The sequence below is a fragment of the Mycobacteroides sp. LB1 genome, assembly GCF_013449725.1.
GTDB lineage: Bacteria > Actinomycetota > Actinomycetes > Mycobacteriales > Mycobacteriaceae > Mycobacterium.
In genome coordinates this window covers 226,062-283,732 of record NZ_JACCFF010000007.1, presented here as the reverse complement: position 1 = coordinate 283,732, position 57,671 = coordinate 226,062, and the positions used below count along the sequence as shown (strand labels likewise).

At 63.9% G+C, this 57,671-nt stretch carries 50 protein-coding genes (2 of these 50 cut by a window edge); 23 read left to right on the top strand and 27 right to left on the bottom strand.

Annotation, left to right across the window (positions count from 1 at the left end; translation table 11 throughout):
* The 4 genes from MLB1_RS23215 to MLB1_RS23200 all read right to left on the bottom strand — a co-directional run.
* A protein-coding gene (locus MLB1_RS23215) for a hypothetical protein (protein ID WP_255486104.1) crosses the window boundary here: on the bottom strand, window positions 1-1,309 show its 5' portion. The gene continues 653 nt to the left of window position 1, outside the view; only the first 1,309 of its 1,962 coding nucleotides appear in the window; its start codon is at window positions 1,307-1,309; its stop codon lies beyond the left edge, outside the window.
* A gap of 284 nt (window positions 1,310-1,593) precedes the next feature.
* The gene (locus MLB1_RS23210; protein ID WP_180752195.1) at window positions 1,594-2,256 is read right to left on the bottom strand and encodes a TetR/AcrR family transcriptional regulator; all 663 of its coding nucleotides are present in this window, start codon (window positions 2,254-2,256) and stop codon (window positions 1,594-1,596) included.
* 101 nt (window positions 2,257-2,357) lie between these two features.
* Window positions 2,358-2,561: a hypothetical protein gene (locus tag MLB1_RS23205; protein WP_180752194.1), complete on the bottom strand. Its 204-nt coding sequence runs from the start codon at window positions 2,559-2,561 to the stop codon at window positions 2,358-2,360.
* A 239-nt stretch (window positions 2,562-2,800) separates the two neighbouring features.
* Entirely contained in the window at window positions 2,801-3,409 is a 609-nt protein-coding gene (locus MLB1_RS23200) for a TetR/AcrR family transcriptional regulator (RefSeq protein WP_180752193.1), read from the bottom strand.
* A 68-nt stretch (window positions 3,410-3,477) separates the two neighbouring features.
* Here MLB1_RS23200 and MLB1_RS23195 point away from each other — a divergent pair, with 68 nt between their 5' ends.
* Window positions 3,478-4,992, top strand: coding sequence for an NAD(P)/FAD-dependent oxidoreductase (locus MLB1_RS23195; protein ID WP_180752192.1), 1,515 nt, complete (start codon window positions 3,478-3,480; stop codon window positions 4,990-4,992).
* Between the two features lie 331 nt (window positions 4,993-5,323).
* Here the strand turns inward: MLB1_RS23195 and MLB1_RS23190 are convergent, their stop codons facing one another.
* The gene (locus MLB1_RS23190; RefSeq protein WP_255486102.1) at window positions 5,324-6,520 is read right to left on the bottom strand and encodes an MFS transporter; all 1,197 of its coding nucleotides are present in this window, start codon (window positions 6,518-6,520) and stop codon (window positions 5,324-5,326) included.
* A gap of 88 nt (window positions 6,521-6,608) precedes the next feature.
* On the opposite strand from MLB1_RS23190, the gene MLB1_RS23185 reads away from it, so the two are divergent.
* The 6 genes from MLB1_RS23185 (at window position 6,609) to MLB1_RS23160 (ending at window position 12,552) form a co-directional block, all read left to right on the top strand.
* Window positions 6,609-7,028, top strand: a complete 420-nt coding sequence (locus MLB1_RS23185; RefSeq protein ID WP_180752191.1) for an HIT family protein — start codon at window positions 6,609-6,611, stop codon at window positions 7,026-7,028.
* Between the two features lie 69 nt (window positions 7,029-7,097).
* Window positions 7,098-8,354, top strand: coding sequence for an MFS transporter (locus MLB1_RS23180; protein ID WP_180752190.1), 1,257 nt, complete (start codon window positions 7,098-7,100; stop codon window positions 8,352-8,354).
* Window positions 8,355-8,379: 25 nt separating this feature from the next.
* Complete coding sequence (locus MLB1_RS23175) at window positions 8,380-9,213, top strand: mycofactocin-coupled SDR family oxidoreductase (protein ID WP_180752189.1); 834 nt, start codon at window positions 8,380-8,382, stop codon at window positions 9,211-9,213.
* A complete protein-coding gene (locus tag MLB1_RS23170) occupies window positions 9,210-10,577 on the top strand; it encodes an FAD-linked oxidase C-terminal domain-containing protein (RefSeq protein WP_180752188.1) in 1,368 nt (455 codons plus the stop codon). The genes MLB1_RS23175 and MLB1_RS23170 overlap by 4 nt, the downstream gene beginning before the upstream one ends.
* Window positions 10,578-10,691: 114 nt before the next feature.
* Entirely contained in the window at window positions 10,692-11,933 is a 1,242-nt protein-coding gene (locus MLB1_RS23165) for a cytochrome P450 (RefSeq protein WP_180752187.1), read from the top strand.
* Window positions 11,934-11,940: 7 nt separating this feature from the next.
* The gene (locus MLB1_RS23160; RefSeq protein ID WP_180752186.1) at window positions 11,941-12,552 is read left to right on the top strand and encodes a TetR/AcrR family transcriptional regulator; all 612 of its coding nucleotides are present in this window, start codon (window positions 11,941-11,943) and stop codon (window positions 12,550-12,552) included.
* Here MLB1_RS23160 and MLB1_RS23155 read toward each other — a convergent pair.
* A complete protein-coding gene (locus tag MLB1_RS23155) occupies window positions 12,455-13,651 on the bottom strand; it encodes an acyltransferase (RefSeq protein ID WP_180752185.1) in 1,197 nt (398 codons plus the stop codon). The two genes, MLB1_RS23160 and MLB1_RS23155, sit on opposite strands and share 98 nt — an antisense overlap.
* The gene (locus MLB1_RS23150) at window positions 13,648-15,447 is read right to left on the bottom strand and encodes a DEAD/DEAH box helicase (RefSeq protein ID WP_180752184.1); all 1,800 of its coding nucleotides are present in this window, start codon (window positions 15,445-15,447) and stop codon (window positions 13,648-13,650) included. Before MLB1_RS23150 ends, MLB1_RS23155 begins: the two co-directional genes overlap by 4 nt.
* 90 nt (window positions 15,448-15,537) lie before the next feature.
* Here MLB1_RS23150 and MLB1_RS23145 point away from each other — a divergent pair, with 90 nt between their 5' ends.
* Genes MLB1_RS23145 through MLB1_RS23130 form a run of 4 tightly spaced genes read left to right on the top strand, consistent with a single transcriptional unit; the run spans window position 15,538 to window position 21,320 of the window.
* Window positions 15,538-16,089 (top strand): LppP/LprE family lipoprotein, encoded by a 552-nt coding sequence (locus MLB1_RS23145; protein WP_180752277.1) that lies wholly within the window; start codon window positions 15,538-15,540, stop codon window positions 16,087-16,089.
* A 37-nt stretch (window positions 16,090-16,126) separates the two neighbouring features.
* Window positions 16,127-19,561, top strand: coding sequence for a TM0106 family RecB-like putative nuclease (locus MLB1_RS23140; RefSeq protein ID WP_180752276.1), 3,435 nt, complete (start codon window positions 16,127-16,129; stop codon window positions 19,559-19,561).
* A 20-nt stretch (window positions 19,562-19,581) separates the two neighbouring features.
* On the top strand, window positions 19,582-20,970 hold the full coding sequence (locus tag MLB1_RS23135; protein WP_180752183.1) for an FAD-binding oxidoreductase: 1,389 nt from the start codon (window positions 19,582-19,584) through the stop codon (window positions 20,968-20,970).
* Window positions 20,967-21,320 carry a nuclear transport factor 2 family protein gene (locus MLB1_RS23130; protein WP_180752182.1) on the top strand — a complete coding sequence of 118 codons (354 nt, stop codon included), beginning with the start codon at window positions 20,967-20,969 and terminating at the stop codon, window positions 21,318-21,320. Before MLB1_RS23135 ends, MLB1_RS23130 begins: the two co-directional genes overlap by 4 nt.
* On the opposite strand, the gene MLB1_RS23125 is transcribed toward MLB1_RS23130, so the two are convergent.
* Window positions 21,270-22,739 (bottom strand): DHA2 family efflux MFS transporter permease subunit, encoded by a 1,470-nt coding sequence (locus tag MLB1_RS23125; RefSeq protein WP_180752181.1) that lies wholly within the window; start codon window positions 22,737-22,739, stop codon window positions 21,270-21,272. The two genes, MLB1_RS23130 and MLB1_RS23125, sit on opposite strands and share 51 nt — an antisense overlap.
* 21 nt (window positions 22,740-22,760) lie before the next feature.
* A complete protein-coding gene (locus MLB1_RS23120) occupies window positions 22,761-24,044 on the bottom strand; it encodes a multidrug effflux MFS transporter (RefSeq protein WP_180752180.1) in 1,284 nt (427 codons plus the stop codon).
* A gap of 359 nt (window positions 24,045-24,403) precedes the next feature.
* Here MLB1_RS23120 and MLB1_RS23115 point away from each other — a divergent pair, with 359 nt between their 5' ends.
* The 4 genes from MLB1_RS23115 (at window position 24,404) to MLB1_RS23100 (ending at window position 32,119) form a co-directional block, all read left to right on the top strand.
* Window positions 24,404-25,159 carry a hypothetical protein gene (locus MLB1_RS23115; RefSeq protein ID WP_180752179.1) on the top strand — a complete coding sequence of 252 codons (756 nt, stop codon included), beginning with the start codon at window positions 24,404-24,406 and terminating at the stop codon, window positions 25,157-25,159.
* Between the two features lie 163 nt (window positions 25,160-25,322).
* Complete coding sequence (locus MLB1_RS23110; RefSeq protein ID WP_180752178.1) at window positions 25,323-29,051, top strand: multifunctional oxoglutarate decarboxylase/oxoglutarate dehydrogenase thiamine pyrophosphate-binding subunit/dihydrolipoyllysine-residue succinyltransferase subunit; 3,729 nt, start codon at window positions 25,323-25,325, stop codon at window positions 29,049-29,051.
* Between the two features lie 99 nt (window positions 29,052-29,150).
* Entirely contained in the window at window positions 29,151-30,467 is a 1,317-nt protein-coding gene (locus MLB1_RS23105) for a lipase family protein (RefSeq protein ID WP_180752177.1), read from the top strand.
* Between the two features lie 335 nt (window positions 30,468-30,802).
* On the top strand, window positions 30,803-32,119 hold the full coding sequence (locus tag MLB1_RS23100; RefSeq protein WP_180752176.1) for a lipase family protein: 1,317 nt from the start codon (window positions 30,803-30,805) through the stop codon (window positions 32,117-32,119).
* Window positions 32,120-32,126: 7 nt separating this feature from the next.
* Here the strand turns inward: MLB1_RS23100 and MLB1_RS23095 are convergent, their stop codons facing one another.
* A complete protein-coding gene (locus MLB1_RS23095) occupies window positions 32,127-33,281 on the bottom strand; it encodes a helix-turn-helix domain-containing protein (protein WP_180752175.1) in 1,155 nt (384 codons plus the stop codon).
* A gap of 244 nt (window positions 33,282-33,525) precedes the next feature.
* Between MLB1_RS23095 and MLB1_RS23090 the strand changes: the two genes are divergently transcribed.
* The 3 genes from MLB1_RS23090 (at window position 33,526) to MLB1_RS23080 (ending at window position 35,976) form a co-directional block, all read left to right on the top strand.
* Window positions 33,526-34,167 (top strand): methyltransferase domain-containing protein, encoded by a 642-nt coding sequence (locus MLB1_RS23090; protein WP_180752174.1) that lies wholly within the window; start codon window positions 33,526-33,528, stop codon window positions 34,165-34,167.
* A gap of 96 nt (window positions 34,168-34,263) precedes the next feature.
* Window positions 34,264-35,094 (top strand): SDR family oxidoreductase, encoded by an 831-nt coding sequence (locus MLB1_RS23085; protein WP_180752173.1) that lies wholly within the window; start codon window positions 34,264-34,266, stop codon window positions 35,092-35,094.
* Between the two features lie 48 nt (window positions 35,095-35,142).
* Entirely contained in the window at window positions 35,143-35,976 is an 834-nt protein-coding gene (locus tag MLB1_RS23080; protein ID WP_180752172.1) for an SDR family oxidoreductase, read from the top strand.
* Between the two features lie 6 nt (window positions 35,977-35,982).
* Here MLB1_RS23080 and MLB1_RS23075 read toward each other — a convergent pair whose 3' ends face one another.
* From MLB1_RS23075 to MLB1_RS23055, 5 genes are all read right to left on the bottom strand, one after another.
* Window positions 35,983-37,254 carry a serine hydrolase domain-containing protein gene (locus tag MLB1_RS23075; protein ID WP_180752171.1) on the bottom strand — a complete coding sequence of 424 codons (1,272 nt, stop codon included), beginning with the start codon at window positions 37,252-37,254 and terminating at the stop codon, window positions 35,983-35,985.
* Between the two features lie 138 nt (window positions 37,255-37,392).
* Complete coding sequence (locus MLB1_RS23070) at window positions 37,393-38,664, bottom strand: serine hydrolase domain-containing protein (protein WP_180752170.1); 1,272 nt, start codon at window positions 38,662-38,664, stop codon at window positions 37,393-37,395.
* A 91-nt stretch (window positions 38,665-38,755) separates the two neighbouring features.
* Entirely contained in the window at window positions 38,756-39,601 is an 846-nt protein-coding gene (locus tag MLB1_RS23065; protein ID WP_371750685.1) for a glycine betaine ABC transporter substrate-binding protein, read from the bottom strand.
* Between the two features lie 27 nt (window positions 39,602-39,628).
* The gene (locus MLB1_RS23060) at window positions 39,629-40,771 is read right to left on the bottom strand and encodes an NADP-dependent malic enzyme (RefSeq protein ID WP_180752274.1); all 1,143 of its coding nucleotides are present in this window, start codon (window positions 40,769-40,771) and stop codon (window positions 39,629-39,631) included.
* 84 nt (window positions 40,772-40,855) lie between these two features.
* On the bottom strand, window positions 40,856-41,467 hold the full coding sequence (locus tag MLB1_RS23055) for a MarC family protein (RefSeq protein WP_180752169.1): 612 nt from the start codon (window positions 41,465-41,467) through the stop codon (window positions 40,856-40,858).
* A gap of 96 nt (window positions 41,468-41,563) precedes the next feature.
* Between MLB1_RS23055 and corA the strand changes: the two genes are divergently transcribed.
* On the top strand, window positions 41,564-42,658 hold the full coding sequence (gene corA, locus MLB1_RS23050; RefSeq protein ID WP_180752168.1) for a magnesium/cobalt transporter CorA: 1,095 nt from the start codon (window positions 41,564-41,566) through the stop codon (window positions 42,656-42,658).
* A gap of 12 nt (window positions 42,659-42,670) precedes the next feature.
* Here the strand turns inward: corA and MLB1_RS23045 are convergent, their stop codons facing one another.
* From MLB1_RS23045 to MLB1_RS23020, 6 genes are all read right to left on the bottom strand, one after another.
* A complete protein-coding gene (locus MLB1_RS23045) occupies window positions 42,671-43,267 on the bottom strand; it encodes a suppressor of fused domain protein (RefSeq protein WP_180752167.1) in 597 nt (198 codons plus the stop codon).
* The gene (locus tag MLB1_RS23040; protein WP_180752166.1) at window positions 43,264-44,448 is read right to left on the bottom strand and encodes a sn-glycerol-3-phosphate ABC transporter ATP-binding protein UgpC; all 1,185 of its coding nucleotides are present in this window, start codon (window positions 44,446-44,448) and stop codon (window positions 43,264-43,266) included. The genes MLB1_RS23045 and MLB1_RS23040 overlap by 4 nt, the downstream gene beginning before the upstream one ends.
* Window positions 44,449-44,450: 2 nt before the next feature.
* The gene (locus tag MLB1_RS23035) at window positions 44,451-45,293 is read right to left on the bottom strand and encodes a carbohydrate ABC transporter permease (RefSeq protein ID WP_180752165.1); all 843 of its coding nucleotides are present in this window, start codon (window positions 45,291-45,293) and stop codon (window positions 44,451-44,453) included.
* Window positions 45,290-46,201 carry a carbohydrate ABC transporter permease gene (locus MLB1_RS23030; protein ID WP_180752164.1) on the bottom strand — a complete coding sequence of 304 codons (912 nt, stop codon included), beginning with the start codon at window positions 46,199-46,201 and terminating at the stop codon, window positions 45,290-45,292. The genes MLB1_RS23035 and MLB1_RS23030 overlap by 4 nt, the downstream gene beginning before the upstream one ends.
* Window positions 46,198-47,613 (bottom strand): extracellular solute-binding protein, encoded by a 1,416-nt coding sequence (locus tag MLB1_RS23025; RefSeq protein ID WP_180752163.1) that lies wholly within the window; start codon window positions 47,611-47,613, stop codon window positions 46,198-46,200. Before MLB1_RS23025 ends, MLB1_RS23030 begins: the two co-directional genes overlap by 4 nt.
* A 196-nt stretch (window positions 47,614-47,809) precedes the next feature.
* Entirely contained in the window at window positions 47,810-48,331 is a 522-nt protein-coding gene (locus MLB1_RS23020) for a general stress protein (RefSeq protein WP_180752162.1), read from the bottom strand.
* A 158-nt stretch (window positions 48,332-48,489) separates the two neighbouring features.
* On the opposite strand from MLB1_RS23020, the gene MLB1_RS23015 reads away from it, so the two are divergent.
* Window positions 48,490-49,170, top strand: coding sequence for a DUF4190 domain-containing protein (locus MLB1_RS23015; RefSeq protein ID WP_180752161.1), 681 nt, complete (start codon window positions 48,490-48,492; stop codon window positions 49,168-49,170).
* Here MLB1_RS23015 and MLB1_RS23010 read toward each other — a convergent pair.
* Window positions 49,167-50,132 (bottom strand): CoA ester lyase, encoded by a 966-nt coding sequence (locus MLB1_RS23010; protein WP_180752160.1) that lies wholly within the window; start codon window positions 50,130-50,132, stop codon window positions 49,167-49,169. The genes MLB1_RS23015 and MLB1_RS23010 overlap by 4 nt on opposite strands.
* Window positions 50,133-50,155: 23 nt before the next feature.
* Complete coding sequence (locus tag MLB1_RS23005) at window positions 50,156-51,106, bottom strand: oxygenase MpaB family protein (protein WP_180752159.1); 951 nt, start codon at window positions 51,104-51,106, stop codon at window positions 50,156-50,158.
* A gap of 331 nt (window positions 51,107-51,437) precedes the next feature.
* Between MLB1_RS23005 and MLB1_RS23000 the strand changes: the two genes are divergently transcribed.
* Complete coding sequence (locus MLB1_RS23000; RefSeq protein WP_180752158.1) at window positions 51,438-52,712, top strand: lytic murein transglycosylase; 1,275 nt, start codon at window positions 51,438-51,440, stop codon at window positions 52,710-52,712.
* Window positions 52,713-52,735: 23 nt separating this feature from the next.
* Window positions 52,736-53,872, top strand: a complete 1,137-nt coding sequence (locus tag MLB1_RS22995; RefSeq protein WP_358146586.1) for a P-loop NTPase — start codon at window positions 52,736-52,738, stop codon at window positions 53,870-53,872.
* Between the two features lie 4 nt (window positions 53,873-53,876).
* On the opposite strand, the gene tatB is transcribed toward MLB1_RS22995, so the two are convergent.
* The 4 genes from tatB to sigE all read right to left on the bottom strand — a co-directional run bounded on the left by tatB (window position 53,877) and on the right by sigE (window position 57,087).
* Complete coding sequence (gene tatB, locus MLB1_RS22990; RefSeq protein ID WP_180752157.1) at window positions 53,877-54,287, bottom strand: Sec-independent protein translocase protein TatB; 411 nt, start codon at window positions 54,285-54,287, stop codon at window positions 53,877-53,879.
* Complete coding sequence (locus MLB1_RS22985; protein ID WP_180752156.1) at window positions 54,287-55,765, bottom strand: trypsin-like peptidase domain-containing protein; 1,479 nt, start codon at window positions 55,763-55,765, stop codon at window positions 54,287-54,289. Before MLB1_RS22985 ends, tatB begins: the two co-directional genes overlap by 1 nt.
* 9 nt (window positions 55,766-55,774) lie before the next feature.
* Complete coding sequence (rseA, locus tag MLB1_RS22980; RefSeq protein ID WP_180752155.1) at window positions 55,775-56,206, bottom strand: anti-sigma E factor RseA; 432 nt, start codon at window positions 56,204-56,206, stop codon at window positions 55,775-55,777.
* Between the two features lie 110 nt (window positions 56,207-56,316).
* Window positions 56,317-57,087, bottom strand: a complete 771-nt coding sequence (gene sigE / locus MLB1_RS22975) for an RNA polymerase sigma factor SigE (protein WP_180752154.1) — start codon at window positions 57,085-57,087, stop codon at window positions 56,317-56,319.
* A gap of 210 nt (window positions 57,088-57,297) precedes the next feature.
* On the opposite strand from sigE, the gene MLB1_RS22970 reads away from it, so the two are divergent.
* A protein-coding gene (locus MLB1_RS22970; RefSeq protein ID WP_180752272.1) for an O-methyltransferase crosses the window boundary here: on the top strand, window positions 57,298-57,671 show its 5' portion. 238 nt of this gene lie beyond the right edge of the window; 374 of the gene's 612 nt are visible here — the first part of the coding sequence; the start codon lies at window positions 57,298-57,300; its stop codon lies beyond the right edge, outside the window.

The following is a 57,671-nucleotide window of genomic DNA, read 5'->3' as shown; positions in this document are numbered from 1 at the left end:
TCGCTGCATCGACGGCGGCCATGCGCAGAGTGGGCAACGTCAGCCCTAGACGGCTCGAACGCATAAACAGCAGGCGCCCGGAGAAGCCCATAAAATTGTTTTCCAGTGAGTCACGGAAGCGATCCGAAATCTGTTGCGCTAGACCTGTGCCGTGATTATGGTCGTATGATGCTAGCCCCGCTAGGGCGATTGAATTACATACCGGATAAACGAAGTTTGGTTCACACGGATAAAGGCAGAGGTTACTGTTTAGCATGTTGGCGAGTACTGCGTGAGCCACGCGATGCTGATCGTATTCGAATACATCTTCTTTATGATGGAAGCTGAGCGACCCGGCCTGATCGAACGTGCTATCCCCGGTCACTGTTTGGTACGCCCCGAGCATAGTGGCCAGATAACCACTGAACATGACATTGTCTTTGACTATAGGATCATGACCGACTCTGAAGTTGCCGATTAGGCTCTCCCAGAACCAATAGCCCCAAACCTTGCGGTGGGTCATTTTGGTAATTAAGGCGTGTTGAGCTTCAGCAAGATAACCCCCAAATGCTGGCGCGTGTGAGGCTTGGTAATTTGCGAGCGCAAGTTGGGTGGTGAAGAGCTGATAACGAAGCGAGCTCCCTTGGAACTGTTCTAGCAGATCGAAACCCTCGAAAGAATCGAAAGGCTGCAATGCAAGATTGACCGTGTACCTCGCGAATGCCATGTCTTTTTCGGTCAGCTCATCCGGTTGCGCGTGCCGCGACGTTGACACCCCAATTCGTTCCGCGTGCCGTTGCACAAGCTTACGATTAATGACCTCGACAGTATGTTTGCTGCGTTGCCATGCCCAGTATCGCCAAACAAGCGAACCCACTACCACACCAGCAGTCGCCAGCGGCACCATCCACAAGGCTGAATGCCACAGCCCGCCGTGGTGGGCATGTCCACGCGAGTGATACTCAGCGTGATGGGCTGCTAGCGCCGCCGTAGCTATCCAGGCGATCGGCCAGACAAACATTGCGCCGGTCAAGATCCAGATCAACCCACCCACGACCACAGCCGCCACCGACACCAGTGCCATGACGACGTCAGCTGCGTACCAGAAGCCACCCCCGGGCACGATCAGGCCCAATCCGAAGGCTCGCCATCCAGTCGAAGGGGTGACCGCTGCCAGCGCGACCCCTAATGTGAACACCATAAAATAGACAAAAAATGTCTTCTGAAGCTTTCGGGCCGTCGCCGGACCGGATATCCGGTCTCGCACAGGCAGCAGGCACGCTTCGGATCCGTACTCCATTGGTGCACTTTGGCTATAGACGTTCGACATTGCCCACCCTTACAGTTGCAGAATGATCTGTTGTGTCATCGTCGGCGGCTTACTCGCCGTCTTGCTCGCGCCGCTAAGAGTGGCGTATAGGATTTTCAAGCCCGCACCAAATCAGTTTCCGCCCAGCATATTTCGAGGCTTCGAACTGAACGAAACCGTCGCTGACGAGGCGCCTGCCACGCGAGCCCACTAAGCGTCATGCCGATGACGGCTGGCGAGATCCACGATCTGCAGTATATACACAGATATGCGATGTTTGTATATATAATGTGTCGACGGGTGGTTTAAGTGAAGACAGGCTCAGGATCGGGTGGATGGGCCATCAGCGCCGGCAAAACGAACACGCGGACGTAACGTCTGACCTGGTCCGGATCGCTAACTCCCGGGACGAGTTCAAGTAACAGACCCAGCGCCACCGACAGCACATATCTGGCCGCATCCGCCGGACGCACTCCATCTCGGATATTGGCCACCTGCCCGCTGAACACACCCGCGTACATCGACGTCAGCAGATCGGCAAGACTGGGCGCGTTGACGATCAACGACGCCACCGTGCCCCGGCCATCCCGGTCAGCCAGAACACGCAGCAGCGGATTAGCACCCACTTCCACCGACACTGCAACCATCGACTCGGTAATGATCTCGCCGAGGTCATTCAGGACGATCAGCCGACCGGCCATCTTGGAGATTTCACTCATGGTTGTCCGGACCACGAGCGCGTCCATCAAATGGTCACGGTTCCTGAAGTGCCGATACATGACAGCCCGGCTATACCCAGCTTCCCGGGCGATTGCCTCCATCGTGGACGCGGCATATCCTCGCTCCACGAAAAGCCGCTCGGCGGCATCAAGCAGCTTCGCTTGGGCTTCTTGAGCAGTGCTGCCTCCACCGACTGGTCTGCCGCGGCTGCGCGTTTGCGACGCAGCATCATCTGATTCGTGCGCCACGAACGGCTCACCTCCTCAGAACAACATATCGCCAGCACCGCACCGTGAACCCGGATCACTCCCACAGCGTCAAGACCAGAGCAATCCGCCGCATCGGAAAGTCAATCTGCTGGTACTCCTGTCGACTCGGGATTCACCGGCGCAGTCTGTATGTCGATGCCGAACAGGTCGCGGTAGGTCTCAAGTAGCTGAGCGCCATCGATGAGTTCGTGTCTGCTCTTGAGGTCGCCGTCGACGACGATCAGGGTGTGGCCCACGAGCGAGATCCGGGCGCTCTCCGTGGGCAGAAGATGGAGTCCGGGCAACGGCGACGCCACCCTAGGCCGTGCCACTCGGCAATACATCGCCCGTCGCCGACGCGGCCAGCGAGGGAGGTAGCCCGTTCGAGTCGGACTGGGTCCGGATACCCATCGATTAGGCTAGCGCTAGCTCTAGTGGCGTTGTTGTACGAGCGGGCAGCAGCGCCGCGTAACAGGTGCGCGTTCTTTGGTTAATCCATTTTGCCCCAAGGAAATTGGCCGCACCTTGTGGGGGGCCGGGCTGGTTACGTATCCGGCCTGGCGGCGGGGGGCAGTAACGCGGCCAGGAACATTGCGATGTGTGAGCCGGGGATGGCGGGGTCCGCGGCTCGTTGCAGGCCCAGGCCTAGAGCAAGCGCCAACGCCCCGATCATGAGGTCGTTGGGGTCCGCGGGGAGCTCGATGCCGGCGCGCTCGGCAACGGCAGATAACACCGCGGCGCCTGTGGCACGCAGCCGCGCATAGCGGAGGGCGTTGGCTTCGCGGATCTCCTCGTCATCAGAGGCTGCTGCCATGACGTCGAGTTCCAGACGGGCCCAACGGATATCGCCGATAGTGGCAGCACCCCAGGCCGAAAATATCTCCAGCATGGACTCCCAGGTGGCGGACGACTCGTTGAACTGTTGTTGCAGCACTGCGGCTTCGCGCTCATACAGCAGGTCAATCACTGCTAGGCCGAGTTCAGTCTTGCCCGCGAAATTCGAATAGACCGCACCATGGGAGAACCCGGCCGCGTCAGCGACCTGGCCGATCGAGGTGGCGCGGAAACCGTTCCCGAGGAACAGCACTGCCGCGGCGGACAGGATGCGTTCGCGAGTCCGTTGCTGACTCTCGGCCCGGGTAAACCGTTGCATGTTGGCATCCTAATGTGTGATGATCCCCTAATTCAGATTATTGGATCATCTAGATTAGGAGATCATCCGTGGTTGCAGCTGTTGTGCGCGAGGTCATCGTCATCGGCGGTGGGCTCTCCGGAATTGGGGTGGCGATCAAACTTGACCGCGCCGGATGCAGTGACTTTTTGATACTGGAGGAAGGCGATGGCGTGGGAGGTGCCTGGCACTGGAACACCTATCCGGGTGTTGCAGTGGATATCCCGTCATTCAGCTATCAGTTCTCCTTTGAGAAGCACCCGGACTGGTCGCGGGTTTACGCACCTGGCAGTGAGCTGAAGGCCTACGCGCAGCGGTGCGCAGACAAGTACAGGCTATGTGGCCGGATCCACTTGAATACCAGGGTCACTGCAGCGCATTTCGACGAAAGCACGCACGTGTGGCGGCTAGCGACATCCAGCGGCTCCGAGTACCTTGCGCGACACGTCGTGCTGGCCACTGGTGTGCTCAGTCAGCCCAAACCACCGGCTATCAATGGACTGACCGACTACCGGGGCACCGTTGTCCACACCGCACGCTGGGACCACACCATCGATCTGAGGGGCAAGCGTGTGGGGGTCATTGGCACAGGCGCCTCGGCGGTGCAACTGATTCCATCGATTGCCCCCGAGGTCGAGCAACTAGTGGTTTTCCAGCGCACACCGATCTGGTGTTTCCCCAAGCTCGATGCCACGTTAGGCCCCCGATTCCGAGGCATTCTGAGATACGTACCGGGCGCGCAGCGGGCGGCTCGATTGGTCAGTCAGATTTTCGTCGAGCTCGGGTTCCCGATCTCCATTCACTTCGCCGATCGGCTGCCACTGTTGGCATCCGCGCGCCGGGTTGGCGACAGATTCCTGCAGCGTGAGGTGTCCGATCCGGTCGTGCGAGACAAGCTCACGCCACTGTATGCAGTCGGTTGCAAACGTCCCACCGTCTCCAACCATTATCTGCGCACATTCAACCGCTCGAACGTTCATCTAGAGACCAGCGCTATCGAAGCCGTCACCACCTGCGGTGTGCGTACCGTCGACGGCACCGAACACCCAATCGATGTCCTCGTCCTGGCAACCGGATTCAAGGTCTTCGAGGCTGGCAACATGCCACCGTTCCCCATCACGGCCGGGCACCGCGACCTCGGCCAGTGGTGGGACCAGCAGCGCTACCAGGCATACCAAGGCGTTAGCGTGCCAGGCTTTCCGAACCTGTTCGCAATCCTGGGCCCCTACGGCTATAACGGCTCCTCATATTTCAACCTGATTGAGACCCAGAGCCGACACATCGTGCGCTGCCTGCGGCACGCACAGAAACTGCGCGCCACCCGGATCGAGGTCACTGAAGCAGCCAACACCCGCTACTGGCAGCGGATGCTGAAGCGCCGCAAAGGACAAGTTTTCTACCGCAACGATTGCTCACAAGCAAACAGCTACTACTTCGACAAGCACGGCGACGTACCCTTCCGGCCCGCCCTAACAGTCGAAACCATGTGGGAAAGCGCCACATACAACCTCAACAACTACACCTACGCCCCCGCTACCACAGCCGCCCGACCAACCTCCAGCTGAAATTGACCGTGAGCAGCGCGTCTGGCGGTGCACCACGACAACGCGGACACCACTCCCGCCGCCACCGCCAATAGTCAAGCGACCTGAATCGTTGCCAGCAGACCAACCGCCGCGCGTGCCACCGTGATGGATTACAAAACTACCTGGTGCAATCCGGCTTACCTTGCCGCGCAACATGACTAATGGTGCCCAGAATTCAGCTAGCAACACTTCCGACGCCGGCGGGGCTGCGACGAACACAAGCCAGGGCAGAAAAGAGATAGGTTAGATTAACAACTTGCAAGGTTGTCGATTTTGGTGGACCGCCTGGAACCGTTGTGACAGAAGTGAATTAGCGAGCCGCACGGGAGCGGGCCGCAACGGTAATCAACTCTGCCAACGCAATCGCACCCGCCGCGACGGCGGCAGTGGCCGCCCATCCGAACCATTCGACCGCGGTGGCGCCGAACGCGCTGCCCACGCTTCCACCGACGAAGTAGACAACCATGTAGGCGCTGTTGAACTGCGCCGGTGCGTTCGGCTGGATGGCCAACACGGTGCTCTGGTTCGCTACCTGAGCCGCGAACAGTCCAGCGTCGAAAAGACCAAGGCACACGAATACCACCGCACTGTTGGAGAGCGCCACGCAAAGCCCCAGAGAGGCAACAAGAGTCACCGCCAAGCCGATGACGACGACCCGGTGTGCCCCGACGCGGTCGGTCCATGCCCCCGCAATCCGTGTCGCGCCAATCCCGGCCAGCCCGGCGAGAGCATAGAGACCGATCTGTTCCGGGGAAAACGAGTAGGGCGGCTGGGACAGCGCTACGGCTAACCCCGACCAGATCGCGCAGAAAGCGAAGAACCACAAGGCGCCCCGCCCTGCCGCAAGCCGCAGCGCACTCCATCGAAGGTAAAGCCCGGGAATGCCCCGCAGGGTCGCGAGATACCCCGTGTTCACAGTTCCGGACGCGCCCGGCAGCACAACCAACGCGGCGACCGCAAGAATTGCACAGGCGGACGCGAACACCAGAATCATTCCGCGCCAACCGATCAGTTCTACCAGCCAGCCTCCGACGATTCGGCCGGCGAGAATTCCAGCCGAGATTCCGGCAGTAACGATTCCTAGGTCGGTGGCGCGACGACGGGTTTCGGCGAAACGCCCAGCCACCGAACTGAGCTGGGCCCCAACCGATGACACGGCCCCGACCACACCGATGGCGATCCCAAGGATCCACGCGCGTCCTGCGGCCGCGTTCATCACCAAACCCAGCGCCATCACCACGAACTGAAGACACACGACCTTTCGGGGTGCGAATCGATCGACCAGCGGCACCAAGACCGCCAGGCCGATCAGGTAGCCGACCGGACCGCAAGCCAGAGCCACACCGACGTCGGTGATCGAGCCATGGACCGACCCCGCCACTGTGGCGATGGCCGGCTGAAGCGGATAGATCGCGGCAGTACCGACAGCAGCCGCAAGGGCCATGAACCACACCGTGGGGCGAGAAAGCACGATGGCGGCGGGAGGAGGACGTAACTCGGTATCCATGGCGGCAACGCTAGAAACGCCGCGGCAAGTGCGCTGGCGGGAATCGGCCGACATAGTTGGCCAACCGACGCCCCGCTACGGTGTGCTCATGTCGTGTGTCTTTTGCGCCATCGTCGCCGGCGAGTCTCCGTCGTTCCGCGTGTACGAGGACGAGGCCACGCTCGCCTTCCTCGACATTCGCCCCATCACCCGCGGGCACACGCTGGTGATCCCGAAGGCCCATGCACAGGACCTCGTGGACCTGAAGCCCGATGACGCCGCCGCCATCATGACGGTCGGCCAGCGCATCGCCAACGCCATCCGGGGTTCGGAACTACGCAGTGACGGCACCAACCTGGCGCTCAACGATGGCCGTGTCGCATTCCAAACGGTCATGCACGCACACCTGCATGTGGTGCCCCGCCATGGCGGCGACAAACTGGCCTTCGCCAAGGGATTCGTCGTCCGTCGCGATCCTGACCTGGAAGGGACCGCCCGCATCATCCGCGAGGCAGTGCACGCCGACTAGCAGGGCGCCGGTCCAACCAAAGAAAATCGCTCGACCGGCCGCACCAGCCGCTGCTACGTTTTCGGCGACATGTCCACTCCGACGGCGGATTCGCCGACAATCGATCAGGTGAATCGCCGGCCGGTCTTCCTGCTGCTCTTCGCATCCGTTGTGGCCGCCATCGGCAACGGTGTGTCGATCGTCGCGCTCCCCTGGCTGGTCCTGCAGCGCACCGGCTCTGCCGCGGATGCGGCCATCGTTGCCGCCGCCGGAACCCTGCCGCTGGTCTTCTCCACCCTGATCTCGGGAACCGCAGTCGACTTCTTCGGACGCCGCAAGATGTCGATCATCTCCGATGTCCTTTCTTTGTTGTCCGTCTCAGCCATACCGATTCTGGCCATGACGACCGGACTCAGCGTGCCTCTGCTCGCGGCCCTCGCCGCAATCGGCGCCATCTTCGATCCCGCCGGAATCACCGCACGCGAATCGATGCTGCCCGCCGCCGCGAAGGCTGCCGGCTGGTCGCTCGACCGGATGAACAGCATGTACGAGGCGGTATTCAACGTCGCGTACATCGTGGGCCCCGGTCTGGGCGGTCTGCTGATCGCCTCCATCGGCGGCGTCAACACCATGTGGGCCACTGCTTCGACCTTCGTCGTGTCCGCCCTGGCAATCGCCTTCCTCAAGGTCGAAGGTGGCGGGAAACCGGCCGCCGAAACCAAGCCCACCGGCGTCGTCAGCGGTGTGGTCGAGGGATTGAAATTCGTCTGGAACGTCAAGATCCTGCGCACCTTGGCGCTCATCGACATGGCCATCACGGCGTTGTATCTGCCGATCGAAAGTGTGCTGCTGCCCAAGCACTTCAGCGATGCCGGGACACCCCAGCAGCTCGGCTGGATACTCATGGCGATCTCTGTCGGCGGGCTGCTCGGCGCTCTCGGGTACGCCACCATGGTGCGCCACGTCCAACGCCGCACCATCATGGTGTGCGCCACCTTCACCGCCGGCATCACCACACTGGGCATGTCGCTCCTCCCGCCGATTGCCGTACTGCTGGTGCTCGGCGCATGCCTGGGCTTCATCTATGGGCCAGTGGCACCGATCGCCAACTACGTGATGCAGACCCGCTCCCCCGAACACATGCGCGGGCGGGTGGTGGGTGTCATGACGTCCACCGCGTACTGCGCCGGGCCGCTCGGGTTCATGCTTGCCGGACCCATCGCCGACAAGTTCGGCGTCGCCTCGACCCTGACCATCCTCGGGGTGCCCATGCTGCTCATCGCGGTCGCCAGCATCCGCATGCCCGTCTTGCGAGAGTTGGACCGGGAGGAACAGCGGCCCCAATAGAAGCCGACTCGGTAGGGTCGGCTCCGTGGCTGACTTCGAGGGAAAAATTGCACTGATCACCGGCGGCGCGCGCGGCATGGGCCGCTCACACGCCCTCGCTCTGGCCCAGGCGGGCGCCGATATCGCGCTCTGCGACCGCTGCGAAAACAGCGATGTCGTCGGGTATCCGCTGGCGACCGAGGCCGACCTCGCCGAGACGGTCGAATTGGTGAAAGCCACCGGACGCCGGTGTATCTCCGCGAAGCTCAACGTCACCGACCGACCGGCGCTGGAATCGTTTGTTGCCGAGGTCGAAGACTCGCTCGGCGGTATCGATATCGCGATCGCCAATGCCGGGGTCAGCACCATCGCGCTGCTGCCGGATGTCGAATCGGCGCAATGGGACGAGGTGATCGGCACCAATCTGACCGGAACCTTCAACACCATCTCGGCGGTCGCGCCCGGGATGATCAAACGCAACTACGGCCGGATCATCACCGTCTCCTCGATGCTCGGGCACAGCGCGACATGGGCTCAGGCCGCTTATGTTTCGTCCAAATGGGGTGTCATCGGACTGACGAAGGTCGCCGCGCACGACCTCGTGGGATATGGCATCACCGTCAACGCCGTCGCACCGGGCAATATCGAAACCCCCATGACGCAAAACGATTTCGTGTTCGGAATCATGCGACCCGATCTGGAGAAGCCCACCCTCAAGGATGTCGAGTCCGTCTTCGCCTCGCTGCACCTGCAATACGCACCCTTCCTCAAACCCGAGGAAGTCACCCGTGCCGTGCTGTTCTTGGCCCACGAAGGCAGCTCGCATATCACCGGCACCGTGCTGCCGATCGACGCCGGCGCGACGGCACGGATGATATGAGCCAGACCGCCCTCAACGAGCTCGCGACCACCCTCGGCGAGGGGGCGGTCATCACCGATCCCGATATCACCGCCTCCTACCGGCAGGACCGCGCCTTCGATCCGGAAGCGGGTTCGCCGCTGGCGGTGGTGCGTCCTGGCAGCACGGAAGAGGTTTCGCAGACACTGCGCTGGGCCAGCGCATATCGCATCCCCGTCATACCTCGTGGCGCCGGAACGGGGTTGTCGGGCGGTGCCACCGCCCAGGACGGCGCCATCGTGCTGTCGACCGAACGGATGCGCACCATCGCGATCGACACCACCACCCGGGTGGCCATTGCACAGCCCGGAGCCCTCAACGCCGAGGTTAAGGTGGCCGCCGCCGAGCATGGGCTCTGGTATCCGCCGGACCCGTCGTCATTCGAGATCTGCAGTATCGGCGGCAATATCGCCACCAATGCCGGCGGACTGTGTTGTGTGAAGTACGGCGTCACCACCGACTACGTGCTGGGCATGCACATTGTGTTGGCCGATGGCACGATCCTGAAACTTGGCGGCCCACGACTCAAAGACGTTGCCGGACTGAGCCTTACCAAACTCTTTGTGGGCAGCGAGGGCACATTGGGTGTTATCACCGAGGTCACGCTGCGGCTGCTGCCCCCGCAGCCGCCACCGTGCACCGTGGTGGCGACGTTCAATTCGGTGGCAGAGGCCGCCGATGCGGTGCTCGCGATCACCGCGCAGATCCGGCCGTCGATGCTGGAGTTCATGGACTCGGTGGCGATCAACGCCGTCGAGGACAAACTGAAAATGGGGCTGGCCCGCGACGCCGCCGCCATGCTCGTGGCCCGCTCGGACGAGCGTGGGCGAGCCTCCGCCGACGATGCACAGCTCATGAGCCAGATCTTCACCGATCACCATGCCGCCGAGGTCTTCTCCACCGACGATCCGGGCGAGGGGGAAGCATTTGTTGCAGCACGAAGGTTCGCGATCCCGGCGGTGGAGGCCAAGGGTCCGTTGCTACTCGAGGACGTGGGCGTCCCACTGCCAAGGCTCGCCGAGCTGGTGGAAGGCGTGGAAGCCATTGCCGCACAACAGCGGTTGCTTATCTCGGTGATCGCGCACGCCGGCGACGGCAACACGCATCCGCTCATCGTGCACGACCCCAATGACCCCGATGAATCCCAACGCGCCCATACCGCGTTCGGCCAGATCATGGATCTGGCGATATCGCTCGGCGGCACCATCACCGGCGAGCACGGAGTCGGACGGCTCAAGAAGCCATGGCTGGGCAATCAGGTCGGCCCCGAGGTGCTGGAAGTCAACCGCCGCATCAAGCAAGCACTCGACCCTGAGGGCATCCTCAACCCGGGCACGCTGATCTAGTTCTCGCGAGCAGACGTTTAGTGCACACCCCACCAGGGCTTTCTGTGCACTAAGCGTCTGCTCGCGAGGAAAACCGGTATTGACACTTTCACTGATATGCCTTACACATAAGACATGTCAGTTGATGTGTCTCATGCCGTTGTGCCGCGCTACATCCCCGGGGCCTCCGACAACTGGACCAATCCATGGCCGATGTACACGGCGCTCCGCGATCACGATCCGGTGCACCACGTGGTGCCCGAGCACGCGCCGACAGACGACTACTACGTGCTCACCCGGCATTCCGATATCTACGAGGCCGCTCGCGACTGGGAGACCTTCTCCTCCGCGAAGGGCCTCACCATCATGTATGGCGACCTGGAAAAGACCGGAATGGGCGACAATCCGCCCTTCGTGATGCAGGACCCGCCCACACACACCGACTTCCGCAAGCTGGTATCCCGCGGATTCACGCCGCGTCAGGTCACGTCCGTCGAACCCAAGGTGCGCGAGTTCGTGGTGGAACGCCTTGAGCGCCTTAAGGAACGCGGCGAGGGCGATATCGTCGTCGAACTTTTCAAACCGCTGCCCTCGATGGTCGTCGCACATTATCTAGGGGTGCCCGAAGAGGACCGCCAACAGTTCGACATCTGGACCGACGGCATCGTCGCGGCGGCATCCGGCGGCGCCATCGACATCGAGGCCATGCAAGGCGAGGTCGCACAGACCATCGGCGAGCTGATGATGTACTTCACCGGGCTCATCGAGCGGCGACGCGCCAAGCCCGAGGACGACACCGTCTCACACCTGGTCGCCGCAGGAGTCGGCGCCGACGGTGACATCAGCGGGACGCTCCAGATCCTCGGCTTCGCCTTCACCATGGTCACTGGAGGTAATGACACCACTACCGGAATGCTGGGCGGCGCAATACAACTGCTGCAACAAAACCCGGATCAGCGCCAGCGGCTGATCGACGATCAATCGCTTATCCCGGGCGCGGTGGAGGAATTCCTGCGCCTCACCTCTCCGGTGCAGGGCTTGGCACGTACCGCAACCCGTGACGTCACCATCGGCGATACCACCATCCCGGCGGGAAGGCGCGCGCTGCTGCTCTACGGCAGTGGCAACCGGGACGAGCGTGAATATGGCAATGATGCAGGCGAATTGGACGTCCTCCGGAAGCCGCGCAATATCCTCACCTTCAGCCATGGGAATCACCATTGCCTGGGCGCCGCGGCGGCGCGTATGCAATCGCGCATTGCACTCGAAGAACTTCTCACCCGCATACCCGATTTCGAGATCGACCTCGACGGGGTCACCTGGGCGGACGGCTCGTACGTGCGGAGGCCCCTGACGGTGCCCATCCGCGTGCGATGATCCTCTTGTGAGTTGGCTGGCTGATACCCGCTCGTCGGTGGCCGCGGAGAAGATTCTCGACGCCGCCGCCGAGCTGTTCGTGCGCGACGGCGTCGCTACCGTCGGCATGAACGAAATCGCCAAGGCCGCTGGGTGTTCCCGCGCAACGCTGTACCGGTATTTCGAGAATCGCGAGGCGCTGCATATTGCGTATGTGCACCGTGAAGCCGGGTCCATCACCGGGAAGGTCGCCACGGCCGTCGCCGGAGTCGACGATCCGACGGAGCGTCTGGTGGAAGCGATGCTCATCTCACTGCAACTGGTGCGAGAAAATCCCGCGTTATCGGCTTGGTTCCGGCCCGGTGAGTACTTCGGCGGATCGCTTGGCTTGCACTCCGAGGTCATCAACGCCATGGTGTCGGCATTCGTGGCGGCCGACGGCGTCACCACCGAAACTCACCTCAAGGCGAAATGGTATGTCCGGGTGATCATCTCACTGCTCGCCCACCCCGAGGACAATCCGGAGGACGAGCGGACGCTGATCACCGAGTTCGTTGCGCCGCTGCTTGCCTCAGACGTGAACCCCACCTCAGCAGCACCTGCACGGTCCGGTGGATCAGCCACGCAGCGGGCACGCTGACCAGCATCGATACCAGGAACACGATCACCACCGACCCGGTGTAGACGTGATAGTGCAGCAGGTCGACCATCACGATCTCCTGCAGGATCATGTGGATGAGGAACAGCTCATAGGAGATCTCACCCAGCCACACCATGGGCCGCGAGGCCAGGAACCTCACATACCAGCCGGTGTCGCCGAGCCCCGCAGGAGCGACCAACAGCGTCGCGATCACCACGTAGAAGATCGATTTCGTCAACGCCTGCGGCAGCGCCCACGGTGAGGTGGTGGGATCTCCCGCGATCCGCGTCGACACGATGAGGTAGCAGATGATCGCCAGCGGCACCGTCACCAGCGCGTAGCAGCGCACACCCATGACAGACAGAACGGACAAAATCATGCCGCCCACGAACCACGACAGATAGGCCGGCAGCCACAGCTTCGACCCATCCGGAAAAGCACTAATGGTGTACACCAGCGTCATCCACACCGGAGTCACCAGGGCGAGCACAGCCAGGCCGCCTAATAGGCGCCCCGGGTGCCACTGTCCCCCACAGAGTTTCTTGACGAGCAGCCACGCCAGGAAGGGCAACGCGACATAGAACGCCGCCTCCACGGCGAGGCTCCAGATCTGCGTCATCCCTTGGTGGATATAGCGATATCCGTAGTTGGAGGTGTAGATCTGGGTGAGCGTGAGATTCCGGAACAGACCCAGCCAGGTGTGTCCGGGGTTGGGGTACTGGTCCCGGATGTGATACCAGATGTAGGCGATCGCCACCAGAATCCAGTAGGCCGGCATGATGCGCCGAAACCTGTGCCAGGCATACCGTTTCACCGAGGGTGACGCGTTACCGTCGGCGGTCGCCCGCACCCAGGGCAGGAACAGCAGAAACCCCGACAGCACGAAAAAGATCGGCACACCGATCTCCAGGCGAGACTGCAACAAATTCAGATAGGCCCGCCATGGGGAAACCCCATCGACCACATAGTTCCCGGTGCTGTAGGCCGCGTGGGTGGCCACCACGAGGGTCGCGGCCACCGCCCGGATCCCGGTAAGCGCCGCGACACGTCCCGCTCCGGTGGCTACCGGGGCGCGACGGGCCTCGGACACCGCCGTCACGGCTTCTTCGGGGACCGCTTTGGCCTCTTCGCCCCCGAATGCTCGTGGCTGGTGTGTTTACGGTCGGAATGCTTGCGGTCCGTGAATTTGCGGTCGGGGCGTGCCGCGCCGTCGGACGGGCCCGCGGGGCGCAGTTCGATGAGCACACCTGAGATCCGCGTGCTCTCCAGAGCCTTCAGCGTCTTGGGCGACATTTTGGCAGGCAACTCGACAAGTGAATGGTCAGGCCGGATCGTGATGTGGCCGAAGTCGCTGCGGTGCAAACCGCCTTCGTTGGCTATCGCCCCCACGATGGCGCCGGGCATCACCTTGTGCCGCTTGCCGACGGCGATGCGGTACGTCGCCAGACCAGGAGTTCCTGGACGTGCCTCACGGGGCCCGCGCTCGGGGCGCTCGCCGCGCTCCTGGCGTGGGTCGCGGGGAGGATCGGGTTTCAGCAGGAACTGCTCACCGTCACGCGAAAGCACCGCCAGCGCGGCGGCTATATCGGCCACCGGCACATCGTTATCGCGTTCGTAGTCCTCCACGAGCCGACGGAAGAGCTCGACCTCCGGTGCCGAGAGCGCGGCCGTGATGGCATCGCGGAATTTAGTCACACGCTGGGCATTGACATCGTCGACCGATGGCAGCGCCTCCTCGGCAAGATTAGCTCCGGTCGCCTTCTCGATGGCCTTGAGCAGATGCCGTTCACGCGGAGACACGAACAACACCGCCGTGCCCGAGCGGCCCGCGCGACCGGTGCGGCCGATGCGGTGGACATACGACTCGGTGTCGTGCGGGATGTCGTAGTTCAGCACATGGGAGATGCGTTCGACGTCCAGGCCGCGCGCGGCGACGTCAGTGGCGACGAGGATGTCAACGGCACCGCTCTTCAGTCCGTTGATGGTGCGTTCGCGCTGGGACTGGTTGATATCGCCGTTGATCGCGGCCGCAGAGAACCCGCGCGCCTTGAGCTTGTCGGCCACCTCCTCGGTGGCCTGTTTGGTCCTGACGAACACGATCATCGCCTCGAAGGTCTCGACCTCGAGAATCCGGGTGAGCGCGTCCATTTTGCGATGTCCGGCCACCTGGATGAAGCGCTGGGTGATGTTCTCGGCGGTGGAGGTCTTCGCCTCAACCTTGATCTCGACCGGATCGTGCAGATACTTCTTGGTCAGCCGCCGGATGGTCGCGGGCATGGTGGCCGAGAACAGGGCTACCTGCTTGTACTCGGGGGTATCGGCCAGGATGCGTTCGACATCCTCGGCGAAGCCCATGGTCAGCATCTCGTCGGCCTCGTCCAACACCAGGTAGTCAAGATGCGAAAGATCGAGGGTGCCGCGTTCCAGGTGGTCGATGACACGCCCGGGGGTTCCGACCACGATGTGGGCGCCCCGCTTGAGCCCGGCCAGCTGCACCACATAGGACTGACCGCCGTAGATCGGCAGCACATTCAACTTGGGCAGATGTGCGCCGTACCGGCCGAAAGCCTCGGCGACCTGCAAGGCCAGCTCACGGGTGGGCGCGAGGACCAGCGCTTGGGTGTTCTTCGAGGTCAAGTCGATTTTTGAGAGAATCGGGATGGCGAACGCCGCCGTCTTCCCGGTGCCCGTCTGCGCCAGCCCCACCACATCCGAACCTGCTAGTAGCGGGGGGATGGTGGCGGCCTGGATCGCCGAGGGTGTTTCGTATCCCACGTCGGACACCGCACGCAGCACCGCGGGGGCGATCTGCAGGTCCGCGAAGGTGACGGCGTCATCCGCACGGGGTGCGATCGAATCGCCGGTGTCGGGCGTGGGGTTGTCTGTGGAGGTCATGGCGTTAAGAAGTCTAAGCGCAACTTCGCACAACTCCCGCCTCCGCTGAATCTTCGGTAAAAGTCGGTAGTGTGCGGGGCCGTGCGAAGGATGGTTCTGACAGCCGCGATCGTCTCGCTTTCAGCGCTCGCCTGCGCATGCACCGGTGGCGACACCACGGTGTCCAAGACCCCGACCAACACCATCACGTCCCCGCCATCGGCCGCGGGCGCCGCGGACCGGCCAAAGCCACCGCCATCGACCAAAGACGACTGCGCGGTCAACGTGAAGGACCCGGCGGTCGCGGCGGCCATCGCCCTGCTTCCCCCCGTGCCCAATAGCAGCGAGGCCACGTGGAATCCGGTGCCAGTCGCGGGGAACTACAGCAAGTGCGCTCCGCTGTCGGCGGTCATCGTCACCGCCGGTACGGGAACTAACCATTCGGGGGACTCCGGTACCCGCGCCGTGTTCTTCCACCTGGGCAATGTGATCTCCCACGGTGTTCCCGACACCTACGGCTACAACGCCATCGACCTGTCGGCGAGCACTTTAGACACTGTGGTGCTCAACTTCTCCAACGGCATACCTGGCCTGGAGAGCGTGGTGTCCTTCCGCTGGAACGGTTCTGGCGTGGAGAAAGTCCAAGCGGCAGCACCTCGGTAACGCCGATTCGTCGGTGGCAACACCTACAGTGATGCGGGTGTTCGTCCTCGACGGCCGGGTCGTCTACAGCGCTTCGGATCTCGCTTCCGCTGCACGCTGCGAGTACGCCCTGTTGCGGGCGTTCGATGCCAAGCTCGGTTGGGGACCGGCACCTCCGCGTGACGATGAACTACTGGCGCGTACCGCGACTTTGGGCGACGCCCACGAAGCCCATCACCTTGCCGAATTGCGGGAGCGTTTCGGCGCCGGGGTGGCCAGTATTCCCTTCCCCACATTCACGCTCGACGGCCTGAGCGCGGTCGCCGCACAGACTCGACAGGCCTTCAGCGAGGGGCATTCCGTCGTCTACCAGGCCGCGATGTTCGACGGTCGGTTTATTGGTTTCGCGGACTTCGTGGTGCGTGAGGGCGTTTCCGACGGCGGAAGCGCGTACCGGGTTTGTGACACCAAGCTGGCCCGCAGTGCCAAGGTGACGGCCTTGCTGCAATTGGCCGCCTATGCCGACAGTTTGGCGGCGACGGGTGTGCCGGTGTCAGCTGAGGTGCGATTGATTCTGGGCGACCGGTCGACCGTCGACTATCCGGTGGCCGATCTGGTAGGCGTGTACCGGCAGCGGCGAATCCAATTGCAGGACTTGCTTGATCGCCATCTGGCGGGCGGTGTGCCGGTGGACTGGGCCGATGACACCGTGCGTGCCTGCTTCCGTTGCCCGGCCTGCGGGCCCGAGGTCGAGCGCACCGATGATCTGCTGCTGGTCGCCGGCCTGCGAGTCAGCCAGCGTGCGGCACTGTTGGAGGCTGAGGTCAGCACCGTCGTGGAGCTGGCCGAGCGCACCGAGCCCGTCGCCGATCTGTCGGCGCGCAGCCTGCAGCAGCTCACCGCGCAAGCCCGCTTACAGGTTCGCCAACGAGAAAGCGGTACACCGCAGTTCGAGGTGGCCGACCCGGTTCCGCTGGGTACGTTGCCCGCGCCGAACCCCGGAGACATCTTCTTCGACTTCGAGGGTGATCCGCTGTGGACCGAGGACGGTGTGCAGTGGGGGCTGGAGTATCTGTTCGGGGTGCTCGAATACGACCGATCCGGAAACGAGAAGTTCCGGCCGATTTGGGCGCACGATCGCCGTAGTGAGCGTCGGGCGTTGGTTGCGTTCCTAGACCTGGTGGCCAAGCGTCGACACCGCAATCCGGGGATGCATATCTACCACTACGCGGCATATGAGAAGACCGCGCTGCTGCGCCTGGCCGGACGATACGGCGTCGGCGAGGAACAGATCGACGACTTACTGCGCGATAACGTGCTGGTCGATCTTTACCCGTTGGTACGCAAGAGCATTCGGTCGGGTTCGAGCGGCTACGGCCTCAAGGCCCTCGAACCCCTGTTCATGGACGGTAAACGCTCCGGCGAGGTGACTACTGCGACCGATTCGATCACCGAGTATGCGCGGTACTGCGCATTGCGCGATAACGGCGATCCGGCGGCGCAGGAGGTGCTGGACGCGATCGCCGAATACAACCGCTATGACTGCGCATCGACCCGCAAGCTGCGGGATTGGCTGCTGATGCGGGCTTTCGAGCACGGCGTCACCCATCTGTCCTCCTCGGGTTCCGTGGCCGAGGAAACCGAGCCGGAACCCGACGCGGTCGGCCTGGCCCTGGCGGCGTTCGTGGGTGATTCCGGCCCAGCGGATCGCAGTGCCGACCAGACGGCGGTCGCCATGGTGTCGGCAGCGCGCGGGTATCACACCCGGGAACGTAAACCGTTCTGGTGGAGCCACTTCGACAGGCTGAACAACCCAGTCGACGAGTGGGCCGATACCGCAGGTGTTTTCATCATCGACAGCGCCGAGCTGGTTGAGGACTGGCACAAATCGGGCAATCAGCGCAAGCTCCGACGACATGTGAGGGTGACGGGCGACCTTGCCGGTGGCGTCCTCGACGACAGCATTTACGCACTCTATGAACCGCCGGCCCCGGCGGGGCTAGGCGACGGAGATCCCGACCGACGCGCCGCCGGGTCGGCGAGTGTCGTCGAGATTACCGAGTCCGGTGGTGTACCCGTCGATGTGACGATTCAGGAGCTCACACCCAAGAACGGCGAGCCGTTTCACACAATGCCAATGGCTTTGGCACCGGGATCGCCGGTGATGACCAAGGCGCTGGAGGCCGCCATCGAGGAGGTCGCCGCCGCCGTCGTCGATGGGCTGCCCGCTACGCCCACGACCGCCTCTCTCGATATCCTCTTGCGCCGCAACCCCCGTGGTGGTGAGTTGCCGACGGTAGGTGACAACGGGTATGCCGGAGCAATCACCACCGCGCTGCGAGGCCTGGATTCCTCATACCTTGCCGTGCACGGACCGCCGGGAACCGGCAAGACCTTCACCGCGGCACATGTCATCGCCGAACTGGTGACACAGGACCGATGGCTGATCGGCGTGGTCGCTCAATCGCATGCCGTCGTGGAACACCTCCTCGACCAAGTGGTCGCGGCGGGGGTCCCGCCCGGGCGCGTCGCCAAGAAGGCGTCTCCGTACAGCGGAGAAGCTGCCTGGACGCAGATTCGGGACAGCGACTACGCCGGATTCATCGCCTCCCACGCCGGCGAGGGGGCAGTGATCGGTGGCACCGCATGGGATTTCGCGAATGTGGGGCGGGTACCCGACGGCGCGTTGCGCCTGCTGGTGATTGACGAGGCCGGCCAGTTCAGTTTGGCGAACACGCTTGCGGTGGCGCGTTCCGCACGGAACCTGCTGCTGCTCGGCGATCCCCAGCAGCTGCCGCAGGTGTCTCAGGGTGTGCATCCCGAACCCGTCGACGGCTCGGCGTTGGGCTGGCTGGTCGAAGGAAACGGTGCGTTGCCCGCGACCCGTGGATACTTCCTGGAACGCTCGTACCGTATGCATCCGGCTTTATGCGAACGGGTTTCGCAGCTGTCCTATGACGGGGAACTTGAGTCTGCGGCGCCTGTGCGCGTGCTGGCGGGCCAGACCCCGGGAGTGCGGACGGTCCTGGTCGATCATCAGGGCAATGCGACCAGTAGCCCGCAGGAGGCTTCCGCTATTGCCGCCGAGATAGGCGCGTTGATCGGTACGAACTGGACCGACGAGTCCGGCAGCCGAGCGTTGGAACAGTCCGATGTGTTGGTGGTCGCGCCGTACAACGCGCAGGTGCTGACGTTGCGGGCCACGCTGGCCACCGCCGGACTGGACCGGGTGTTGGTGGGGACCGTCGACAAGTTCCAGGGCAGACAGGCGCCGGTGGTGTTCGTGTCGATGACCGCATCCGCCGTTGATGACGTGCCTCGCGGCATGTCATTCCTGCTCAACCGAAACAGGTTGAATGTAGCGATCAGCCGAGCCAAGTACCAGGCGACCATCGTGCGCTCCCCCGCGCTGACCGAGTACCTCCCGGCCACGCCTGACGGCTTGGTGGAACTCGGGGCGTTCCTGGCGCTAAGCCCGGATCCAACGCGGTAGCGCCGTGCCAGACTGAGCCCATGTCCGCGCTCGTCGATGCCCTGGTTCAGATTGTCGGCGACAGGTACGTCAGCACCGACCCCGACGTGCTCGCCGGACGAGTCATCGATCACACCGGGCGATACAGCGGTAAGGCGAGCATCCTGGCGCGCCCCGGGTCCGCCGACGAAGTCGCCGCGGTCCTGGAGACCTGCAAGGAACACAGGCAGTCCGTCACAACCCAGGGTGGGCGCACCTCGATGGTCGCCGGGACGGTCCCCGAGCACGACGATGTGCTGTTGTCCACCGAACGGCTCACCGATATCGGCCCCATCGACACCGTCGATCGACGCGTCCGGGTCGGCGCGGGAGTCACCCTCGCGGCCTTGCAGCAGGCAGCCGCCAGGGAGAACCTGCAATTCGGTGTCGACATCGGATCACGCGATTCGGCCACCGTCGGCGGTATGGCATCCACCAACGCGGGCGGGCTGCGCACCGTCCGCCACGGAAACATGCGTGAGCAGGTGATCGGTGTCCAGGTCGTATTACCCGACGGCTCAATCATGGAGCGTCACAGCGATGTTCGCGCCGACAACACGGGCTACGATCTGACCAGCCTATTCGTCGGGGCCGAGGGCACCCTCGGGGTCATCACAGCCCTCGAACTGCGATTACATCCGGTTCCTAAACACCGCGTTGCCGCGATCACCGGATTTGATGATCTCGATCAGCTCGTGGAAGCCAGTCGGATTTTCCGCGATCTGAACGGTATCGCCGCGCTGGAACTCATGGACTCCCGGTTGGGCGTACCAAGCCCGGTCGACAACCCCTGGCTGCTGCTCATCGAACTCGCTCGCGATAGCGATCCCACCGAGGACCTGGCCGAAGCCCTGGACGCCGCCGGAGTGGCAGAGCAGGCGGCCGTCGGCCTGGACGCCACCTCCCGCGAACGCCTATGGCAGGTACGCGAATCCATCGCCGAAGCGCTGGGCACATACGGCCCACCGCTGAAATTCGATGTGGCACTCCCGCTGACACATATCGGCGAGTTCGAGCGGCGCGCCGCTGCGCTGATCGCCGAGACGGTTCCCAACGCGATCCCCGTGCTGTTCGGCCACGTAGGCGAAGGCAACCTGCATTTAAATGTGTTGCGCTGCCCCGACTCCACCACGTTGTATCAGCCCATGATGACGCTCATCGCCACCCTGGGCGGCAACGTCAGCTCCGAACACGGAGTCGGGACACTCAAACGCGATTACCTCGGTATGGCCCGCACGCCCGGGGATATCGCCGCCATGCGGGCAGTCAAGACGGCCTTCGATCCCACCGGATTCCTCAACCCCGCGGTGCTATTCGGGCGAAGCGCGGAAGAAGACAACACGAGCGGGCGAAGCCCGGCAGGAAGCAGCACAGTCGGAGACCAACGATGAGACGCGCAGTCGACCCCGATGAATTCACCGAAGCGTGGTTCGCTGCGTGGAATGCTCACGATGTCGAGGCAGTGCTTGCGCATTTCCACGAGGACGCGGTCTTCACCTCGCCGTATGCCGCGCAGATTGTGCCCGACAGCCGCGGCGTCGCCAAGGGCAAGGAGGCGATACGCGCCTACTGGTCCACGGCACTCGAGAGCAACCCGGATCTGCACTTTGAACCCGTCAACGTCTACGTGGGCGTGCAAGCTCTCGTCATCAACTACCGGAACCACCGGGGTGACCTGGTGAATGAGGTCCTAATCTTCAACGGGGACACCGTGATCGAGGGACACGGCACCTACCTCTGAACCGGCGGGCCGCATGAACAGCGCGGCCACCAAACCGACCACCAACGCGACAATCCCCAGCAGCATCGACTGCGCCATCGCCGCCGAGAACGGCGCGCGCAACGACTCTGGCAGCGCCCCCACGTGCTCTGAAGATCCGCCCGGCGGCGAAGGCATTTCAGCAGCCAGCCGCGCGGACATCAACGCGCCCATCGCCGAACTACCCACCACCCCGCCGGTCTGGCGCAGAGTGTTGTAGACGCCCGAGCCCGCGCCCGCCACCGCAGCCGGCAGGTTCCGGGTTGCGGTGGTGGCCAACGGACCCCATATGCAGGCCATGGCCGCGCCGATACCCACCGCGGGCAGCATAAGCTGCCACATCTGCGTCTCGGGCCGCATCATCGCCGTCCACCACAGCGTCGAGGAGATCATCAACGAGATGCCACCGCCGATCAGTATCGACGGACGTACCCGATCGACAAGCCACCCGGCCAGCGGCGCCAAGACCCCGCTCACGATCGCCGTCGGGGCCTGCGTCAACGCCGCCTTGGTCGGCGAAAAACCCAGCGCCAGTTGCGTGTAGAACATCATCGGCAGACTGGTGGAGATCACGCAGAAACTCATCGACGCAATGCTCACACCAGATAACGAAAAATTGCGGTCCGCGAACAACCGCAGCGGTATCAGTGGCTCGTTGCGGTTCGCGGACTGCCACCACACAAACACGCCGAGCGCCGCCAGACCGGCCACCATCAGCACCCAGATGCCCGGCGCCCAGTGGAAGCTCTCCCCCTCCTGCAGGGCGAAGACGAACGCGAACATACCGACTGCCGAAAGCGCCATACCGCGCAGATCCAACCGATGTGGACGTGTCGGCATCCGCGGAATGTAGATCGCGCCCAGGATCATTCCCAGCACACCCACCGGAACGTTCACGTAGAAGATCCACTGCCAGCCCCACCCATCGACCAGCACCCCACCGGCTACCGGACCGACCAGGGTCGCGATCCCCGCGACCGCACCCCACACCCCCATCGCGGTACCGCGTCGCTCCGGCGGGAACACCCGCTGCACCACCGTCAAAGTCTGTGGTGTCAGCATCGCCGCACCGACGCCCTGCACCACACGCGCGGCGATGAGCATGCCGATCGATCCGGCCAGCCCACACCACAGAGAGGCGGCGGTGAACACGGCCAGCCCCGCCAGGTACATCGATCGTGGCCCGAACTGATCCCCCAGCCGCCCAGTAATCAGCAGCGGCACCGCGTAACCAAGGAGGTAAGCGCTCGTCACCCACACGGTCGCCGAGTAGTCGGCACCGAAACCGGCCTTGATGGCGGGATTGGCGACCGACACGATCGTCGAGTCGAGCAGGATCATGAACAGCCCGAACAGCACCACCCACAACGTCCTCCACGGACGCGGGTACTCGGGTTGCATAGGCCTCGATCTAGTCGGTGGTCAGGCGGTGGCGCGGTTTCTCACCATGGCCAGCCCGGCCAAGGCCAGCACCACCCCGATCGTCATGACGATAGCCACGGCCAGTGCGTTGTTGCCCAGCGCCCCGACCAGTGGCGCGATCACCGCACCCACACCGAACTGCGCCGCACCCAGCACTGCCGCCGAGGTACCGGCCGCCTCACCGTGCCGGGACAACGCCAGTGCCGGGGCATTGGGGATGACGAATCCCATCAACGCCATCAGCGTCCACACCGGAGCCACGAATCCGACGAGCCCTCCGATGCCGAGCCCGGCCAGCACCAGCAACACCACCGCCGGAATCAGGGCCAGCGACAAGCACCACTGCACGATCTGCTGCGGTTCGAATCGGTTGAGTAACACCACATTCAGCTGTGAGGCCGCGACAAACGCAATGGCGCCCGCACCGAACACAATGGCGAAAACCTGCTGGTTCATGCCGTATTGGCCTTGCAACACGAAGGACGCACCCGAGATGTACGCGAACAAACCGGATAGCGAGAGCCCGGCGACAAGCACAAGAACCACGAACACCTTGTCGCGCAACAGATCGCGATAGGTCCGCAGAATCGACCGCGCATGCAGCGGCCGCCGTGCTGCCGGCGGCAGCGTCTCCGGCAGCGCCACCACGGCAAGGATGAGGAGCAACACCCCAAGACAGGACAGTGCGGCGAACACGTTCTGCCACGAGCCGTGCACCAGCACGGCGGCGCCCAGCGACGGGGCCAGAATCGGCGCGATACCGATCACCAGGGTGAGTCGGGATATCACGGTGGCCGCGGCCTTATCGGTGTACAGATCGCGCACCACCGCCATCGCCACGACCATCGCTGCCGCGGCGCCCACCCCTTCAATCGCCCGCAATACACCCAGCACCACGATGTTCGGAGCCATGGTGATGGCCAGCGACGCCACGACATGCAGGGCCGCCCCAGCGATCAACGGCAAGCGTCTACCCAACGAATCAGACAGCGGCCCGACCAACAGCTGCCCCAGTCCCAGCCCCACCAGTGTTCCAGTGAGTGTCAGCTGCGTGAGAGTCGAGTTGACGTGCAGATCCGACCCGATATCGGGCAGGGCCGGCAGGTACATGTCGATGGTGAGCGGCCCCAAGGCAACCATCGCGCCCAGCACGGTGATGAGCCACGCTCTGCCCAGACGTGTAGAGGGCGCCGACACCGAACCGACCGGCGTCGGAGTGTCCGTCGCGACGTCCGTGGTCTTCTCGGTCCGGGCAGCAGTCACCTCAGTGCTCAGCGCACGCACGCTATAAATCCTTCCCTCGTCTAACAAATGTGAGCTGTGTCTCACGGGCAGGTGTGGCACCGGAGATGCCCCCGCCCGCGATTCCTAGCGCAACGACTTTGCTCAAGATCATCCGAATCCCCGTTTCCCCACCACAAGCGGGGTCGCCTGCAAGACCGTCTCAGGTTACCTATCAACCGACCCTCCGACCAGCCAAATCACTGTGTGAACAAATGCATCGCACACTCAAAAATGTCATGCAAAACACCTCGTTGAGCCGCCACGCAAGGAACGAAAGACACACGTCATTCGTCTTCACTACTGTGAGGATGGAACTTCGCTCGCACCAGTGGACCCCACCGACTAAGGAACACACGCCGATGAGCACTCGCATCACCGAACAGCAGCGACAGCTCGCGCTGGGAGGCAAGGGTAAGGAGTCCAAACCCGGGGCCTCCGGCAAGCTGCTCTCGCTCATCCTGGATCAGAGCACCAAGGTTCAGGAGCCCGCGGTCCGCGCGTATGTGCAGAAGCTGCGCGCCACCCACCCCGATGCCACACCGCGGGACCTCATCGCGATGCTGGAGAAACGGTACCTGGCGACGGTGATAGGCAGTGGCGCAGCGGTCGGTGCCGCCGCCGCATTCCCGGGGGTGGGCACGCTGGCCGCGCTGTCGGCGACCGCCGGTGAGGCGGTTCTGTTCCTCGAGGCGACATCGTTGTTCACTCTCGCGCTGGCCGCCGTCCACGACATCGAGCTCGCCAAGGTCGAGCACCGGCACACACTGGTGCTCGCGGTCCTGCTGGGCGAGGACGGAGAGACAACGGTCTCCGATGTGCTGGGCAAGGAGCGCACCGTCGGAGGCGGCTGGCTGGCCGAAGCCACCTCGACCCTGCCGGTCCCCGCACTCAGTCACTTGAACGCCACCCTGCTCAAACGGTTCACCAAGAAGTTCGCGGTGAAACGCGGGGCAATGGCATTCGGCAAGCTGTTACCCGCCGGGATCGGCGCCGTCATCGGGGCCGGTGGCAACCGGTTCATCGGAAAACGGATAATCACCAACGCGCGTAATGCCTTTGGGTCGCCCCCAAAGTCGTGGCCGGCGCAGCTGCGTCTGGTCGCGCCCGGGCGCTAGCACCCCTGACGTCGCGTGTTCACCGCCGGGCAGTGCTCCGGTCACTATCGGCGCCGATGATGTCGCCCCTGTCATGGAACGGTGACATGTCGCCCCCAATGGCGACGCGTTAGCCTGGTACCGGTCGCATATGGGTTGCACAAGGAAAGAGGCGAAGACTGCCGTGAACGGTTCAAATCCCCAATTCGGGCAGAACGAATGGCTGGTCGAGGAGATGTACCGCCGATTCAAGGAGGACCCGGCGTCGGTGGACTCCAGTTGGCATGAATTTCTGTCCGACTTTGGAGCCGAATCAATAGCCGAGCCGGTGACCGAATCGGCCGGCGCCGCGGCCAACGGTCAAGCGGCCGCCCCCGCACCGACCTCTGCAACACCCGCGCCTGCCGCACCGCCCGCCGCACCCGCGCCCGCCGCACCGGCGACTCCCGCACCGGCAGCTGCGCCGACCCCCGCTCCCGCCGTACCGAAACCGGCCGCCGCTCCGCTGCCGACAGCGGAAGGTGACGAGACCCAGGTGCTGCGGGGCGCTGCCGCAGCCGTCGTCAAGAACATGTCGGCCTCCCTCGAGATTCCGACCGCCACCAGCGTCCGGGCCATCCCCGCGAAACTGATGATCGACAACCGCATCGTCATCAACAATCACCTCAAGCGCACCCGCGGCGGCAAGATTTCCTTCACCCATCTGCTGGGCTACGCCATCGTTCAGGCCGTCAAGAACTTCCCGAACTTGAACCGGCATTTCGCCGAGGTGGACGGGAAGCCCACGGCCGTAACGCCCGCTCACATCAACCTGGGACTGGCTATCGACCTGCCCGGCAAGGACGGTAACCGCACCCTTGTCGTGGCCGCCATCAAGGGCTGCGAGACAATGGCTTTCGGCCAGTTCATCACCGCCTACGAGGACATCGTGCGGCGCGCACGGGACGGCAAGTTGACGGCCGAGGACTTCTCCGGGGTCACGATCTCGCTGACCAATCCGGGCACCATCGGCACCGTGCACTCGGTGCCCCGCCTCATGCGCGGTCAGGGTGCCATCGTCGGTGCCGGCGCGCTGGAGTACCCCGCGGAGTTCCAGGGCGCCAGCGAGGAGCGCATCTCCGATCTGGGCATTGGCAAGCTCATGACGCTGACGTCCACCTACGATCACCGCATCATCCAGGGTGCCGAATCCGGCGATTTCCTGCGCACGGTGCATCAGCTGCTGCTCTCCGACGACTTCTTCGACGACATCTTCCGTGAGCTGGGCATCCCCTACGAGCCAGTGCGCTGGCGCATCGACAACCCCGACTCGATCCTCGACAAGAACGCTCGGGTGCTGGAACTGATTGCGGCATACCGCAACCGGGGCCATTTGATGGCCGATACCGATCCGCTGCGTCTGGACAAGACCCGTTTCCGCAGCCACCCCGATTTGGATGTACTCACCCACGGTCTGACCCTGTGGGACTTGGACCGCGAGTTCAAGGTCTCCGGGTTCAAGGGTCAGGAGTATATGAAGCTGCGCGATGTGCTCTCGGTGCTGCGCGACGCGTACTGCCGGCACGCCGCAGTGGAATACACCCACATCCTGGAGCCCGAACAGCAGAAGTGGCTACAGGATCGCATCGAGGTCAAGCACGATAAGCCCACCGTCGCCGAGCAGAAGTACATCCTCTCCAAGCTCAATGCCGCCGAGGCGTTCGAGACCTTTTTGGCCACCAAATATGTTGGACAGAAACGGTTCTCGCTGGAGGGCGCCGAGGGTGTCATCCCGATGATGGACGCCGTCATCGACCAGAGTGCCGAGCACAGCCTCGACGAGGTGGTCATCGGTATGCCGCACCGCGGCCGCCTCAACGTGCTGGCGAACATCGTCGGCAAGCCGTACTCGCAGATCTTCACCGAGTTCGAGGGCAACCTGAACCCGGCGCTCGCGCACGGCTCTGGTGACGTGAAGTACCACCTGGGCGCCTCCGGCACCTACATCCAGATGTTCGGCGAGAACGACATTGAGGTGTCCCTGACGGCCAACCCCTCGCACTTGGAGGCCGTGGACCCGGTGCTGGAAGGCCTGGTGCGGGCCAAACAGGATGTCCTCGACGTCGGCACCGACGGCGGCCGCTTCACGGTGGTGCCCCTCATGCTGCACGGTGACGCCGCATTCGCCGGACAGGGCGTGGTTGCCGAAACCCTGAACCTCGCCAACCTCCCCGGTTACCGGACCGGCGGCACCATTCACATCGTGGTCAACAACCAGATCGGTTTCACCACCGCACCGGAGCATTCGCGATCCAGCGAGTACTGCACCGACGTCGCGAAAATGATTGGGGCGCCAATCTTCCACGTCAACGGGGACGACCCCGAGGCGTGCGTCTGGGTGTCTCGACTGGCCGTCGACTTCCGGCAGCAGTTCAACAAGGACGTCGTCATCGACCTTGTCTGCTACCGCCGTCGCGGCCACAACGAGGGCGACGATCCCTCGATGACCAACCCGCAGATGTACGAGGTGATCGACACCAAGCGCGGTGTGCGCAAGACCTACACCGAGTCTCTGATTGGCCGCGGCGATATCTCGATGAAGGAGGCCGAGGACGCGCTGCGCGATTACCAGGGCCAGCTGGAGCGGGTGTTCAACGAGGTTCGCGATCTGGAGAAGTACAAGCAGCGGGCCAGCGAGTCGGTCGAAGAAGACCAGCAGCTGCCGCAGAAGCTGGTCACCGCCGTCGACAAGGCGCTGCTGCAGCGCATCGGTGACGCGTTCCTGGCGGTACCGGAGAACTTCAGCGTGCATCCGCGCGTCAAGCCGGTGCTGGAAAAGCGCCGCGAGATGTCCTACGAGGGCAAGGTCGACTGGGCCTTCGGAGAGCTACTTGCGCTCGGCACTCTCGTCGCCGAGGGCAAGGTGGTGCGGCTCACGGGCCAGGACTCCAAGCGCGGCACCTTCACCCAGCGCCATGCGGTGATCATCGACCGGCACACCGGCACCGAGTTCTCCCCACTGCAGCTGGTTGGCACCGATACCGGGGGCAACCCCACCGGTGGGCGTCTTGTGGTGCATGACTCGTCGCTGTCCGAATACGCTGCCGTTGGCTTCGAGTACGGCTATTCCGTGGGCAATCCCGACGCAATGGTGTTGTGGGAGGCGCAGTTCGGTGACTTCGTCAACGGCGCACAGTCCATCATCGACGAGTTCATCTCGTCGGGAGAGGCCAAATGGGGTCAGCTCTCCGAGGTGGTGTTACTGCTCCCCCACGGCCACGAAGGCCAGGGCCCCGATCACACTTCGGGCCGCATCGAACGGTTCCTACAGCTGTGCGCCGAGGGCTCGATGACGGTGGCGATGCCGTCCACACCCGCCAACTACTTCCACCTATTGCGCCGGCACGCCCTGGACGGCATCACCCGGCCGATGGTGGTGTTCACGCCGAAGTCCATGTTGCGCAACAAGGCCGCGGTCAGCGATATCAAAGACTTCACCGACCGCAAGTTCCGATCGGTTCTCGAAGAGGCCGGCTACGAAGACGGTGTCGGTGATCGCAGCAAGGTCCGCAGGATCCTGCTGACCAGCGGCAAGCTGTACTACGACCTGCTGGCACGTAAGAACGCCGACAAGCGCGACGACGTTGCGATCGTGCGCATCGAGCAGCTGTACCCCATCCCGCGCTACCGCCTGGAGGAGACTCTCGGCCGGTATCCCGATGGAACGCAGTACGTCTGGGTGCAAGAAGAGCCCGCCAACCAGGGCGCGTGGCCGACCTTCGGCCTGAACCTGCCCGAGGTGGTACCGCGTCTGACGGGTCTCACCAAGATCTCCCGGCGTGCCATGTCTGCACCTTCCTCCGGCTCATCGAAGGTGCATGCCGTCGAGCAGCAGGAGATCATCGACGAGGCATTCGCTCCCACATCTGAGTAGGAGTGAGCGAACCCAAGATCAGGCCCGCCCCTTAGGGGGTGGGCCTGATTCATTACCGGACCCCTGCCTCGTTGCGCGCGTGTTCAATACGCTGCACCAATGACGGCCAAGCCCGCACCCGCAATCGAACCGATCACGCTACCGGTCGAGGAATGGCCACCGCTTAACGGCAAGCCCAGACCCTCGCCTGAGGATCCTTTCTACCTTCCTCCGCCCGGCTGGGAGAACACACTGCCAGGAACCGTACTGCGGCGCAGGAGAATTCGTATCGCCTTATTCGGCATAGTCCCCCTGCGCCTGCAGGCCTGGCACCTGCTCTACCGCACCACCGATCTCCACGGCGCACCCGAGACCACAGTGACAACATTGCTGGTGCCCCGCGATGCCCGCGAGACGTCACCGGTCCTGGCCTATCAGTGCGCCATCGATGCGGTGTCACCACGAGCCTTCCCCTCCTATGGGCTGCTTCCCCGAACATTCGGCCTCAACCAGACCCAGAACGAACTGGTGTTGATGGTGGCCGCACTCGCCCGAGGTTGGGTGGTTTCGGTTAGCGATCACGAAGGGCCACAAGGACTATGGATGGTGGCCAGGCAGCCCGGGTATCACGTCCTCGACGGCGTGCGCGCAACCTTGAACGCCGGCGGCGCGCATGGCATACCCCGGCTCCCGACCGATGCTCCCGTCGGATTCTGGGGGTACTCCGGAGGCGGGACAGCGAGCACCTGGGCTGCCGAGATGGCGCCCGTCTACGCCCCGGAACTCAATGTCGTCGGAGCGCTGCTTGGTGCTCCCGCGGCCCGGCCCGGCGCGCTCGTGCAGAAGCACAGTGGCAGATTCGCCTCCGGACTAATCCCACCGGTACTGGCCGCGATGACGCGGGCGCACCCGAGCACGCTCGAGTTCCTCGGTGGGCACCTGACCCTGCGGGGGCGTCAGATCATCGCCAAGGCAGCGGAGGTAAGTCTCGCGGAATCGGTCTTACGGTGGCCATTCAAGAACTTCGACACTCTCGTCGATCGGCCCATCGAAGAATTGATGAAGGCGCCCGAAATCGCCAGAGTCACCGAAGAAATGGAACTGGGGCAACGCGCACCCAGCGCGCCGGTCTACCTATATCACGCCATCCATGACCAGCTACTTCCGATCGCGGCCTCCGATCAGCTGGCGCAGGACTACATCGTGGGCGGCACGCATGTCACCTACCGCCGCGACCGGAGCACCGAACACATTCTGCTGGCCATACTCGGCGTCAACGACGCACTCGGCTGGTTGGCCGAGCGGTTAGCGGGTAAACCATTACCGCCGACATCGGATGTCCAGACGGTCCTCTCGACCTCCCTCACCCCCCGGGCGGTGTGGAGCCAGCTGCGATGGCAATGGGGCACGGTGAAGCTACTACTCGGCCGTCTGTAGCCGTCACACGGCGCCGCAATTCCCTCGATTCGAGAACTTAACCAAGAAATAGAATAAGATTTCTTTTTTTCTAGCCGTCGGCTGCTAACAACCCACTGGGCAGTGATGATCGCCGTCCCAATGGAATATCGAGTGCCCGAAGACTGACTTCGACCGTTTGCCTCATCGGTGACGAACTACAAGGTCCGATGAGCACCTTAGGGGGTAACCCCGATTCGACGACGATTCATTGGCATGAACCATTCTTGTTGAATACGCTGCGCGAATCCGCGGTTCTTACTATCGACGTCGCTCAATGATTCGGACGGGAAGACCACAACAAGGACAGGAGCCAGATGACAGCCGGCACTGCGCCCACGTCGACCCCGGCGGCTCCGCCGATCGAGGCCTGGCCGATGCAACTCGGCAGACCACTGCCGTCCCCAGACGACCCGTTCTTTCTCCCGCCGGACGGCTGGGAGAAGACCGCACCCGGAACACCCCTGCGACGCAGGCGGGTCCAGATCGGGTTATTCGGACTCATCCCCCTGAAACTGCACGCATGGCAGGTGCTCTACCGCAGCACCGATTTACACGAGGCTCCCGAGACGACCGTAACCACGGTGCTCGTCCCGAAGAATGCGACAGAGGCGGCGCCACTGCTTGCCTTCCAGAGCGCGATCGATGCCGTCACCCCTAAAAGATTCCCCTCCTACTACCTGCAGCACCGCACCTTCGGCATCAACCAGTCACAGAACGAGTTCCTGCTGGCAGTAGCCGCACTCCAACGAGGATGGATCGTCACCATCAGCGACCATGAGGGGCCAAAGGGTCTCTGGATGGCGCCCAAACAACCCGGCTACCACGTGCTGGACGCACTGCGCGCCACCATTGCCGCATCCGGCGAGGACGGCATTCCGCAACTGTCCACCCAAACACCGACAGCAGTGTGGGGTTATTCGGCCGGTGGCAACGCGACCGCCTGGGCCGCCGAACTCGCCGGCGAGTACGCGCCCGAACTCAACCTCGTGGGGGCACTGATCGGCGCGCCCGCCCCCCAACCCGGCCCCCTCATGCACCATCTCAGCGGCCAGTACTCTTCCGGGCTCATCATCATCGTGCTGGCGGCCATGATGCGGGTCAGCCCCTCCATCCAAGAGTTCCTGCAGAAGCACCTCACCAAGAGAGGCCGCCGGATGGTCGAGAAGGCCGAACGCCTTACCGTCATCCAGGCACTGCTGTACTGGCCATTTCTCAACTTCAACAAAATCTTCGACCGTCCCCTCGAAGAGGTGATGGACATGCCGGAGATCGCCGCCCTCACCGACGCGATGACGCTGGGGCTGCGCACCCCCACCGCGCCGATTTACCTCTACCACTCGATCCACGACGTACTCCTGCCGGTTTCCAGCACCGACCAACTTGCCGAGGACTACATCGCCGGCGGCGCACATGTCACCTACCGGCGCGACCGAGCCAGCGAGCGCGTCTTTTTGTTACTGTCCGGCGGTCATGATGCGCTCGGCTGGCTCGATGAACGTATGCGCGGCAAGACATTACCGGCACCACCCGATATCCGAACGGTGTTCTCGACGGCCCTCTCGCCCCGCGCTCTGATCATGTACGTCCGACAGCTTGTGGCGGTCGTGAAGCTCCTCGCCGGGCGGCTCTGAACCGGACTCAGTGAGCCTTCACGGCCAGTAGCGCGGCCGCGAGAATCCGCGCCGCCGACGGCTGGGCGGGATCCAAGCCGGTGAGTTCGGCGACCCGGCGCAGCCTGTAGTCGAGGGTATTGGGATGTACGTGCAGCGATTTAGCCGCAAGCTGCCGCCCGTGCTCGTATTGCAGGTACGCACTGAGAGCTTGCTGCAGGTGCGGGTGCGCCGTGAGCGGTAGGACCGTCGCGGCGAGCAGGTCACGGGCTCTGCCCGGGCGGGTGATCTGGTACTCAAGGAGTAGATCGGAGAGCCGGTACGTGCCCGGCACCCGACCGAGTCTCAGCGCGAGCAGCGCCAATTCGCGTGCCTCGGCCGCGGCGACGGCAATCTCGCCGGGATCGGCCACATCGGAGACCCCGAGCGTGACGGGCCCCCCGGCGACGTCGGAGAACAACGGCAGCAGCGATTCCACCTTGCCCACCGCAGGCAACAAGATGGTGCCACCGCGGCCGTCCAGGGAGGTGAGCACGGGCTCGCGTGCGTACTGATCGACGATGTCCTGCACGCGGTGGGCTCGACGCCGGGCCACCACCGTATTCCCCGCCGGCTCCGGCATGTACAGGAACAGCACGTTGTACGACAGCGCCAATGTCACACTCGCCCGCTCGGCCGCCTCCGCCCACGGGGTCCCCTTCACCAACGCATCGAATAAGTCACGCCGGGCTTCCGTTGTCGCACCGTAAAGACCTTGGCGCGCTTCGAGATACGCGGCGGTGACCGCGGGCACCATCAACTGCAGGTATCTCTGCAGCTGTACGCTGATCGCCAATACCTCACCGACCTCGTCGGGGGTTGCCAACTCCCGCAGTGTCTCTATGCCGACCCGCGCGGCAACGCTGTACGCGGCTAGGAGCGCTGGGAGCGGGATGTCCTCTTGCGCCCGTCGTGATGCCGCCAGGATCGGCCCTGCTAACTCGTCCTCAGTCGGTGGCCGCGACTCCAACAGGACCCGGACGAAAATCCGGAAGTTCTGCTTGGTGAATTCGGTGATCTCACCATCGAGAACCTCTCGTGGCAGCATCCCGTAGTACGGCACCTCGGCAGCGAAACAGTCCACCGTGCGGCGCACCGCCCCCGACAGCTGGCGCATGAACCGATCACTGAGCGACGCCGTCATACCAGCGGACCCCAACCTTCTCCCACTGCTTTGTGGAACACCTGTACCGCTCACAGATCGCATCCGCGAGACCACTGCGCACCCTACCGTCCGGCAAAGGAGTTTGGAGGTTTGCTCACAGGTTTATCCGCAGGACGAGACGGTGTTTGGGACCGGTCATAGCTCTCGCCGGTTGGGCTCGTATCTTTCACAAGATCCCGCCGAGTCGCGGACGTTCCCCTCGATCGCTCCTAGGTTCCAGAGCATGCCAACCACCGTTCAACGGCGTTCACTCAACGAACTGGTTACGCGGTACTGGACCGTGATGTCGCGGGTGTACAACTTTCCACTCGTGCAGCGCCATGTCTACAGCCCGGCCCAGGCCGATACGATCGAGCAATTACGTGCACACGGCGCCCAACGTATTGCCGATATCGCTTGTGGCACTGGGATACTGGCGTCACGCATCCAGGTCGAACTGCAATCAGACTCGGTCTTCGGCGTCGATATGTCCGACGGCATGCTCGCCAAGGCCAGGGCCCGGTCCACCAAGGTCCAGTGGAAGAAGGCGCCCGCAGAAGAACTCCCGTTCGAGGACGCCACTCTCGACGCCGTGGTGACCACATCGGCGTTCCATTTCTTCGACCAACCCGCCGCCCTCGCGGAGTTCCACCGCGTGCTGAGCCCGGGCGGTATGGCCTCAGTCGCGACAATCTGCCCGAAAGAGCGCCGGTGGATGCGGCGTGGAACCAGCGAGCGTGGCCCGGCACATTTCCCCACTGCCGACGAAATGCAGCAGGTGTTCGCGGGTGCCGGATTCGACGTCGTCCTGCACCGTCCGGTGGCGCGCCCCTTCACGCCTCCCCTGGTCCCGGTGGACTGGATCTGCGTGGGTCTCAAGACGTGACTGTCATCGGCCAGCTGCCCTGACAAGACCGCGGCACCATCGGCTACCCTCACTGATTGACATACGCCTCGCAACGTAAATCTTGAGGAGAGCTCAATGGAGGGCTTCAACGGGAAGGTCGCCGTCGTCACCGGCGCCGGTTCGGGTATCGGGCGGGCGCTAGCGGTGGAGCTGGCACGTTCCGGCGCCAAGGTCGCCATCAGCGATGTCGATACCGAGGGACTCGCCGAAACCGAACGCCAGATCAAGGCTCTGGGCGCCGAAGTCCGCGCCGACCGCATCAATGTCGTTGAACGCGAAGCCTTCCTGCTATACGCCGACTCCATCAAGGAGCACTTCGGCAAGGTCAACCAGATCTACAACAACGCCGGAATCGACTTCCACGGCGATGTCGAGGTCAGTCAGTTCAAGGACATCGAACGCATCGTCGACGTCGACTTCTGGGGCGTCGTCAACGGCACCAAAGCCTTCCTACCGCACTTGATCGCCTCCGGCGACGGCCACGTCATCAACGTCTCCAGCATCTTCGGCATCATGGCGGCCCCCGGCCAAAGCGCTTACAACGCCGCCAAATTCGCGGTCCGCGGCTTCACCGAAGCATTGCGCCAGGAAATGATCGTCGGCAAGAAGCCCGTCGCCGTCACCTGCGTACACCCCGGAGGGGTGAAGACCAACGTGGCCCGCAACGCGACCATGGCCGAGGGGTATGACCACGCGGAATTCGCCAAACTGTTTGATCGGGTGGCCCGGACCAGCCCGCAGGCGGCAGCTCGAATCATCATGACCGCCGTGCGCAAGAAAAAGCCGCGCGTACTCGTCGGGCCGGACGCCAAGGTGATCGACTTCCTGGTCCGGCTGACGGGCGCGCGCTACCAGGACGTTTTCCTCGTCGCCGAGCGGTTCCTGCTACCCAAGCGATCCAACTGACGCGCTAGTCTGACTATTTGACGCTCGTCTAATAACAAGGAGACACACATGGAAGGCTTCAGCGGCAAGGTCGCCGTGGTTACCGGCGCCGGCTCCGGCATTGGACGCGCCCTGGCCATCGAGCTGGCCCGTTCCGGCGCCAAGATTGCCATCAGCGATGTCGATACCGAGGGACTCGCCGAAACCGAACGCCAGGTCAAGGCGCTGGGCGCCGAAGTCCGCGCCGACCGCATCAATGTCGTTGAGCGCGAAGCCTTCCTGCTGTACGCCGATGCCATTAAGGCGCATTTCGGCAAGGTCAACCAGATCTACAACAACGCCGGTATCGCCTATCAGGGCGAGGTGGAGGAAAGCCAGTTCAAGGACATCGAGCGAATCATTGATGTCGACTTCTGGGGTGTGGTCAACGGCACCAAGGCCTTCCTACCGCACCTGATCGCCTCCGGCGACGGCCACGTCATCAATGTCTCCAGCCTCTTCGGCGTCCTCTCGATGCCCGGCCAAAGTGCTTACAACGCCGCCAAATTCGCGGTCCGCGGCTTCACCGAATCGCTGCGCCAGGAGATGATCATCGGCAAGAAGCCGGTGGCGGTCACCTGTGTGCACCCAGGCGGGATCAAGACCGCCATCGCACGCAACTCCACCGCCGCGGAGGGCTACGACGTCAAAGCCGGGGCCGCGCTGTTCGACAAGTACCTGGCGAACACCAGCCCCGAAGCGGCCGCACGCATCATTCTCACCGCCGTCCGCAAGAAGAAGCCCCGCGTGCTCGTCGGCCCCGATGCCAAGATCCTCGACGTGATTGTTCGAGTCACCGGAGCGCGCTACCAGGACATCTTCTCCCTGTTTACGCGCTACCTGCTGCCCAAGCCTACGAAGTAGCGCTGCTTACCGGGCCGCACGAATGATCGACGGCAAGAAGGTGCCGATGATGGCCTGGTCGAAGATCATCGTGCTGGGCAGCCGGTTGTGCACGATCGCAACGGAGATCTTCCGTTTCTGATCGGCCCAGCCGAAGGAACCGCCAGCCCCGATATGCCCGAAGCCGCCACCGATCACCGGGACCGCCAGGGAGTGATACCCGCGGTGCCAACCCATCGGTATGCCCAACGTGTGGTCAATCCGGTAGCTGTTCTTGCGTCCCAGCCCCTCGGTGATCTCCGGAGACAGCAGACGTGTCCCGTCGACACTGCCGTCACCGGCCAGCGCGGCGTAGAGCTTGGCCAGTGCCGGTGCGGCACAGCAGGCACTGGCCGCACCGCAGCGCATATCCATCGTCGGCGCACTCGCATGGCCGTCATCGGCCAGCAGCATCTCGGCACCCGGCATATATAGCGTGGACGCGGCACCCTTGCCTCCGGGCACCCGGTCCAGCACTCCCATGACAGGCGGCGCAGCGCGGCGAATGAAACCAGACCGCGCCACGCGATCCAAATGTGGTGTCAGCGCTGCCGGCTGCGAGGGCGCATGCTCCGGCGGCTTGCCGAAGTGGATTCCGTCGACCCCGAGCGGCTCGGCGAGCTCGGTGCGGTACAGCTCCTCCAGCTCCTTGCCGGTGACGGCCTTGGCCAGCCGTCCCATGAGCCAGCCAATCGACAGGGCGTGGTAGGCGGGCTTACCGAAGTATCTGTCCACCGGGGCCGCAGCAAGCCGGTCCGCCATCAGGTCGGGGTCGAACATCTCCTCGTAGCTGTTCGCGATACCCGTCAGCCGCGACAATCCCGCCGTGTGAGACAGGATTTCGTCGACGGTAATCGCGCCCTTGCCGTTGGCCGCGAACTCGGGCCAGTAGCGGGCGACCGGAGCGTGATACTCGAGCAGGCCGCGGTCCACGAGCCGGTGGATCATCGTCGCGGTGACACCCTTGGACGCCGAGAAGATGACCGGCGCGGTATCCCGCGTCCACTGCTCGCCCTTCTGCGCCTGACCGGCCCAGAGATCGAGAACCGGTTCGCCGTCCACGTACACACAGATGGCGCCACCCCCGACGCGGTATCGGGTGAAGGCCAGGGCGAAGACCCGCACCACCCCTCGAAACTCGGGGCGGGCCCAACCATTCACCCCCGGCGGCAGCTCTAGACCTCGTTCCAGAGGCGGGTAGGAAAATTGCGGGCGGTTGGGTTCGGCGGCAGCGTCATCGAGGCCGTGGGGTTGTGCCATAAGTAACAGTGAGTACCAGGTACTTGGCGTGAAGACAAGGGTGTCCGAACAGATGTCGGGACAGATACCTAATCGACGCTCACCGATTGAGGGCGCTTCACGACCTCGGCTATTGGTCTTCGCCCGAGCGGCTCATCCTCAGCCGACGGCCTTGATGATTTGTGGCCACAGGAACACGAACGCGATCTGATCCAGTGCCATGGTCGCCGGCAGGCGGTTGTGCGCGAATCCAACCGAGATCCTGCGCTTCGGGTCGGCCCAGCCCATCGAGCCACCGAGCCCGATATGGCCGAATCCACTCCGGAATCCGCTCATCGGCAACGACATATACCCCAGGTGCATTCCCATCGGGAACCCGATGGTGTGGTCGATACTCAGATTAGGTTCACGGGCAAGTCCGGCAACGGTTTCCGACGAGAGAAACTCACGCCCCTCGACGGTGCCGCCACCGGCGAGGGCCGCGTACATCTTGGCCAGGGCGGGCGCAGTGGCCACCGCGTTAGCGGCGGGCGCCTGCATGTCGTACAGCGCCGCGGTCAGGGTGCCGTCATCGGCGAGAATCCGCTCCATCCCTGGCTCGTACATCGTGCCGATGGCGCCTTCGAAACCAGGAAGGCGGTCGATGGCACGTATGACCGTCGGCAGCACCCGGCCGACGAGGGGCCTGCGCACCAGGGGGTCCAGGAAGGGGTACATCGACGCGGCCTTGGTCGGTGAGGTGCGCGGGGGGCGGCCGAGATGGATCCCATCGACCCCAAGCGGTTCGGCGATCTCGGTGCGGAACAGCTCGCGCATGTCCGTGCCGGTAACCGACCGCGCCAGGCCGGCGAGCAGCCACCCGAAGGTGAGTGCGTGATACGCGCGCTTGCCATAGAACTTGTCGACCGGTGCCGCGGCGAGGCGCTGCTCCATCAACTCATGATCGGCGACTTCCTCTGCGTGGTAAGCGATCCCCTCGAGGCGGGAGAGTCCAGCGCGGTGATCGAGCACCTGCCGCACAGTGATCGACGACTTGCCGTTGGCGCCGAACTCCGGCCAGTACCGCGCGACCGGAGCGTCATAGGTAAGCAGGCCGCGGTCGACCAGGCGGTGAATCACGGTGGCGGCAATGCCCTTCGAGGCAGAGAAGACGAGAGCACCGGTATCACGTGTCCAGCCCTGCCCGGAGGCGGCCGCACCCGCCCAGATGTCCAAGGCCGGTTCGCCGTCCACGTAGACGCTCAGACCGCCACCGCCGAGGCGGTACTTCGTGAACATCCACTCAAATGTCCGGACGACGGAGGCGAGCTCGGGCCGCGCCCAGCCCTCCACTCCGTTGGGCAGCCGCAATCCGGGCTGGTCACCCGGGTACAGCTCGTCGCTACGTGCAGGTGCAGTGGCCGCAACATTGGGGCCCAGTGGGATCGCCATAGTCAGATGTGAGTAGCACGTGTCAAATAGAGAGGTCAAGTCACGATCTGATCGCTGATGACGTTCTCGCAGGTCATGAGGCCCAGAGTGACTAGCGCACCAGAATCTGGTGGTCATTGAGCCAGGTGTCCACCACGCGGCCGGGGTCGCCTCCCCCGGAAACCTCCCGGGTCATCGCCGCCAGCTCTCCGGTGGTCAGCTCGCCCGCAACCTTGTTGAGCGACAACACCTGCGGCTCGGTCAGCTCATTACGCCGGTACAGCGGCACGACGCTGTTAGCAGGAAGCCAGTCCTTCTCGTCGTCGAGCAGCGTCACGCCGTCGACGGGCAGACTCGGGCTGGCGGTACTGGTCCAGGCCACCGCGATCTCACCACGTTTGAGCGCCGCGAAAAGTTCACCACCGTTGGCGAATTCGCGGGGCACGCCGGTCTCGCACGGCCCGATACGCGGCACCGGCACGGGCCCCCGGCCAACCTGCCCGCCGCGGGCCAGCTGATCGCAATGTCGAGCCAAGGCCACCAGGGTGGGCTTGGACGAGGCACTCACCGAGGCGGCTGCGACGGCCAGGGCGGGGCGATCCTCGGCGGTCCCGTAGTCGGCGGCGGCGACACCGGCGGGCAGCGCCGCGATCATGGCCGTATAGGTGGCCTCCACGTCCCCACTGGGTCGCTGCTGCGGCGCGAACTGACGCAACACCGCTCCGGTGAATCCGGGTGCGACACTCGCGATCCCAGTGTCCAGCTCCGCTACCGGATCAGCGCTCTCACGCACCTTGGTGTCGATACCAGTGGCCTTCACCACGGCCGCATAGATATGCGCAAGCACCCGGTACTGCGGATCATTTGTGGTGACCACCGTCAAATACGGTGCAGGGCCGCCGTTATCGGAGCATCCAACGCCGCCGGCCAGCACGGCCACTGCGACCAGCAGCCCCACAGCCCACGCGCGAAAAATCAAACGGGATCAGTCGCTCTCGTGCGCGACAGCCTGGACCGCCGCCGCAACGGCGGGACCAACCCGCGGATCCAGCGGACTGGGCACAATCTTGTTGCGCGCCAGGTCCGGTTCCACAACCGAGAAGATTGCTTCGGCCGCAGCCACTTTCATTCGCTCAGTGATCTTCGTAGCCTCGGCGTCCAGCGCCCCGCGGAACACGCCCGGGAAGGCGAGCACGTTGTTGATCTGGTTCGGGAAATCACTGCGCCCAGTCGCGACGATCGCGGCGTACTTGGCCGCGATATGCGGGTGAATCTCGGGGTCCGGGTTGGAGCACGCGAAGACGATGCTCTGGTCTGCCATGGTCGCGATAAGCGACTCATCGACCTTTCCGGCCGAAACACCCAGGAACACATCGGCTCCCGCGAGCGCCTCGGCGACACCTCCGGTCAACCCGCGCGGATTGGTGATCGCGGCCAGCTCGGTCTTGCTCTCATTGAGATCATCGCGACCGCTGTGCACGATCCCGCGCGAATCCAGCACCGTCACATCGGTAATGCCATCGGCCACCATGATTTTGGCGCACGCGACCCCGGCCGCACCCGCACCCGAAATCACCACCTTGAGCGACTTCTGGTCCCGGCCCAGTACCCGCGAGGCGCCCATGAGCGCGGCGAGCACCACGATCGCGGTGCCGTGTTGGTCGTCGTGCATCACCGGACAGTCCAGCGCCTCGATCACTCGGCGCTCAATTTCGAAACAGCGCGGGGCAGAGATGTCCTCGAGATTGACCGCACCGAACGTCGGGCGCAGGCGGATCAGCGTCTCGACAATCTCGTCGGGATCCTTGGTGTCGAGCACAATTGGGATGGAGTTGAGCCCGGCGAAGGTCTTGAACAGGGCACTCTTGCCCTCCATGACAGGCAGCGAAGCCGACGGACCGATATCTCCGAGCCCGAGCACCGCACTACCGTCGCTGACCACGGCGACCAGGCGATGCGCCCAGGTGTACTTCTTAGCCAGGCTGGGGTCGGCGGCGATGGCCCGCGATACCTGCGCAACACCGGGGGTGTAGGCGATAGAGAGCGCGCGCTGAGTGTCCAGCGGCGACCTGAGCTCTACCGAGAGCTTTCCATCGATATGTGCTTCGAAAATCTCTTCATCGGTCACGACAACATCGGAGGCGGTCACAGCGTGAGACTACTGGCCGACCCGGAGGTCACACGTGGCGACTCTGGATCTGTGAGCCGCGTGTTACGCGCCCGCCACGAAACCGCGCACCGACTCGGCGATCATCTGTACCGCAATGGCGGCCAGTAGCAGACCCGCCACGCGGGCCAACAGCATGATTCCGCCCTCCCGAAGCACCCTGATCAGCACCGTCGAGAACCGCAGCGTCAGGTACAGCACCAGGTGCACACACAGGATCGCGGCACCGATAGCCAGATACGTACCCACCCGTCCCTCGGCTTGACGGACCGCAATGATGGTCGCCGCGATGGCCCCGGGCCCCGCCATCAGCGGGGTGCCCAGTGGCACCAGCGCAACGTTGACTCCATTGTCGGCGTCCTGACTCGTCGCCCCGCCCATCAACAACGACAGGCCGGTGATGAGCAGCAGCAGGCCACCGGCGCCCTGCAGGGCGGGGACACCGATATGCAGATAGCCCAGGATCGCTTGGCCGCCGATCGCGAACATCGAGATGACGGTCAACGAGACCGCCGGAGCCTGCCAGGCGGCCCGATGCCGCTCGGTGGCGGGCAGACGGCCTGTCAGCGACAGGAAGACCGGTACCGTACCCGGGGGATCCATGATGACCACCAGAGTGATGAATACCGAGGTGAACACCGCGACGTCGAAGATCACGATCTCAGTGTCCCAGGCCAACCTTAAGGTGCGCGGGTTACCATCGCGCAGAACGGTTCCGCAGAAGGATTGGTTCGCGAGCAGGGAGCCCACATCATGGCGCGATTTCCGTCGGTCAATCCGTCGTCGTTGCGTTCACCTATCCGCGGCCGCGAACCACTGACGGACGCCAAACGCATCCCGGTTCCCCTCGCGCGTGCCATCGTCGATTGCGGCGTCTACGTCGACGGGGTACGCCTGCCCGGGAAGTACACCCCGACGGCCGCGCTGGAGAAGGTGCGTTCACTGGATCGTGGGTTCGTCTGGGTCGGTCTGCACGAACCCGACGAACATCAGATGGAAGCCGTCGCGGGCCCGTTCGGTTTGCACCGACTGGCCGTCGAAGATGCCGTGCATGCGCACAACCGTCCCAAGCTGGAGCGGTACGACGACACCCTGTTCCTGGTCCTTAAGACTGTCAACTACGTTGAGCACGAATCAATTTCAACCGCACGCGAGATCGTGGAGACCGGCGAGATCATGATCTTCGTCGGCGGCGACTTCGTAGTGACGGTGCGCCACGGCGACCACAGCGGCCTGGCGAAAGTGCGCGCCCAGATGGACGCCGACCCCGACCACATGCGGCTTGGCCCATACGCCGTCATGCACGCCATCGCCGACCGAGTCGTCGACTCCTACCTCGAGGTCTCCGATCTGGTGGAAGACGATATCGATTCCATGGAGGAGAACGTGTTTTCTCCGCGATCGGCGACCGATATCGAACACATCTACATGCTCAAGCGTGAGGTAGTCGAGCTGCGCCGGGCGATCAGCCCGCTGTCGGTCGCGCTAAGCAAGCTCACACAGGATCACAACGACCTGATCACCAAGGAAGTTCGCCGCTACCTGCGTGACGTGCTGGATCACCAGACCCATGCCGCCGACCAGATCTCGAGCTACGACGAGATGCTCACCTCCTTGGTGAACGCCGCAGTCGGCAAGGTGGCGATGCAGCAGAACACCGATATGCGCAAGATCAGCGCCTGGGTCGCCATCGTGTCCGTCCCCACCATGATCGCCGGGATCTACGGCATGAACTTCGATTTCATGCCCGAGCTGCATCAGCCCTGGGGTTACCCGGTGGTGTTGTTGGTCATGGTGAGCGCCTGCACGTTCGTGTACCGAACTCTGCGCCGCAACCGCTGGCTGTGACCGCGGCGTCGGCTAGGACGGCTGCGCGTGGGCGCGTGACGGATCCATCACGTCGATATGGGCCTGCCGCCACGTATCCCGGAGCGCATCGGCTCCCTTGAGTCGCACCCAGGCGGCCTCATTGGCCGTGATGGGAACCGCCGCGACGAACCGTACGGGCGAGAGTGGTTCGGGCAGGGAAAGATCCGGGACGTCGCTGAGCTGCAGGAGCACGGCGGTGTACGCCTGCCCATCCCATAACGGCTGACCAAGATCGACGAGCGCATCCTCGGCCAGCACCAACCCCTCCACCGCGGGCGACGCGGCCAGCACCGCGAGTGACCGGACCAGACCGGGAAATACACTGCCTCTCAGGCTGATCAGCACCTCAGCACGCGGACCCAGCTCATCGGAGACCAGCATCTCCCCCGGGTCTTTCATGGGATGCCGCGCGGCTCCCGCAGAGACGAAATGCGTCACCCCGGCATCGTCGGGGCCATAGCGCAGCAGTTCATAGGGTTCGGACCCCAGGAAGGTGACGGAGGCCGAATCCGGCTCCCCCGCGCCAAGACCCGCAAAATAACCGGCCAGGTGCGCCCGCACGGTGCGGACTATCTCGTCGGAATTCACTCGCTGTCGGCGACGAGGGAAAGGTTCTCCCCCGACTCCGCATCGAAGATCACCAGCTTGCCGGTATCGATGATCAGCTCGATGGACTGTCCCTCCACGACCTTCGATGCCGCGGAGAGCCTTGCCACGAATTCGTTCTCGCCGACCTCGGACTCCTCAGCCAGCTCGATGAGTTCGGCGGACGTGGCGGCCCCACCCTCGGTGGTGAAATGCACGTACTTGTCCGAGCCCAGTGACTCCACCACATCGGCGTTGACCGTCAGCGTCAACCCGGTGATCCGCTTGTAGGTATCGACCAACGTGGCGTCTTCGAACTGCTCGGGCCGGATACCCACGATCACATCCCCTCCCAGGGACCCGGCCTTCTTGGCAGCAATATTCGCGTACACCTGGGCATCCAGAGTCACCTCGCCAAAAGGCAGCTGCACACCGACATCGGTGAGCGTCGCGGGGAAGAAATTCATGGCCGGCGATCCGATGAAGCCGGCCACAAACAGGTTGGCCGGGGTGTCGTACAGCTCCTGGGGCGCACCAACCTGCTGCACCTTTCCGGCGCGCAGCACCACCACCCGGTCCCCAAGCGTCATCGCCTCGGTCTGGTCATGCGTGACGTAGACGGTGGTGGTGCCCAACCGTTTTTGCAGACGCGCGATCTCGGTGCGCATCTGCACCCGCAGCTTGGCGTCGAGGTTTGACAACGGCTCGTCCATCAAAAATGCCTTGGGACTGCGGACGATCGCGCGGCCCATCGCCACCCGCTGCCGCTGTCCACCGGAGAGGTTGGCGGGCTTGCGATCCAGATAATCGGTCAGATCCAGAATCTTCGCGGCCTCGTCGACCTTGGCTTTGATATCGGCCTTGCTCATCTTGGTCAGGGTGAGCGGAAATGCGATGTTCTGGCGCACCGTCATATGTGGATACAACGCATACGATTGGAACACCATCGCGATATCGCGGTCCTTGGGCGCCTTCTCGTTCACCCGCTCGCCGGCGATCGTGAGCTCGCCCGAGGAGATGTCCTCAAGTCCGGCAATCATGTTCAGCGTCGTCGACTTACCGCAGCCGGACGGCCCGACAAGAATGATGAACTCGCCGTCGGCGATGCTCAGCGTGACATCCTGCACCGCCGGGGAACCGTCCGCGTACGTCTTGGACACCTGGTCGAGCACAATCTCAGCCATTGCTAACCCTTCACCGCACCGGAGGTCAATCCGGCGACGATCCGTCGTTGGAATATCAGCACGAAGATGATGATCGGCACCGTGATCACGATGGCGCCCGCCGCAATCGACCCGGTCGGCTCCTCGAATTGCGAACTGCCGGTGAAGTTCGCGATGGCCACTGGAGCGGTGATGGACCGGTCCGTGGCCGTCAGCGAGATCGCCAGCAACAGGTCGTTCCACGCAAAGATGAACACCAGGATCGCGGACGTGACGATGCCGGGGGTGGCTAACGGAGCGATCACCTTCCAGAACGCCTGGGCCGGTGTGGCGCCATCCATCTTGGCGGCTTTCTCCAATTCCCAAGGGATCTCACGGAAGAACGCCGACAGCGTATAGATCGCCAGAGGTAGCGCGAAGGTGATGTAAGGGATGATCAAACCCGGCCAGGTGTCGAACAGACCGACGGAGCGCTCGATATTGAAAATTGGTGTCACCAGCGAGATTTGCGGGAACATCGCGATGAGCAGGGCAGCACCGACGAGTGCCTTTTTCCCGGGGAAGTCCAGCCGTGCCACCGCATAGGCCGCCATGGTGCCCACACTGACGGCGATCACCGTCGCGATGAGCCCGATACCGATGGAGTTCACCAGCGCCGAGGTGAAGACGTTGCCGCTGAAAATGCCGCGATAGTTGTCGAAGGTCACCGGCCATGGAAAGAACTTGCCGTCCTTGACCGTCGAGGTGGGCTTGAGCGAGAGGCTCAGCACCCACAGCACCGGCACCAACGCGTAACACAGCACCAGCACATCGGCGATCAACCACCCCGACAACTGCCGAGCCCGGCGCGGGTCGTGCACAGTCATCGTCCGTCCTCACCGTCCGCGGTGGGCGCCGAGGCGCCGAAACCCTTGATGAAGATGAACGCGATGACGGCCACACACAGGAAGATCAGGACACTGATCGCCGATCCGAGCCCGACATTGAACGCCTTGAACAGATTGTCGTACCCCAGAATCGACACCGATCCCGTGTTGTTGCTACCCCCGGTGAGCACGTAGATGTTGTCGAATATCCGGAACGCATCCAAGGTACGGAACAGCAGTGCAACGAGAATCGCGGGCTTCATGATCGGGATGGTGATGCGGATCAGCCTGCTCCAGCCGTTGGCGCCGTCGACCTGAGCGGCCTTCAACAAATCGTCGGGTACCAACGCCAGCCCTGCCAACAACAGCAGCGCCATGAACGGTGTGGTCTTCCACACCTCGGCCAAGATCACCACCGCAAGCGACGGAATCTGTTGTGTCAGTGGCGCGCTGCCCGAGGGAAGGAGATTTGCCAGGTATCCGGTGCCCGGAGTCCAGGCGTAGTACCAGCTGTATGACGCTGCCACGGTGACGATCCCATACGGGATCAGAACCGCGGTGCGCACGATCCCCTTACCGAAGATGGTCCGGTGCATCACCAGCGCAAGCACCATCCCGAGCGTGAGCTCGATGACCACGGAAATCACTGTGATGACAAGTGTCACGACCAAGGCGCTCCACCAGTACCTGTCCGACAACACCGTGACGTAGTTGTCGAACCATACGAACTTGCGATCCTGGGGGCTGGCGAAGTTGTACTTCTGCAGGCTCAGCCACACGGCGTAGCAGATGGGATATGCGGTGACCGCGATCATCAGGATCGCAGCCGGCGCGATGAGCAGCAGTCCGAGCCGGCGCTCGGCCTTCTTGCCCTCGGAGCGGGACAGCTGGGTCGACGCCTGAGTCATGGAATCAGCCCCCGCCCGTCGACGGCCTTCTGCACCTGATCGGTCAATAGGTCGGCGGTGCGCTCGGGGTCGATCGCGGTGATCGGCGCCAGTGCCGCCGAGACCCTGGTCGAGATCGCTTGGTAATAAGGCGAGGCCGGACGGACCGCCGCGGTGGCGAGCTGCTCGCGAATGATCGCGTACGCGGGGTACTTGGCCTGGAACTCGGGATCGTCGTAGAGAGAGGAGTCCACCGCGGGCAATCCGCCTTCGATGGCCGTCGCCTTCTGGTTCTCCCGGCTGCGCAAGCAGTTCAGCGCCTCGAAGGCTTGCGCCTTGTACCGCGTTGTCCTAGCGACCGCGATATTCAGTCCGCCGATGGTGACCCTGGCGGGCCGATCGGCGAACACCGCCGGATAGGGGGCGAAACCGAGTGCCGCATTGGTCGCCTCGTATGCGGCGGTGAACTGCTCATCACTTGGCGCGAATCGGCCCGCATCGCCGATCGCGCCGGTCAGATCCGGGCGCCTGTCCAGACGCAGGAACGGCACCCCGCCCTTGATGGCGTTCTCCATCATGCTGGCCATCACGAACGGCCAATTGACCTCGAAAGCGGCCTTACCTTGTTCCAATGCCAAACGCGCTGTGCCCTCATCGGTCTGGGTGATCGATGGGTCCGCACCGTCGGCAGTCGCGATCGATTTGATAATCCGCAACGCAGTGACGGTGGCGGTGCGATGCTCGGGGGTATCGGTCAGAGTGACCGTCTTACCGTCATCGCCCAAAACGGAGCCGCCTGCACTGGTCAGCAGTGTGTTGAACAAAACTACCAGGCCTTCGTACTGCTTACCCTGCAGCGCAATCCAACTCGGTCCGCCCGATCGTGCGAGGCTCTCCGCCTCCTGCACCGTCTGATCCCATGTCGTCGGCGGCTCGGGTACCAGATCCTTGCGGTACCAAAGCAATTGAGTGTTGGTGCTCAACGGGGCGGCGTACAGCCTGTCTTTCCACCGAGCACTCTCGAGTGGGCCCGCGAGCGTATCGCGCTGGGCATTCTCCTCGGTCACGCCCGCCGGGTCAGCGGAAAGCGGCAGTGCCCAACCTGCTTCGGCGAACTCGGCGGTCCAGACCACGTCCATGCCCATGAGGTCCAGCGTGCGATCGTTACCGGTCAGCCGGCGGGCAAGCTGCAACCGTTGCTCGTCTGCCCGCTTCGGGAGGCTGACCTGCCGGATGGTGAACCGGCCACCGAGTTGCGCATTGCATCGCTGCGCGGCGGCCGTGAAGGTTCCGGCCTCACTGGCCGGCGTGTAGAAGCGGATGACGATGTCATCGTCGGAGCGGGCACATCCCGTCAGCGAGGCCAGCGTCAGGCAGGTGACGCCCAGCGCCACACCCTTCCGTCGGAACCATCCGGCCGACGACTCCAGCACGACCGCCTCCTGGTCCGTTGACGCGTCTCGGCACCTCCGTGTGCCCGCACGGCGGGCACACCCGTCCCGCGCGGCAACCGTAGAGCTAAAACCAGGTGACATGCAACATGTTCGGCGCGAGTCCCACTCGCCGACCGATTCCCGAGCCACTGGTAACACCGCAGGCCAGCGCCGCACGGCGCCGCGCAGGTGCCGACTAGATAGCTAGCTTGGCCAACATATCGCGCGCGGCCTCGGCCTGACCCGGTTCACACAACACGTCATACCGCCCCGCAACAAGCTGCATGGTCGATGCGAAATCCCTTGTGCCTCTTGTCATCGCATACGGCACGGCGGCGGTGACCAATCCGAACACCAACCCGACAGTGAGTCCCACGATGAGCGAGCCCGCCAGATTTGTGCTGAACAGCCCCAGCACCAGGCCGATGAACAAGCCCAGCCACGCCCCGCTGACCATGCCGCCGCCAAGCACCTTGGGCCAGGACAAACGACCGGTCACCCGCTCGACCTGCATCAGATTCACTCCGACGATCGTGACGTTCTCGACAGGGAATTGCTGGTCCGACAGGTAGTCAACGGCGCGCTGGGCCTCGGCGTATGTCGGGTACGAACCGATGGGCCAGCCTTGCGGCGGTGTCGGCAAAGACAGTGGGGAGGCCAACGGGGAACGCTGTGACGACGAGCGGGGTGGTTGGCCGGGTGTGAGTGGTTGTCCCACGAGTTCGGTCCTCCTGGAGAGTCGGCGATGCATGGTGGCGCACTAGCTAGCAGTCATTTAACGCCCGGCGGCACCAGTTGGTGCCCCTTTGACCGCTACCTGCGGCTTTCCGCTCCGCAGCGCGGCCAGGAGCGCCCTAGATGCGCTAGGTTGGCGCCATGACTTCCCCGGGCAGCGAACCCTTCGAGACAGGCACCGGCCCCGGCCCCAACACCTCGCCCGACGCCTCGTCTGGGGAGACATCGTCGGGGTACGAGTATCCGTCCCTGGAAAGGTCCGCGCCTCCGGCCGATTCTGCCTCCTCGGCCTACCAGGTGCCACCGAGCATCCCACCGGCATGGGAGACACCCGGTGCCCCACCCTCCTACCCGGCCGTTCCACCCGCGTATCCCACCGCGCCTCCGCAGTATCCGACGGCACCTCCCGCATATCCGCCGTATCCCCAGTACGGCCAGGGCTACCCCCCGTATCAGTCGGGGCAACCAGGCGCGTACCCACCACCGGTATACCCCGCCGCGGGCGGCTATCCGGGATATCCAGCGCCCGGGTACGCCGACCCGTACGGGTATGGCGCATACGCGCCGACCGGCGGCACCAACGGGCTAGCCATCGGATCGCTGATCGCGTCGGTCATGGGGCCCTTCACCTGTGGTCTCGGATCGGTGGCGGGGCTGATCATGGGCTTCATCGCACTCAGCCAGCTCAAGACGTCACCACAGGACGGTAAGGGCCTCGCGATCACGGGCATCGTCATCAGCGCCGCCGTCGTGCTGTTCGGGCTGTTGTTCCTCATCATCGGCATCGCCTCACACGGCGGCAGCTCATCGGGCTCCTACTAGCCCGTCGGAGGCTCGAATGGGGGCGCTTGCCGCGCCATACCCGCAGCGCGTCCCTTACCCGCGATCACCAGCGCCATCTTGCGGCTGGCCTCGTCGATCATCTCGTCACCGAGCATCACCGCACCGCGTGCACCGCCGGCAACTGAGGTGTGCCACTGGTAGGCGTCCAGGATGAGCTCGGCCCCGTCATAGTCCTCTTGACGGGGGCTGAAGATCTCATTGCCCGCCTCGACCTGCGCGGGATGCAGCACCCATTTCCCGTCGAAACCCAGTGCGGCGGAACGGCTCGCCACCACCCGGAAGGCATCGACATCGCGCACCTTGAGGTAGGGGCCGTCAATGGCGTCGATTCCGTGGGCACGCGCGGACACCAGGATGGTCATCAGCACGTGGTGGTACGCCTCGCCGTCATAACCGGGCGGCTGCTCCCCGACCACCAGCGTGCGCATGCCCAGGCTGGCCATGAAATCGGCGGGGCCGAAGACAAGTGACTGCACGCGCGGGCTTGCCGAAGCGATCGCGTCGATATTGGTGAGCCCTTCGGCGTTCTCGATCTGCGCCTGGATGCCGATTGCCCCCACCTCGAGTCCGTGAGATCGCTCCACCTGGGTCAGCAGGAGGTCCAGCGCCGTCACATGCGAGGCGTCCACCACCTTGGGCAGCAGGATGTTGTCGATGTTGGCACCCGCTTGAGAAACGACGGCTACAACATCGGCATAAGTCCACTCGGTGGTCCAGTCGTTGACACGAACCGACCGCAGCTGCCCCGCCCACCCCGGCGCGTTCAGCGCGTCGGCAATACGCTGACGCGCCTCCACTTTCGCAGGGGCGGCGACGGCATCCTCAAGGTCGAGGAAAATCTCGTCCGCCGGAAGGGTTTTCGCCTTGTCGATCATCTTCTGGCTGCTGCCGGGGACCGCGAGGGTGGTGCGACGGGGACGATATGGAGCGGCTGCTGTCACAGCTAGCCAGAGTAGAGCCCGCCCTAGGCGGTGGCTCGCCTCCCGTACCTGTCCTTGGCTTCCGCCGGTGTCAGGGTGATGGGCCGGACAGGGGTCTTGGCCGCGTGGAAATCACGCAGCGTCGTGGCGGTCATCGGCAGTTTGGCAAATCGCGCGATCGAATCCTCGATCGCCGGGATGCTGGCGATCGACATGGCTGCCGAGACCAACGGCCGGTATGCCGCGTCGACGAGCCCGGGCTGATCGAACTGTCCCAGCTCCCGCATCCACCGCGGCAACGTCGAGATAGTCGCTGGGGCCATCAACCTGCTCACTGCCCAGAATCTCAGGCTGCTGTTGCTCCGCGGGGTACGCAGCAGATAGTGCATGGCATTGTGCGCCCGCTCTGAGGTGCACAGGCTCGGCTTGATATCGGCGAAGTACTGCCGGACCTCGTCACGGGAACGCGGGACATCGGCGGGGTTAACCGTCTGCAGTTCAGCTGCGATCACACATTCGGACCAATAGCGGTCCTCCTCGGCGGGGCTGAGCGGTCCGGGACCGAACATTTCGTAGCACTTGAGCACCGAATGCCAGCCCGTGACGTGAATCCACAGCTGCGAGGCCGGATCGTTGGCGCTGTACCGCTTACCGGTGACCGGATCGACGCCCTTGGAACGGGCATGGACCTTCTGCAGGTGCTCGGAGGCCTCAACGGCGGTCTTCGAATCGGCCGTCGCGACGATCAGGAAGTAGGCGAGGGTCCCGTCCATCCGCCCACGGGGATCGCGGTAGATACCTGCGGAATCCGCGACGGCCGCGGCCAAATGGGGCTCGAAATGTTCCAGCACCACCGAGCGCTGGAATCCGATCAGCGCGGTCGGGCTGGTCCACACCTTCCACGTCGGAGAATCCGGCCCGAAGAAGCCGTAGTCCTCGCGAGGACGATCCGAACCGAGTTCCCAATGGACGGCAACGTCCGGTGATGCAGTCATGCGCTCACGCTACCAACTCATTATGTTTACGTCTAGACACTGACTGTAAGTCAGTTGAACGGGCAACCGTCGGGCCGAAGATAGCCACTCGCCCATTTTCCATCGCACGCTCTCGACCGAACTCGGCATGCTCAGGCCCTATTCGGTGGTGATCCGGGATTCGCTGGGGTTTGCCCATTTTGCAACCCGTCCGTCATCTCACCGGTATGGTTGCTCCGGTTCACATCGGTCACATCCGTCACGCGCGCATAGGCCAGAATGAGTGCGACAGATGGGACCCGGAGGTACGAGCAGGGACCCGAGAGATTAGGGGCCCAAGGGAAGGGACCGGGTGGAGCTTCCGGGTTGGGTTGCGACGTCGGTAAACCATGCCCGCGACGCGGTCCACCGCGCCAAAGATGCCCACGTGCCGTGGCTTCGGGTTGGGGGCCTCAGCGCGCTGGTGATCGTCGGCTCGGCCGTGGCCGCAAGCAGTGCCCAGGTCAGCGGCCAAGCCGTCGTGCCTGTCCCGATCCCCATGGCCTCTGCGGTCGCAGCACAGGCGGAAGCGGGTCCGCTGAACCTGGTCACCGTGACGCGCCCGCCGACCCAATACCGCGTCGTGCCGACCGCTGCGATCGCCCCACCTCCACCGGCGATCGTGATGGCCCCTGGTGGACTTGGCATCCCGAAGATCGCATTGGACGCCTATCAGAACGCCGAACGCATGATGGCCAAGGCCACACCTGGCTGCGGAGTGAGCTGGAACCTGCTGGCGGGTATCGGCCGGATCGAATCGGGCCACGCCAACAATGGCGCCACCGATGTGAAGGGCCGCGTGGTCCGTCCCATCTACGGCCCAAGTCTCGACGGCACCCTCCCGGGTAACGAGGTCATCGTCGACCATGAGAAGAGCCAAAACCAGGCCGCTCAGGTGTACGTCCGGGCCATGGGGCCCATGCAGTTCCTCCCGAGCACCTGGAACCACTACGCCTCCGACGGCGATGGCGATGGAAAGGCCGACCCACAGAACGTCTTCGACGCGAGTCTGGCCGCCGCCCGCTATTTGTGCAGCGGCGGATTGAATTTGCGGGATCGCACGCAGGTGATGTCGGCCATCCTGCGCTACAACAACTCAGTGGCCTATGCGCAGAATGTGCTGGCCTGGGCGGCCGGGTACGCCACCGGCGTGATCCCACTCAACCTGCCGTTGCTGACCGCTGCCGATGTTGCCCCCGAGCGCAAGGCTCACCTCGGCGGCGAGTCCCGCGGGCTCGGCCCCGGCTCGGTGGCCGATGTCGCCGCGCTCTCCCCCAACGATCCGCTGGCACAACTACCGATCGTCACCCCGTTGACACCCGACCGGGTAGGCGTCGTGGGCCCGCTAGGAGCCATACCGGCACCGGAGGCGCCTCAGTCGCCGTGCGTCATCTTCTGTGCGCAGCCGCCTCCCGCCGAACCCTTCAACCCGTTCGCCCCGCCGCCGGCCGAACCCTTCAACCCGTTCGCACCGGCTCCCGCCCCACAGCCGTTCAATCCGTTCGCCCCGCCCCCGCCACCGGTGCCATTTGAGCCGATCGGCCCGCCTCCGGGACCGGCTCCCGCACCGGCAGCGCCAAAGCCCTGATCGGCACGCCCTAGACTCGGGTAGTGACATCCGAGCTCACCTCGGCAGTGCGAAGCGCACTCGCCGGGGTCATCGACCCCGAACTTCGCCGTCCCATCACTGAATTGGGGATGGTCAAGGACATCACGTTCGATGACGCCCATAACGTCGAGATCGGGATCTACCTCACTACCTCCGCATGTCCGAAGAAGGCTGAGATCGCTGAGCGGGTAACCCAAGCGGCCGCCGATGTCGACGGCGTGGGCACCGTGCGGGTGCAGCTGGATGTCATGAACGACGATCAGCGCACCGAGTTGCGTAAACAGCTGCGCGGCGACAGCGCCGAACCGGTCATCCCCTTCGCCCAGCCCGGCTCCCTCACCCGTGTATACGCGGTGGCATCCGGTAAGGGCGGCGTCGGAAAGTCAAGTGTCACAGTCAACCTCGCGGTTGCGATGGCGGCCAAGGGCCTGTCGGTAGGCCTGCTCGACGCCGATATCTACGGCCACTCGGTGCCGCGCATGATGGGCACCTCCGACCGCCCCACCCAGGTGGAGCGGATGATCCTGCCCCCCGTGGCCCACGACGTGAAGGTCATCTCGATCGCTCAGTTCACCCAGGGCAATACCCCGGTGGTGTGGCGCGGACCGATGCTGCACCGTGCGCTGCAGCAGTTCCTGGCCGATGTGTTCTGGGGCGATCTGGACGTGCTGCTACTGGATCTACCCCCGGGCACCGGGGACGTGGCGATCTCGGTTGCCCAGCTGATTCCCGGCGCCGAGATCCTGGTGGTCACGACGCCGCAGCAGGCCGCCGCCGAGGTGGCCGAGCGCGCGGGCGCGATCGCGACGCAAACCCGTCAGCGCATCGTCGGCGTGGTCGAGAACATGTCCTGGCTGGTGTTGCCCGATGGCTCACGCATGGAGGTTTTCGGGTCCGGTGGCGGCGAGAAGGTCGCAGAGAGCCTGACTCGAGTGGTGGGTACGAAAGTGCCGTTACTCGGCCAGATCCCACTCGACCCCGCGGTGCGCGAGGGCGGCGACGACGGGGTGCCGATTGTGCTCAGTCAGCCGGATTCGGCTGCGGGCCAGGCCCTCCGGACGGTGGCGGACAAACTCTCGACACGCAGCCGCGGGCTGGCGGGCATGTCGCTGAACATCGACACCGCCCGACGCAACTAAGTTCCTACGTCGCGTCGGCGTCGAAGCGGGCCGGGCCGGGCTCCGCGGGTTTGGTGAGCTCGGGGTTGACAACCGGCGTAGGCCCCGGTTCCGACACTGCCTTCTTCACGTCCTCGAGCGGTTGGGTAAGCGAGTTCAGTACCGAATCATCGCCGTCCAGAAGGTGTTTGGTGATGACAGCACGTGGCGTCATACCGCGCAGCTTCTGCAGTTCGGCGAGCGGCTTGCGCACATCGTCAAATTCCGGCCCCAGCTCCTCACGCAATGAGGCCGTCGCACCGCTGGCGTAATCGCGGGCCTTCCGCAGCGATTCGGTGGTCCACCGAATCGCACCGGGCAGCCGCTCCGGGCCAAGCACCACGAGCCCCACGACCAAAAGGACCAATAGCTCCCCCCAGCCGACACTGCCAAACATTAGCTGCTATCGGGGCCGGGAGTGACTTTGAGCTCGACCGGGCGGCCCTGGCGCAGCACCGTGATGGTGGCCTCCTGCCCAATCTTCAACTGCCGCACCGCGACCGCGAACTCGTCTGCATCGGCCACCGTACGAGAACCGACCTTCACGACGACGTCGTTCTCCAGCATGCCGCCCTTCTCGGCGGGGCTGCCGGCCTTGACATTGGCCACTTCGGCGCCCGTCGCGGTCGCATTGCTGACCGTGCGAGTGCTGATGCCCAGTGTCGCGTGCACGACCTTGCCATCGCGGATCAGCGTCTGCGCCACATCGGCCACCTCGTTGATGGGAATCGCGAAGCCGAGGCCACTTGAGCTGTCGCTCAGTGACTTTCCGGCGGTATTGATTCCGATCACCTGAGACTTCATGTCGATGAGCGGGCCACCGGAGTTGCCGTGGTTGATGGCGGCGTCCGTCTGGAGAGCATCGATCACCGTGTCGGTGTCGCTGCCCTCGCCCGAGAGCGGCACCGGGCGATGCAATGCACTGATGATGCCGCTGGTCACGGTGCTCCGCAGACCCAGCGGGGAACCGAACGCGATGACCTCGGCACCAACTGCCACCTTGTCGGAGTCACCCAGGCGGGCCACCGCCAGATTGTCGACGTTATCCACCTTCAGCACCGCAATGTCCGTCTTCGGGTCACGTCCCACGAGGTTGGCGGGCACCTTCTTGCTGTCGTTGAAGATGACCTCGATCTTGAACTTGCCGGGGTTCTTAGCGGCATCAGAGATCACGTGGTTGTTGGTGACGACGTAGCCCTTGGGGTCGATGACAACTCCCGAGCCCTGGGCCACCTCGTCATCCGAGCTGGCCTCAATGGTCACCACCGCACCCTTAACCGCATTGGCAACCGCGGTGAAGCGAGACTCGTCGGGCTGGGTGCTGTCATCGGTGGTCAACGTGACCTTCGACGTGGTGAATGCCTGCACCACCTCGGCCGTCTTGCGGCCGACAATGCCGCCGACCAAGCCGATCAATAGGGCAATCGCCGCGAGGATGGCGAGCGCCGGTATCGAAACCCGACCACCGAACAGGACATCACGCACACCAAGCTTCGGTGCCTCTGCACCGGACACCGCGATGGGCGCCTTGGTGACCCCTGGCCTGCCCAGCTGGACCTGCGCCTCGGGGTCGCGCCATGGATCCTCGGCGGCGTCCGGGCCCTCGTCAGCGGCGTTGAGCTTGCCGGCGTCAGCGGGATGGCGTTGCAAGGAAGTGGTGGTGTTATCGGGCCGTCCAAAAGCCTGCGCCAGCACCGGATCGGGAGGCCCGACCCTTGGTGTGTACTCCCCCTGGTCTCGGTACTTGTCCAACCCCTGGAACGAACCGGATACCCCCGAAGGACGGCCGAAAGCCCGCTGCGAAGCCGGATCGACGGGCGGCCGGTCAACCGGGCGCGGCGCCAACCGAGGAGCGGTGTCCTGATTTGCGGTCACCGGCTCACCCTACCGGCGCTTACGGCGACGACGCACCTCATCACTGGCTAACGCGGGCGGCAAGTCGCCGTCATGTGATGACGGTCGCGGCGATGTCGCCTCATGCGGAATATGTGGAATCTGGCTGAGTAACCCGAGTAACGAACCGGGCACCCGGATCCCCCCCGAATCACGCAGTGCGCTGCGCGCTTGGCGCTGTGCATCGATCTCCAGCGCGCATTCGGGGCACATCGACAGGTGGTGCGCAGCCCTCAGGTGCGCGCTCATCCGTAGTTCGCCATCCACGAACGCCGCTATCGCCTCTGTCGAGAGATGCTCGGTGGACCCGAACTGCCGCGGAGCACCTACCGGCGCCTCACTTTGCGAGGCGAATGGGGACGGCAGCCGCGAGAACGATGAGAAACTTGAGAACGCCCGGCGGAACGAGCCGCTATCCACCACGGCGACGCTCCCTTCGATCCGGAACGGTCGGCGAACTCGCTGCGACCTACCTCGAATGTAGCGCGTGAATGTACTCATTGCGTACCAACCTGCACGAACGGTGTCGTGCGCTACTCGGCGGCCGCAAGCGCGGACGTCGAGTGAGCGGCCAGGTACTCGCGGATCGCCTGCCGGCCGCGGTGGATGCGGCTGCGGACGGTACCGAGCTTCACATCCAAGGTGGCGCCGATTTCCTCGTAAGACAGACCCTCGATATCGCACAGCACCACTGCGGCACGGAACTCCGGTGCCAGCGAGTCCAGTGCAGCTTGCAGCTCGGCGCCCAGATGAGCGTCGTGGTAGATCTGCTCAGGATCCGGGTCGGTGGCCGGCACGCGGTCGTAGTCCTCGGGCAGGGCCTCCATGCGGATGCGCCCGCGACGGCGAACCATATCGAGGAAGAGGTTGGTGGTGATGCGGTGCAGCCATCCCTCGAAGGTGCCGGGCTGGTAGTTCTGCAGCGAGCGGAAAACCCTGATGAAGGTGTCCTGGGTCAGATCCTCGGCGTCTTGCTGATTGCCCGCGAGACGATAGGCCAGGCGGTACACGCGGTCGGCATGCTCGCGAACCAGCTCGTCCCAAGACGGCATGGCTGCCTGATCTCCGGTGGCGTCGAATACTGCGGTCCCGGATAGTTCGGCGGGATCGGTGGCCTCGACGAAGTCGGTGTATTCGGCCGACTCGCTGATAGTCGTGAGCGAAATCGCGTGTTCCTCCTGTTCGGTCCTGACGGCCGTAGCCCCGGCGGGGAGGCTGTCAGCCCGGTCAACCCAGGTGCCATCGGTGTTATTCCCTGTGTGGGTCCCCGTGGCCGGGCTTGCGTTCAGGATGGATCGCGACATGTCATGACCTTCTACCACCGAGGTGTGGGGCACTTATGAGCTAACTTAACTCTTCCTGAGAATGCGGTCTCGATCCGATCTCAGCAGGGGTTTCCGGAACGAGAAACCGGCCGATCCTTCGTGAGTTCGGCGTGTCGCAGGACAGATCCCCCTCCAGCTCGACAGGATCGAATCGTGACCAGCAGCGCAGATCGATCCCACGTCGAGGCGATGGTCAGCCACGCCGAGGGCGCCATTTCCGAAGACGATATCGTCGTCGCCGCCCGGGAACGTGCCGTTGACCTGGGCGCGAACCCGGTGACACCAGCGGTCGGCGCTCTTTTCAGCGTCTTCGCACGTCTATCCGGCGGTAAGGCCGTCGTCGAGGTCGGCACGGGCGCGGGGGTCAGCGGGTTGTGGCTGCTCTCAGGGATGCGCGAGGACGGCGTACTCACCACCATTGACCTGGAGCCCGAGCACCAGCGCAGCGCCAAGCAGGCTTTTTCGGAAGCAGCCATCGCACCGTCGCGCACCCGGCTGATCGGCGGGCGCGCCCAAGAGGTGCTGCCACGGCTGGCCGATGAGTCGTATGACCTGCTTGTCAT

Excerpts from the sequence above, each read along its gene's own strand:
- MLB1_RS23200 (WP_180752193.1), bottom strand. The coding sequence starts at position 3,409 with ATGCAACGGTTTACCCGGGCCGAGAGTCAGCAACGGACTCGCGAACGC.
- MLB1_RS23190 (WP_255486102.1), bottom strand. The coding sequence starts at position 6,520 with ATGGATACCGAGTTACGTCCTCCTCCCGCCGCCATCGTGCTTTCTCGC.
- MLB1_RS23185 (WP_180752191.1), top strand. The coding sequence starts at position 6,609 with ATGTCGTGTGTCTTTTGCGCCATCGTCGCCGGCGAGTCTCCGTCGTTC.
- MLB1_RS23180 (WP_180752190.1), top strand. The coding sequence starts at position 7,098 with ATGTCCACTCCGACGGCGGATTCGCCGACAATCGATCAGGTGAATCGC.
- MLB1_RS23170 (WP_180752188.1), top strand. The coding sequence starts at position 9,210 with ATGAGCCAGACCGCCCTCAACGAGCTCGCGACCACCCTCGGCGAGGGG.
- MLB1_RS23165 (WP_180752187.1), top strand. The coding sequence starts at position 10,692 with ATGTCAGTTGATGTGTCTCATGCCGTTGTGCCGCGCTACATCCCCGGG.
- MLB1_RS23150 (WP_180752184.1), bottom strand. The coding sequence starts at position 15,447 with ATGACCTCCACAGACAACCCCACGCCCGACACCGGCGATTCGATCGCA.
- MLB1_RS23145 (WP_180752277.1), top strand. The coding sequence starts at position 15,538 with ATGGTTCTGACAGCCGCGATCGTCTCGCTTTCAGCGCTCGCCTGCGCA.
- MLB1_RS23135 (WP_180752183.1), top strand. The coding sequence starts at position 19,582 with ATGTCCGCGCTCGTCGATGCCCTGGTTCAGATTGTCGGCGACAGGTAC.
- MLB1_RS23130 (WP_180752182.1), top strand. The coding sequence starts at position 20,967 with ATGAGACGCGCAGTCGACCCCGATGAATTCACCGAAGCGTGGTTCGCT.
- MLB1_RS23125 (WP_180752181.1), bottom strand. The coding sequence starts at position 22,739 with ATGCAACCCGAGTACCCGCGTCCGTGGAGGACGTTGTGGGTGGTGCTG.
- MLB1_RS23115 (WP_180752179.1), top strand. The coding sequence starts at position 24,404 with ATGAGCACTCGCATCACCGAACAGCAGCGACAGCTCGCGCTGGGAGGC.
- MLB1_RS23105 (WP_180752177.1), top strand. The coding sequence starts at position 29,151 with ATGACGGCCAAGCCCGCACCCGCAATCGAACCGATCACGCTACCGGTC.
- MLB1_RS23100 (WP_180752176.1), top strand. The coding sequence starts at position 30,803 with ATGACAGCCGGCACTGCGCCCACGTCGACCCCGGCGGCTCCGCCGATC.
- MLB1_RS23095 (WP_180752175.1), bottom strand. The coding sequence starts at position 33,281 with ATGACGGCGTCGCTCAGTGATCGGTTCATGCGCCAGCTGTCGGGGGCG.
- MLB1_RS23090 (WP_180752174.1), top strand. The coding sequence starts at position 33,526 with ATGCCAACCACCGTTCAACGGCGTTCACTCAACGAACTGGTTACGCGG.
- MLB1_RS23085 (WP_180752173.1), top strand. The coding sequence starts at position 34,264 with ATGGAGGGCTTCAACGGGAAGGTCGCCGTCGTCACCGGCGCCGGTTCG.
- MLB1_RS23080 (WP_180752172.1), top strand. The coding sequence starts at position 35,143 with ATGGAAGGCTTCAGCGGCAAGGTCGCCGTGGTTACCGGCGCCGGCTCC.
- MLB1_RS23075 (WP_180752171.1), bottom strand. The coding sequence starts at position 37,254 with ATGGCACAACCCCACGGCCTCGATGACGCTGCCGCCGAACCCAACCGC.
- MLB1_RS23070 (WP_180752170.1), bottom strand. The coding sequence starts at position 38,664 with ATGGCGATCCCACTGGGCCCCAATGTTGCGGCCACTGCACCTGCACGT.
- corA (WP_180752168.1), top strand. The coding sequence starts at position 41,564 with ATGGCGCGATTTCCGTCGGTCAATCCGTCGTCGTTGCGTTCACCTATC.
- MLB1_RS23040 (WP_180752166.1), bottom strand. The coding sequence starts at position 44,448 with ATGGCTGAGATTGTGCTCGACCAGGTGTCCAAGACGTACGCGGACGGT.
- MLB1_RS23035 (WP_180752165.1), bottom strand. The coding sequence starts at position 45,293 with ATGACTGTGCACGACCCGCGCCGGGCTCGGCAGTTGTCGGGGTGGTTG.
- MLB1_RS23030 (WP_180752164.1), bottom strand. The coding sequence starts at position 46,201 with ATGACTCAGGCGTCGACCCAGCTGTCCCGCTCCGAGGGCAAGAAGGCC.
- MLB1_RS23015 (WP_180752161.1), top strand. The coding sequence starts at position 48,490 with ATGACTTCCCCGGGCAGCGAACCCTTCGAGACAGGCACCGGCCCCGGC.
- MLB1_RS23005 (WP_180752159.1), bottom strand. The coding sequence starts at position 51,106 with ATGACTGCATCACCGGACGTTGCCGTCCATTGGGAACTCGGTTCGGAT.
- tatB (WP_180752157.1), bottom strand. The coding sequence starts at position 54,287 with ATGTTTGGCAGTGTCGGCTGGGGGGAGCTATTGGTCCTTTTGGTCGTG.
- sigE (WP_180752154.1), bottom strand. The coding sequence starts at position 57,087 with ATGTCGCGATCCATCCTGAACGCAAGCCCGGCCACGGGGACCCACACA.